Annotated in this window: 69 protein-coding genes, 1 tRNA gene and 1 pseudogene (1 of these 71 running past the window's edge); 14 read left to right on the forward strand and 57 right to left on the reverse strand. The window is 40.8% G+C overall.

Annotation, left to right across the window (positions count from 1 at the left end):
* Positions 1–599, reverse strand: a 599-nt coding sequence (locus UNSWCS_RS02675) for a retention module-containing protein (protein WP_035143383.1), incomplete at its 3' end; no start/stop codon positions are given.
* A 90-nt stretch (positions 600–689) separates the two neighbouring features.
* On the reverse strand, positions 690–1,064 hold the full coding sequence (locus UNSWCS_RS02680; RefSeq protein WP_035143385.1) for a RidA family protein: 375 nt from the start codon (positions 1,062–1,064) through the stop codon (positions 690–692).
* A 94-nt stretch (positions 1,065–1,158) separates the two neighbouring features.
* Here UNSWCS_RS02680 and UNSWCS_RS02685 point away from each other — a divergent pair, with 94 nt between their 5' ends.
* The gene (locus UNSWCS_RS02685) at positions 1,159–1,632 is read left to right on the forward strand and encodes a hypothetical protein (RefSeq protein ID WP_021087269.1); all 474 of its coding nucleotides are present in this window, start codon (positions 1,159–1,161) and stop codon (positions 1,630–1,632) included.
* On the opposite strand, the gene UNSWCS_RS02690 is transcribed toward UNSWCS_RS02685, so the two are convergent.
* From UNSWCS_RS02690 to UNSWCS_RS02700, 3 genes are read right to left on the reverse strand one after another with little or no spacing between them, the layout of a single operon-like run.
* Complete coding sequence (locus UNSWCS_RS02690) at positions 1,610–2,149, reverse strand: hypothetical protein (protein WP_021087213.1); 540 nt, start codon at positions 2,147–2,149, stop codon at positions 1,610–1,612. The genes UNSWCS_RS02685 and UNSWCS_RS02690 overlap by 23 nt on opposite strands.
* 43 nt (positions 2,150–2,192) lie before the next feature.
* A complete protein-coding gene (locus tag UNSWCS_RS02695) occupies positions 2,193–2,753 on the reverse strand; it encodes a Fe-S-containing hydro-lyase (RefSeq protein ID WP_002942950.1) in 561 nt (186 codons plus the stop codon).
* 9 nt (positions 2,754–2,762) lie between these two features.
* Positions 2,763–3,608 (reverse strand): fumarate hydratase, encoded by an 846-nt coding sequence (locus tag UNSWCS_RS02700; RefSeq protein WP_009295312.1) that lies wholly within the window; start codon positions 3,606–3,608, stop codon positions 2,763–2,765.
* 158 nt (positions 3,609–3,766) lie between these two features.
* Here UNSWCS_RS02700 and UNSWCS_RS02705 point away from each other — a divergent pair, with 158 nt between their 5' ends.
* Genes UNSWCS_RS02705 through UNSWCS_RS02715 form a run of 3 tightly spaced genes read left to right on the forward strand, consistent with a single transcriptional unit; the run spans position 3,767 to position 5,911 of the window.
* The gene (locus tag UNSWCS_RS02705; RefSeq protein ID WP_021087236.1) at positions 3,767–4,330 is read left to right on the forward strand and encodes a LemA family protein; all 564 of its coding nucleotides are present in this window, start codon (positions 3,767–3,769) and stop codon (positions 4,328–4,330) included.
* 9 nt (positions 4,331–4,339) lie between these two features.
* Entirely contained in the window at positions 4,340–5,230 is an 891-nt protein-coding gene (locus UNSWCS_RS02710; protein ID WP_021087275.1) for a DUF3137 domain-containing protein, read from the forward strand.
* Positions 5,231–5,239: 9 nt separating this feature from the next.
* On the forward strand, positions 5,240–5,911 hold the full coding sequence (locus UNSWCS_RS02715) for a hypothetical protein (RefSeq protein ID WP_021087237.1): 672 nt from the start codon (positions 5,240–5,242) through the stop codon (positions 5,909–5,911).
* A 439-nt stretch (positions 5,912–6,350) separates the two neighbouring features.
* On the opposite strand, the gene UNSWCS_RS02720 is transcribed toward UNSWCS_RS02715, so the two are convergent.
* Entirely contained in the window at positions 6,351–7,691 is a 1,341-nt protein-coding gene (locus tag UNSWCS_RS02720; protein WP_009295308.1) for a hemolysin family protein, read from the reverse strand.
* A gap of 170 nt (positions 7,692–7,861) precedes the next feature.
* Here UNSWCS_RS02720 and UNSWCS_RS02725 point away from each other — a divergent pair, with 170 nt between their 5' ends.
* A complete protein-coding gene (locus UNSWCS_RS02725) occupies positions 7,862–9,175 on the forward strand; it encodes a sodium-dependent transporter (protein WP_021087248.1) in 1,314 nt (437 codons plus the stop codon).
* A gap of 39 nt (positions 9,176–9,214) precedes the next feature.
* On the opposite strand, the gene UNSWCS_RS02730 is transcribed toward UNSWCS_RS02725, so the two are convergent.
* A complete protein-coding gene (locus tag UNSWCS_RS02730; RefSeq protein ID WP_021086565.1) occupies positions 9,215–9,661 on the reverse strand; it encodes a DUF411 domain-containing protein in 447 nt (148 codons plus the stop codon).
* Between the two features lie 109 nt (positions 9,662–9,770).
* Here UNSWCS_RS02730 and UNSWCS_RS02735 point away from each other — a divergent pair, with 109 nt between their 5' ends.
* From UNSWCS_RS02735 to UNSWCS_RS12625, 6 genes are all read left to right on the forward strand, one after another.
* A complete protein-coding gene (locus UNSWCS_RS02735; RefSeq protein WP_021087270.1) occupies positions 9,771–10,739 on the forward strand; it encodes a putative transporter in 969 nt (322 codons plus the stop codon).
* A gap of 260 nt (positions 10,740–10,999) precedes the next feature.
* Entirely contained in the window at positions 11,000–11,803 is an 804-nt protein-coding gene (locus UNSWCS_RS02740) for a M48 family metallopeptidase (protein ID WP_021086568.1), read from the forward strand.
* Between the two features lie 2 nt (positions 11,804–11,805).
* Positions 11,806–12,288 (forward strand): GNAT family N-acetyltransferase, encoded by a 483-nt coding sequence (locus UNSWCS_RS02745; protein WP_021087238.1) that lies wholly within the window; start codon positions 11,806–11,808, stop codon positions 12,286–12,288.
* A 43-nt stretch (positions 12,289–12,331) separates the two neighbouring features.
* Positions 12,332–12,419, forward strand: a tRNA-Ser gene (locus tag UNSWCS_RS02750).
* A gap of 56 nt (positions 12,420–12,475) precedes the next feature.
* A complete protein-coding gene (locus UNSWCS_RS12620; RefSeq protein ID WP_265182487.1) occupies positions 12,476–13,303 on the forward strand; it encodes a cation:proton antiporter in 828 nt (275 codons plus the stop codon).
* Positions 13,270–14,052 carry a cation:proton antiporter gene (locus UNSWCS_RS12625; RefSeq protein ID WP_265182488.1) on the forward strand — a complete coding sequence of 261 codons (783 nt, stop codon included), beginning with the start codon at positions 13,270–13,272 and terminating at the stop codon, positions 14,050–14,052. Before UNSWCS_RS12620 ends, UNSWCS_RS12625 begins: the two co-directional genes overlap by 34 nt.
* Here UNSWCS_RS12625 and UNSWCS_RS02760 read toward each other — a convergent pair.
* From UNSWCS_RS02760 to UNSWCS_RS02825, 14 genes and pseudogenes are all read right to left on the reverse strand, one after another.
* The gene (locus UNSWCS_RS02760) at positions 14,049–14,561 is read right to left on the reverse strand and encodes a hypothetical protein (protein ID WP_035143387.1); all 513 of its coding nucleotides are present in this window, start codon (positions 14,559–14,561) and stop codon (positions 14,049–14,051) included. The genes UNSWCS_RS12625 and UNSWCS_RS02760 overlap by 4 nt on opposite strands.
* A gap of 96 nt (positions 14,562–14,657) precedes the next feature.
* Positions 14,658–16,773: pseudogene (locus tag UNSWCS_RS02765) on the reverse strand (TonB-dependent siderophore receptor).
* Entirely contained in the window at positions 16,754–17,851 is a 1,098-nt protein-coding gene (locus UNSWCS_RS02770; RefSeq protein WP_021087262.1) for a PepSY-associated TM helix domain-containing protein, read from the reverse strand. The pseudogene UNSWCS_RS02765 and the gene UNSWCS_RS02770 overlap by 20 nt, the downstream one beginning before the upstream one ends.
* 980 nt (positions 17,852–18,831) lie before the next feature.
* Entirely contained in the window at positions 18,832–19,239 is a 408-nt protein-coding gene (locus UNSWCS_RS02775; protein ID WP_021087240.1) for a tetratricopeptide repeat protein, read from the reverse strand.
* 133 nt (positions 19,240–19,372) lie between these two features.
* Complete coding sequence (locus UNSWCS_RS02780; RefSeq protein ID WP_021087233.1) at positions 19,373–20,200, reverse strand: ABC transporter permease; 828 nt, start codon at positions 20,198–20,200, stop codon at positions 19,373–19,375.
* A complete protein-coding gene (locus UNSWCS_RS02785) occupies positions 20,193–20,846 on the reverse strand; it encodes an ABC transporter ATP-binding protein (protein ID WP_021087259.1) in 654 nt (217 codons plus the stop codon). Before UNSWCS_RS02785 ends, UNSWCS_RS02780 begins: the two co-directional genes overlap by 8 nt.
* A gap of 9 nt (positions 20,847–20,855) precedes the next feature.
* Entirely contained in the window at positions 20,856–21,755 is a 900-nt protein-coding gene (locus UNSWCS_RS02790; protein ID WP_021087271.1) for a NapH/MauN family ferredoxin-type protein, read from the reverse strand.
* A gap of 2 nt (positions 21,756–21,757) precedes the next feature.
* Positions 21,758–22,222 carry a c-type cytochrome gene (locus tag UNSWCS_RS02795; protein WP_021087218.1) on the reverse strand — a complete coding sequence of 155 codons (465 nt, stop codon included), beginning with the start codon at positions 22,220–22,222 and terminating at the stop codon, positions 21,758–21,760.
* Positions 22,219–22,770 (reverse strand): c-type cytochrome, encoded by a 552-nt coding sequence (locus tag UNSWCS_RS02800; RefSeq protein WP_021087241.1) that lies wholly within the window; start codon positions 22,768–22,770, stop codon positions 22,219–22,221. The genes UNSWCS_RS02795 and UNSWCS_RS02800 overlap by 4 nt, the downstream gene beginning before the upstream one ends.
* Complete coding sequence (locus tag UNSWCS_RS02805; protein WP_021087261.1) at positions 22,767–23,444, reverse strand: 4Fe-4S dicluster domain-containing protein; 678 nt, start codon at positions 23,442–23,444, stop codon at positions 22,767–22,769. Before UNSWCS_RS02805 ends, UNSWCS_RS02800 begins: the two co-directional genes overlap by 4 nt.
* Positions 23,437–24,693 carry a nitrous oxide reductase family maturation protein NosD gene (locus UNSWCS_RS02810; protein WP_021087219.1) on the reverse strand — a complete coding sequence of 419 codons (1,257 nt, stop codon included), beginning with the start codon at positions 24,691–24,693 and terminating at the stop codon, positions 23,437–23,439. Before UNSWCS_RS02810 ends, UNSWCS_RS02805 begins: the two co-directional genes overlap by 8 nt.
* Positions 24,686–25,441: a hypothetical protein gene (locus UNSWCS_RS02815; protein ID WP_021087210.1), complete on the reverse strand. Its 756-nt coding sequence runs from the start codon at positions 25,439–25,441 to the stop codon at positions 24,686–24,688. Before UNSWCS_RS02815 ends, UNSWCS_RS02810 begins: the two co-directional genes overlap by 8 nt.
* Positions 25,442–25,522: 81 nt before the next feature.
* The gene (nosZ, locus tag UNSWCS_RS02820) at positions 25,523–28,111 is read right to left on the reverse strand and encodes a Sec-dependent nitrous-oxide reductase (RefSeq protein WP_021087267.1); all 2,589 of its coding nucleotides are present in this window, start codon (positions 28,109–28,111) and stop codon (positions 25,523–25,525) included.
* Positions 28,112–28,123: 12 nt separating this feature from the next.
* The gene (locus UNSWCS_RS02825) at positions 28,124–28,942 is read right to left on the reverse strand and encodes a hypothetical protein (RefSeq protein ID WP_021087249.1); all 819 of its coding nucleotides are present in this window, start codon (positions 28,940–28,942) and stop codon (positions 28,124–28,126) included.
* A 417-nt stretch (positions 28,943–29,359) separates the two neighbouring features.
* Between UNSWCS_RS02825 and moaC the strand changes: the two genes are divergently transcribed.
* From moaC to UNSWCS_RS02840, 3 genes are read left to right on the forward strand one after another with little or no spacing between them, the layout of a single operon-like run.
* Positions 29,360–29,836, forward strand: coding sequence for a cyclic pyranopterin monophosphate synthase MoaC (gene moaC / locus UNSWCS_RS02830; RefSeq protein WP_180997186.1), 477 nt, complete (start codon positions 29,360–29,362; stop codon positions 29,834–29,836).
* A complete protein-coding gene (locus tag UNSWCS_RS02835) occupies positions 29,811–30,077 on the forward strand; it encodes a DUF493 domain-containing protein (RefSeq protein WP_009295275.1) in 267 nt (88 codons plus the stop codon). Before moaC ends, UNSWCS_RS02835 begins: the two co-directional genes overlap by 26 nt.
* Positions 30,078–30,086: 9 nt before the next feature.
* The gene (locus tag UNSWCS_RS02840) at positions 30,087–31,325 is read left to right on the forward strand and encodes a hypothetical protein (protein WP_021087255.1); all 1,239 of its coding nucleotides are present in this window, start codon (positions 30,087–30,089) and stop codon (positions 31,323–31,325) included.
* Between the two features lie 68 nt (positions 31,326–31,393).
* On the opposite strand, the gene UNSWCS_RS02845 is transcribed toward UNSWCS_RS02840, so the two are convergent.
* From UNSWCS_RS02845 to rplP, 36 genes are all read right to left on the reverse strand, one after another.
* Positions 31,394–32,188, reverse strand: a complete 795-nt coding sequence (locus UNSWCS_RS02845; protein ID WP_002941660.1) for an undecaprenyl-diphosphate phosphatase — start codon at positions 32,186–32,188, stop codon at positions 31,394–31,396.
* A 57-nt stretch (positions 32,189–32,245) separates the two neighbouring features.
* Positions 32,246–34,156, reverse strand: coding sequence for a transketolase (gene tkt, locus UNSWCS_RS02850; protein ID WP_021087264.1), 1,911 nt, complete (start codon positions 34,154–34,156; stop codon positions 32,246–32,248).
* 108 nt (positions 34,157–34,264) lie between these two features.
* Entirely contained in the window at positions 34,265–35,164 is a 900-nt protein-coding gene (locus UNSWCS_RS02855; protein ID WP_021087251.1) for a polyprenyl synthetase family protein, read from the reverse strand.
* The gene (locus UNSWCS_RS02860; protein ID WP_021087254.1) at positions 35,161–36,270 is read right to left on the reverse strand and encodes a PDZ domain-containing protein; all 1,110 of its coding nucleotides are present in this window, start codon (positions 36,268–36,270) and stop codon (positions 35,161–35,163) included. Before UNSWCS_RS02860 ends, UNSWCS_RS02855 begins: the two co-directional genes overlap by 4 nt.
* Complete coding sequence (locus UNSWCS_RS02865) at positions 36,267–36,581, reverse strand: YbaB/EbfC family nucleoid-associated protein (protein ID WP_021087263.1); 315 nt, start codon at positions 36,579–36,581, stop codon at positions 36,267–36,269. Before UNSWCS_RS02865 ends, UNSWCS_RS02860 begins: the two co-directional genes overlap by 4 nt.
* Positions 36,582–36,584: 3 nt before the next feature.
* Positions 36,585–36,932 (reverse strand): aspartate 1-decarboxylase, encoded by a 348-nt coding sequence (gene panD / locus UNSWCS_RS02870; RefSeq protein WP_021087260.1) that lies wholly within the window; start codon positions 36,930–36,932, stop codon positions 36,585–36,587.
* Between the two features lie 17 nt (positions 36,933–36,949).
* A complete protein-coding gene (locus UNSWCS_RS02875; RefSeq protein WP_021087230.1) occupies positions 36,950–37,519 on the reverse strand; it encodes a hypothetical protein in 570 nt (189 codons plus the stop codon).
* An 18-nt stretch (positions 37,520–37,537) separates the two neighbouring features.
* Positions 37,538–38,821: a UDP-N-acetylmuramoyl-L-alanyl-D-glutamate--2,6-diaminopimelate ligase gene (locus tag UNSWCS_RS02880; protein ID WP_021087225.1), complete on the reverse strand. Its 1,284-nt coding sequence runs from the start codon at positions 38,819–38,821 to the stop codon at positions 37,538–37,540.
* Positions 38,799–39,353 carry a hypothetical protein gene (locus UNSWCS_RS02885; protein WP_009295268.1) on the reverse strand — a complete coding sequence of 185 codons (555 nt, stop codon included), beginning with the start codon at positions 39,351–39,353 and terminating at the stop codon, positions 38,799–38,801. Before UNSWCS_RS02885 ends, UNSWCS_RS02880 begins: the two co-directional genes overlap by 23 nt.
* Complete coding sequence (locus UNSWCS_RS02890; RefSeq protein WP_021087258.1) at positions 39,340–39,615, reverse strand: NifU family protein; 276 nt, start codon at positions 39,613–39,615, stop codon at positions 39,340–39,342. Before UNSWCS_RS02890 ends, UNSWCS_RS02885 begins: the two co-directional genes overlap by 14 nt.
* 136 nt (positions 39,616–39,751) lie before the next feature.
* Positions 39,752–40,672 carry an NrtA/SsuA/CpmA family ABC transporter substrate-binding protein gene (locus UNSWCS_RS02895; RefSeq protein ID WP_021087272.1) on the reverse strand — a complete coding sequence of 307 codons (921 nt, stop codon included), beginning with the start codon at positions 40,670–40,672 and terminating at the stop codon, positions 39,752–39,754.
* A 75-nt stretch (positions 40,673–40,747) separates the two neighbouring features.
* Entirely contained in the window at positions 40,748–41,440 is a 693-nt protein-coding gene (locus UNSWCS_RS02900; protein ID WP_021087235.1) for an ABC transporter ATP-binding protein, read from the reverse strand.
* Positions 41,437–42,186 carry an ABC transporter permease gene (locus UNSWCS_RS02905; RefSeq protein WP_021087239.1) on the reverse strand — a complete coding sequence of 250 codons (750 nt, stop codon included), beginning with the start codon at positions 42,184–42,186 and terminating at the stop codon, positions 41,437–41,439. The genes UNSWCS_RS02900 and UNSWCS_RS02905 overlap by 4 nt, the downstream gene beginning before the upstream one ends.
* The gene (locus UNSWCS_RS02910; protein ID WP_021087216.1) at positions 42,183–42,794 is read right to left on the reverse strand and encodes a hypothetical protein; all 612 of its coding nucleotides are present in this window, start codon (positions 42,792–42,794) and stop codon (positions 42,183–42,185) included. The genes UNSWCS_RS02905 and UNSWCS_RS02910 overlap by 4 nt, the downstream gene beginning before the upstream one ends.
* A gap of 104 nt (positions 42,795–42,898) precedes the next feature.
* Complete coding sequence (locus tag UNSWCS_RS02915; protein ID WP_021087226.1) at positions 42,899–43,873, reverse strand: hypothetical protein; 975 nt, start codon at positions 43,871–43,873, stop codon at positions 42,899–42,901.
* Between the two features lie 831 nt (positions 43,874–44,704).
* On the reverse strand, positions 44,705–45,061 hold the full coding sequence (rplQ, locus tag UNSWCS_RS02920) for a 50S ribosomal protein L17 (protein WP_002941584.1): 357 nt from the start codon (positions 45,059–45,061) through the stop codon (positions 44,705–44,707).
* Between the two features lie 11 nt (positions 45,062–45,072).
* On the reverse strand, positions 45,073–46,089 hold the full coding sequence (locus tag UNSWCS_RS02925; RefSeq protein ID WP_021087222.1) for a DNA-directed RNA polymerase subunit alpha: 1,017 nt from the start codon (positions 46,087–46,089) through the stop codon (positions 45,073–45,075).
* A gap of 14 nt (positions 46,090–46,103) precedes the next feature.
* The gene (gene rpsD / locus UNSWCS_RS02930) at positions 46,104–46,730 is read right to left on the reverse strand and encodes a 30S ribosomal protein S4 (RefSeq protein ID WP_002941501.1); all 627 of its coding nucleotides are present in this window, start codon (positions 46,728–46,730) and stop codon (positions 46,104–46,106) included.
* A gap of 25 nt (positions 46,731–46,755) precedes the next feature.
* Positions 46,756–47,148 (reverse strand): 30S ribosomal protein S11, encoded by a 393-nt coding sequence (rpsK, locus tag UNSWCS_RS02935; protein WP_002941551.1) that lies wholly within the window; start codon positions 47,146–47,148, stop codon positions 46,756–46,758.
* Between the two features lie 22 nt (positions 47,149–47,170).
* Complete coding sequence (gene rpsM, locus UNSWCS_RS02940) at positions 47,171–47,539, reverse strand: 30S ribosomal protein S13 (RefSeq protein ID WP_012140556.1); 369 nt, start codon at positions 47,537–47,539, stop codon at positions 47,171–47,173.
* A gap of 3 nt (positions 47,540–47,542) precedes the next feature.
* Positions 47,543–47,656: a 50S ribosomal protein L36 gene (rpmJ, locus tag UNSWCS_RS11640; protein ID WP_002941545.1), complete on the reverse strand. Its 114-nt coding sequence runs from the start codon at positions 47,654–47,656 to the stop codon at positions 47,543–47,545.
* A 189-nt stretch (positions 47,657–47,845) separates the two neighbouring features.
* Positions 47,846–48,064, reverse strand: coding sequence for a translation initiation factor IF-1 (gene infA, locus UNSWCS_RS02945; protein ID WP_002848031.1), 219 nt, complete (start codon positions 48,062–48,064; stop codon positions 47,846–47,848).
* A gap of 33 nt (positions 48,065–48,097) precedes the next feature.
* Positions 48,098–48,856 (reverse strand): type I methionyl aminopeptidase, encoded by a 759-nt coding sequence (map, locus tag UNSWCS_RS02950; protein WP_021087246.1) that lies wholly within the window; start codon positions 48,854–48,856, stop codon positions 48,098–48,100.
* A gap of 1 nt (position 48,857) precedes the next feature.
* Positions 48,858–50,120 (reverse strand): preprotein translocase subunit SecY, encoded by a 1,263-nt coding sequence (gene secY, locus UNSWCS_RS02955; RefSeq protein WP_009295263.1) that lies wholly within the window; start codon positions 50,118–50,120, stop codon positions 48,858–48,860.
* Positions 50,120–50,521 carry a 50S ribosomal protein L15 gene (rplO, locus tag UNSWCS_RS02960; RefSeq protein ID WP_021087250.1) on the reverse strand — a complete coding sequence of 134 codons (402 nt, stop codon included), beginning with the start codon at positions 50,519–50,521 and terminating at the stop codon, positions 50,120–50,122. Before rplO ends, secY begins: the two co-directional genes overlap by 1 nt.
* A 15-nt stretch (positions 50,522–50,536) precedes the next feature.
* On the reverse strand, positions 50,537–50,980 hold the full coding sequence (rpsE, locus tag UNSWCS_RS02965) for a 30S ribosomal protein S5 (RefSeq protein WP_002941646.1): 444 nt from the start codon (positions 50,978–50,980) through the stop codon (positions 50,537–50,539).
* A 15-nt stretch (positions 50,981–50,995) separates the two neighbouring features.
* Entirely contained in the window at positions 50,996–51,352 is a 357-nt protein-coding gene (gene rplR, locus UNSWCS_RS02970) for a 50S ribosomal protein L18 (RefSeq protein WP_002941658.1), read from the reverse strand.
* Positions 51,353–51,362: 10 nt separating this feature from the next.
* Positions 51,363–51,899, reverse strand: coding sequence for a 50S ribosomal protein L6 (rplF, locus tag UNSWCS_RS02975; protein ID WP_002941606.1), 537 nt, complete (start codon positions 51,897–51,899; stop codon positions 51,363–51,365).
* 197 nt (positions 51,900–52,096) lie between these two features.
* Positions 52,097–52,492: a 30S ribosomal protein S8 gene (rpsH, locus tag UNSWCS_RS02980; protein WP_009295261.1), complete on the reverse strand. Its 396-nt coding sequence runs from the start codon at positions 52,490–52,492 to the stop codon at positions 52,097–52,099.
* A 9-nt stretch (positions 52,493–52,501) separates the two neighbouring features.
* Positions 52,502–52,687, reverse strand: coding sequence for a type Z 30S ribosomal protein S14 (locus UNSWCS_RS02985; protein ID WP_002941532.1), 186 nt, complete (start codon positions 52,685–52,687; stop codon positions 52,502–52,504).
* 1 nt (position 52,688) lies between these two features.
* Positions 52,689–53,234 (reverse strand): 50S ribosomal protein L5, encoded by a 546-nt coding sequence (gene rplE / locus UNSWCS_RS02990; protein ID WP_002941643.1) that lies wholly within the window; start codon positions 53,232–53,234, stop codon positions 52,689–52,691.
* 5 nt (positions 53,235–53,239) lie between these two features.
* Positions 53,240–53,476, reverse strand: coding sequence for a 50S ribosomal protein L24 (rplX, locus tag UNSWCS_RS02995; protein WP_009295260.1), 237 nt, complete (start codon positions 53,474–53,476; stop codon positions 53,240–53,242).
* Positions 53,476–53,844 (reverse strand): 50S ribosomal protein L14, encoded by a 369-nt coding sequence (rplN, locus tag UNSWCS_RS03000; protein ID WP_002941516.1) that lies wholly within the window; start codon positions 53,842–53,844, stop codon positions 53,476–53,478. The genes rplX and rplN overlap by 1 nt, the downstream gene beginning before the upstream one ends.
* A complete protein-coding gene (gene rpsQ, locus UNSWCS_RS03005) occupies positions 53,844–54,095 on the reverse strand; it encodes a 30S ribosomal protein S17 (protein ID WP_002941511.1) in 252 nt (83 codons plus the stop codon). The genes rplN and rpsQ overlap by 1 nt, the downstream gene beginning before the upstream one ends.
* 1 nt (position 54,096) lies before the next feature.
* Positions 54,097–54,291 (reverse strand): 50S ribosomal protein L29, encoded by a 195-nt coding sequence (rpmC, locus tag UNSWCS_RS03010; RefSeq protein WP_002941625.1) that lies wholly within the window; start codon positions 54,289–54,291, stop codon positions 54,097–54,099.
* Positions 54,278–54,509 carry the 3' portion of a 50S ribosomal protein L16 gene (rplP, locus tag UNSWCS_RS03015; RefSeq protein WP_002941572.1) on the reverse strand. The gene runs 194 nt beyond the window's last position, so the window shows 232 of its 426 coding nt (coding positions 195–426); its start codon lies beyond the right edge, outside the window; it ends in the stop codon at positions 54,278–54,280. Before rplP ends, rpmC begins: the two co-directional genes overlap by 14 nt.

Raw genomic sequence — 54,509 nt, forward strand, 5'->3', positions numbered from 1 at the left:
TCTTTCTCAGGGTTCTCTACCTTACCAGTTACCTTAGTATCATCATTGTCGATTGGATCGATAGATGGTTTATTAGCTGGAGTAGTATCTATATTTGCTCCAGTCCATGCAATGCCACCTGCTGCTCCACCGCTTACGCCACCTATCCTCTCAGCACCTGTTGCACTGTTTAGATCGCCTAAAGAGCGGAAATTTTCACTGATATTTGAGTAGTGACCACCCTCATCAAATGACGCTGCTCCGAGGCTAACACCATCTCCGCCACCAGCTGCAGCTGCGTTACCACCAGCAGCAGTCTCCTCTAGTTTTGTTAGATCCTCGCCGTTTAACAACGCTTTTTGCAAGTCACTTACATCAGCAACTGTGTTATCAGAATTTGCTAAAACACTATTATCTAGTTTAACAGATTCATTACCTAAGATAGTTACATCTTTGCCGTTATCCATTGATACGACTGCTTTAGAAGCTGCTGAAGAAGTTTTTATCACCTCGCCAAGAAATAGAGCATCACCTACTTTTAATACTCTTTGTGCGCCGTTTTCATCTATAGCCACAACTAAGCCAGATACTTGCTTAATGACACCGATTTGAGTTGTCATGAAATCCCCTTAATGTTAGAATTTAATTAATTATAGGGAATTATAGTTCAAATCATTTAGTTTGTAAATTGTACTTTGGTACAATAATCGTTAATAAACTGCGATAACCTCTATTTCTACGAGTGCATCTTTTGGCAAAGTCTTCACAGCTACCGTGCTTCTAGCTGGATATGGCTCTTTGAAAAATTTAGCGTATGTGACATTTACTTTGGCAAAATCTGCCATATCTGCTAAAAAGATCGTAGTCTTTACAACATTATCAAAACTAAGTCCAGCTTCAGCCAAAATGTTTTGCAAATTTGTAAGTGACTGCTGTGCCTGAGCCTCTACGCTACTACCTGCAAACTCGCCCTCTGGTGTGACGCCAAGCTGCCCTGAGATGAATAAAAATCCATTCGCGCTAATCGCCTGAGAGTATGGTCCGATCGCTTGTGGAGCGTTTTTTGTTGAAATTTGTTTTTTCATATCTTCTCCTTTAAATTTTGGCAAAATCCTACTATAAATTTCTAAATTTTTAGGCACCAAAGGCTATAATGAACAAAATTTCAAAAGGACAAAGATGCAAATAACCCTTGCACCAAATGAATTTTTAGATGACTACGTGCTTGGCGCTCAACTTGCCAAAAACGCCGGCATCTCATCAAATGCCTATCTTTTTTGGAAAAATGCGATCAGCGCTAAATTTGAAAACTCGCGCATCGTTTTTATTAGAAAAAAGAGCGTCCCAGAGAAATTTGCAAGCGCTTTACAAGCTTGCACGCCCTTAAATGGCCTCGTGCCAACTGGCGTTTTTTGCTCATTTACCTCGCTTGCTCCCTCACACCTCGTGGCGAAAAATGGCTCTAAAATTTATGAGCTTTTTGAATTTCATGAAATTTGCGGTATCAAATTTTTAAATTTAAAGAAATTTTATGATGATTTTAAGCTTAGCTACTCGTATAGGATTTACATCGAAAAGTGTAAATTTTTCTCGCCAGCGCCATTTGAAAAGCGCATAAAACTGACTGAGACTATGTGTCTTGGCTACTACTAGCCACCTCGAAAACGATTAACGCCTCTGTTTTGTAGCCACCACATCCATCTTTATATAGCAAAATTTCGTCGTTTTCTCTTTTGGCGTAAATTTTAATGTGAGCGGAGTTTGTACTCTCATCGTAGTCTTCGTATATAAATTTAAACTCCTCGCTACCTGGCGTGATAAACTGCAGCGCCTGAAACGAAACAGCAAGCACTATCTCCTCGCTAATGCCACTTGTTCTAAATTTATCAGCCAGCTTCACTACAAACGACCCCACGTCGCTAAAATACTCCTCGCAGCTTTCATACTCGCTTTCAAAAACTACTATCTCATTTAGCGACCACTCATTTTGCGTCTTGTTTTGCTCAAATTTCTGCCTTTTTCTTATGGCAGCTTTTAAAAATATCCCTTGTGGTTTTGAGATAAAGCCCTCATTTAAAATTTGCTTTAGCTTTAAATTTACTAGCTCGCTTTTGGTTTTGGTAAAAAATTTAAGTAGTGGCTTTGCTTGATCGTTGTAAAAAGTTTTCATTTTAGAAGAAATTCCGCTAGCTTAGGCTGCTAGCGGATCAAATTTAGATTTTTTTGTAAGGTGCTTGGCCGACTTCGTAGAAGTTATTGCCCTCGCAGTCGATAGCGACTATCGCTGGGAAGTCCTCTACTGTGAGCCTTGCGACTGCCTCTGGTCCTAGCTCTGGGTATGCCAAGACTTCATATTTTTTTATACTTTGGCTAATGACCGCTCCAATGCCGCCGATAGCGACCATATAAACACAGCATGATTTTTTCATCGCATCAACCACTGCATCATTGCGATATCCCTTGCCGATCATGCCATTTATGCCAACTTCATTGATCATAGTTGGTGTGTATTTGTCCATTCTGCCGCTTGTTGTTGGGCCTGCTGCGCCGATAGCTTGGTTTGGTTTAGCTGGTGTTGGTCCGACGTAGTAGATAGTCTCGCCCTTTAGCTCAACTGGCAACTTCTCGCCACGTGCTAGAGCCTCTGTTAGTGCCTTGTGAGCGGCGTCACGAGCAGCGATGATAGTGCCTGAGATTAGGACATTGTCGCCTGCTTTTAGGCTTTTTACTACCTCTTTATCAAATGGTGCTGTTATTCTTTTTACTTCTGACATGTTATCTCCTTAAAGCTCGGCGTCTGCGTGGCGTGCAGCGTGGCAGTTGATATTTATGGCTACTGGTAGGCCTGCGATGTGAGTTGGATACCACTCGACATTTACTTTTATGGCAGTTGTATCGCCACCAAGCCCTTGAGGACCGACGCCAGTTTTGCTAGCAAGCTCAAGAAGCTCATCTTCAAGTTTTGCATATCTAGCATCAGCATTTTTGCTATCTACTGGACGAACTGCGGCTTGCTTGGCTAGAAGTGCAGCTTTATCCATAGTGCCGCCTATGCCAACGCCTATTGTCATTGGAGGGCAAGCGTTTGGTCCAGCGTATTTTACAGCCTCTAAAAATACCTTTTTAACGCCCTCTATGCCATCAGCTGGCACAAGCATTTTTAGTATTGATTTGTTTTCACTACCAAAGCCTTTTGGAGCGACTTTTATCTTTAGCTTATCGCCTGGGACGATCCTAGTGTGGATGACCGCTGGAGTGTTGTTTGTGGTGTTTTTTCTCTCAAAAAGTGGCTCAGCAACGACTGATTTTCTAAGATAGCCCTCAGTGTAGCCCTTTGCAACGCCTTCGTTGATCGCATCTTCGATGTAACCGCCTTCTATATGCACATCCTGACCGATCTCGACAAAGACAACCGTCATGCCTGTATCTTGGCAAATAGGCGCAACGCCCTCTTCTGCTAGCTTGGCATTTTGCAAAATTTTGCCCAAGATATCTTTGCCTAGAGATGAGCTCTCAGTGGTTTGTGCTTTTGTAAAAGCAGCCTTTAGATCTGGTGTAACGACGTAACAGGCTTGTTTGCAAAGCTTTGCAACAGTCTCTTTTATATCTTTTACGTTTACCGTTCTCATTTATCCTCCTCGTAAAAAACAATTTTTAATTATATAAATTATATGTAAAATTTAAGATTAAATTATAATATTAAATTTAATCACCCAACCTCGGTGTTTAAATACTCTTAAGCAACTTTGGATAAACTACAACAAACTTAAATTTCAAAGGAAAAGTTATGAATTCGTTAGTCATCGTGATACTTGTTGTCGCAGTCATTTTTGTCTTTTTCATCAGCCTTTACAACTCGCTTGTTGCAAAGCAAAACCAGGTAAAAAGCGTGGAGGCTGGCATCGACGCACAGCTAAAAAGAAGATATGACCTTATACCAAATTTAGTAGCTACCGCAAAAGAGTACATGGTGCATGAAAAGAGCCTACTAGAAAACATCACTGCCCTTAGAGAGAGTGCTAGAAGCGCCTCTACAAATGAGGAGAAATTTGAGCTAAATAACAAAATTTCAGGCTTGCTAAATGGTTTAAGAGTGAGCGTAGAAAACTACCCAGATCTAAAAGCAAATCAAAATTTACTTCACATCCAAAGCACACTAAACGAGGTCGAAGAGCAAATTTCAGCTGCGCGCCGTGCTTACAACTCAGCTGTTGAAATTTACAACAATGCCACACAGATGTTTCCTTCAAACATCGTAGCTTCAATGTTTGGCTTTCACAAAGATGTGTTTTTTGATATCCCTGAAAATGAAGCAGTTGCTCCAAACGTCGGTGATCTTTTTAAAAAATAAGGCATAAAAATGCAAGCAGACGAACTAAAGGGCATCGATCTAAGCGATCTTGACGAGCTTGAAAAAGAGCGTCTTGCGATGGGGCAAAAAGCCTTTAAAATGATCGTTTATGGCTTTCTTGGCATCATAGTAGTAAGTGGTTTTTTGGCATCACTGCACCTTGGAAATTTATTTTTCTTTTTGCTAATCGGCGGAGTTTTTTATCTTGGCAAGACGATAAATGGGCTAAAAAACGAGCTTATAGCAAAATTTAAACAAAAAGTAGTTGGCGTCATCGTAAAAAACTATGGTCTAAATTTCAGCGCAAATGGCGGACTAAATTTGAATGATTTTTATAAAATTTACGACGCTGATGTCAATAGACACTACGCAGAGGATATGATCTACGGACAGATCGATGAGACGCAGTTTAAGCTTTGCGATTTTTATGCGGCAAAAGAGGTAAAAGGTGAGAAACGCACCACTACAACGGTGAAATTTCAAGGCATTTTGCTAAAGGCTGAGTTTAAAAAAGAGCTAAACGCCACGATCTACGTCTGTGATAAGAAGCGGACATCTGATCTAAGAAGCGATGGCGAGCTAGCTGTGATGGATAATCCTAAATTTAATGAGCTTTTTAAGACCTACACGACCGATCAGATCGCCGCTAGATACGCTCTGACGCCAAAGCTGATGGAAAATTTAACCACTCTAAGAACTAAATTTAACGCTCCACTCTCGGCAGTGTTTTTAAAAAATGAAATTTTCATCGCGATCGATCTTAGAAAGGATAGCTTTGAGCCTGATCTTAAAAAGCCGATAAACAGCAACGAGAGCGTGCAAAACTACATCGCAGGAGTTAGCGACTTTGTGGAGATCGTGCGTGATCTGGAGCTAAACAAAAACATCTGGAAGAGCTAAATTTATAAAATGCCAGATAAGACAAAGCTCGAAGAAGGCGACATATTTTACGTCTATAATGACTACTACAAGAGATATTTCTTTGGCAAAATATTAGCTGATATTAAAAACCGCCTTGTAAAGCGAGCGAATGAGGGCCTTCTTTGGCCGCTTGATTTTTTTAGTGATTGCTACTTGGTTGCTGTTTATAAAGATATAGCAGATACACCGGTGCTAAAAAGCCGTGAATTTATAATCCAGGGTAGCTTCATTTACAAAAGTAGTTTCAACCGCAAAAATGAAGACGGCATAAAGTGGGTGTATTATGATCACGAAGATATCAACTACAAAGAGCTAGAATTTCCAGAGTATATCATCAGTAGCAATGATAAAATTTGCCTAGAGCGGGGAGAGCTTAGCATACCAACTGGCTTAACTCGCGCGCAATATGAAAATGAATTTAACATTACTGGCAGCAAAACTGGCGGCATAAACTACTCAAATGCCCTGCTCTTACAAGGCTTGCCAGCGTATAAAGAGAGGATAGATTATAGCGATCTTCGCCTTTTGCCAGAGCTTCGTAAAAAGCTCTATGAGATGATAGGAGAGAACCCAGACACGCCCTACTACGAGCTAGCATTAAAGCACGGCAAAGATCTAGCACGCTTTTATCAAGATAAATTTACACATAAAAATAGATAAGCAAATTTGGCTACAAAAGAGCTATTAAGAGGTGCTGCTAAAATTTAACAAAAGAAATTTGGCTCTCTCGCTGCAGCCTAGATGAGCATGATAGAGAAATTTATGATGAAATTTCGTGACATCATATCTCCCCGCCAAGGCTAATAAACTTTAGTAAATTTAAATATCACAAGCAATATTACTCGGCTACTTTTGCAAGCAGATAATAAATTTAAAACTAGCAAGCCATTTTAAAATTTATAACCAAATTTACAAAAAAGCAGTGCTAACGTTTTAGAGAGCTATTTAAAATGTGGTGTTGCTTTAAATTTTGTGGTTTTAAAAGTTAAATTTTGATGGCTTAGAGCCTTTAAAAACCGCAATGCCACTTAAATTTGCCCTATTTTTTTATTATGTTTAGAGGTTAAATTTAATGGCCAAAAGCCATTAAATTTATAAACTAAGCCTGAGCAGGCTCCTCTTCTTCTTTTATCTTTTTTCTAACTTTTACACGTGAGATGCTGGCTCCATCCATCTTTCTCACCTCGTAGTAGCAGTTTTCATCCTCGATCTTGTCCCCAACGACTGGCAAACGACCGATAAGGTTAAAGACATATCCGCCGATCGTGACTTGATCGGTCTCTTCATCAAAGCTTATGCCAAGAAGCTCCTCAACACTCTCTAGATCGTATCTGCCTTGGAATTCATAGATGTTTTCATTTATCTTTTTATAGTGTTGATCGACCTCATCGTGCTCGTCGTTAAAGTCGCCAAGCACCTCCTCCATGATATCCTCCATAGTAAGAAGTCCAGCCGTGCCGCCATACTCATCAACGACAAGTGCCGCTGAAATTTGCTCCTTGTTCATCATCACAAGCACCTTTGAGATAGAAAGGCTCTCAGGCACGATGACAAATTTACGCACGATCGCGTCAAAGCTCTTCTCTTTATCCTCGCTAAAGTGTAGCTGCAAGATATCTCTAATGTGTATCATGCCCAAAATGATATCTTTTGAGCCGTCTATATAAGGATAGCGAGTATATTTTGACTCAAAAACGACTTGTAAATTTTCTTCAAAGCTCTTTTGTTTATTTATACAGATCATGTCGCGTCTTGGCGTCATAACCTCTTTTGCGACCGTGTCACTAAAATCAACTGCATTTTTGATGATCTCAGTCTCAAAGCTATCAAGCACACCGCCCTTTAAGCTCTCGCCAACGATGATTTTGATCTCCTCTTCAGAATGCGCTAGTTCATTCTCTTTTGCTGGTTGGATGCCTAAAATTTTAAGTCCAGATGTAGCTAGGATGTCAAAAAGTTTTATGATAGGCGAGAAAAGTATCCAGAAAAAGTGAAGCGGACGAGCGATTTTAAGCACTGCTGATTCTGATTTGGCTATGGCGACTGACTTTGGCACAAGCTCGCCCATAACTACGTGAAGTAGCGTGATAAGCGTAAATGCGATCGCAAAGCCGACTGTATGAACTAAGATATCGCTAAGATTAAAAACATTTTTAAGTGGGGCTTCTATGAGCCTTGCGACTGCTGGCTCACCGATCCAACCAAGGGCGAGCGAGCTTAGCGTGATGCCAAGCTGAGTGGCGCTAAGATAGGTATCAAGCTTGTTTGACATCTCAAAGGCAAGCTGGGCGTTTGGCTTTTTCTCTTTGATAAGCTCTTCAAGTCTAGACTTGCGAACCTTAACAAGGGAAAATTCCGACAAAACAAAAAATGCGTTTAGTAAAATGAATATAATGGCAAGTATTACCATTAAAAGCGAGTTATCGCTACTGGGGTACAATTATGATCCTTAAGAGTTAAAAATTTTGGCTGATTATAGCGAATTTATATTTAGCGGTCAAATTAGCCGCGCCCAAAAGTAACAACGTTTCTTAAATTTAAGATTTATAAAAAGTTCTTAAATCATATTTTGGTAACATTATTTTCATCACTAAATTTATGGATTTTACAATGAGCAAAAAGAATTTTTCATCACGCTGGGCTTTTATATTAGCCTCAGTTGGTTCAGCCGTTGGTATGGCAAATGTTTGGGGCTTTCCTTACAAGCTAGGCACAAATGGTGGTGGAGCGTTTTTACTCATCTACATCTTTTTTGTGGCGCTTTTTTCTTACGTTGGCTTAAGCGCTGAGTATGCGATCGGCAGGCGCGCAAAGACTGGCACACTAGGATCATATAAATTTGCTTGGCAAAGTAGAAATTTAGGCGTCATCGGTAGCATCGTTGGCTGGCTCCCACTTGCTGGCTCACTTTGCATAGCCATCGGCTACGCTGTCATCATCGCTTACGTGCTAAAGGCCCTTACTCAGGCGCTTACTGGCTCATTTATGAGCGTTGATACAAATGTTTGGTTTAACTCATTTGCGCTTCATGAGTACTCAGTCCTGCCATATCACTTCATAGTCATTATTGGCACGCTTCTTACGCTATTTTTTGGAGCAAAAAGCATCGAAAAGACTAATAAAATAATGATGCCACTATTTTTCGTGTTATTTGCCATTTTGGCTATAAATGTTGCGATGCTGCCAAACGCATTTGAGGGGTATAAATTTCTATTTATCCCTGACTTTAGTAAGCTTGAAGATCCGATGGTATGGGTCACTGCGATGGGTCAAGCCTTTTTCTCGCTCTCTATCACGGGATCAGGCATGATAGTTTATGGAGCATATCTTTCAAAGGATGAAGACATCGTCGAAAGCGCCAAAACTACGGCATTTTTTGATACGCTTGCAGCCCTTGTTGCAGCGCTTGTCATGATCCCAGCAGTCTTTGCCTACGCTATGGATCCAGCTGAGGGTCCAAAGCTACTTTTCGTAACGCTTCCTAAAATTTTACAAAATATGATCGGCGGTCAAATTTTTGCAATCATACTATTTACCGCGGTCATCTTTGGCGGTATCACATCGCTACAAAATATGTTTGAGGTCGTGGCTGAGTCGCTTATGCATAAATTCCCGCGCCTTAGTAGATTTTGGGTGCTTGCGCTGCTTTGTGTGGTTTGCTTTGGCTTTGGAGCGTTTATGGAGCCTATTAGCAGCTGGGGGCCTTGGATGGACTTTGTCTCTATCTACATCATCCCAATCGGCGCAGTCATCGGCGCAATATCTTGGTTTTGGATCATTAAAAAAGAAGAAATTTTAGACGAGGTAAATTCAGGAGCAAATAAAACTTACGGCTCATTTTGGTATTTTGTGGGTAAATTTATCTATGTGCCAATAGCCTTTTTGCTCTGCATCATCGCTATTAGCAAGGGAATTTCTTTTTAACTTAGCCCATCAAAAGACGAGCTAAGTCTAAATTTGAAGTTATTTTAGCTTTTTAGAGCCGATGTAAGTAGCAAAGACCTCTTGCGAGCCATCTTTTTTAAAGAGTATGACGTCGTATTGCTCGGCTTTGCCGCCTTGCTCCATACCTTGACTCTCCATAGGCATGCCAGGCACTGCGATACCAACGACATCTTTTGGTTTAAGCTCTAGCAGGCGCTTGACCTCATCAGCTGGCACGTGACCCTCGATAACGTAGCCATCAACGATAGCTGTGTGGCAGCTTGAAAGCTCTAGTGGCACGTGAAATTCTTTTTTAACCTTGACCATATCATCTACTTTTATGGTCTCTTCGCTAAAGCCAGCCTTTTGCATAGCATTGGCCCAGTTGCCACAACAACCACAAGTTGGGCTTTTATAGACCTTCATATCGGCCCCAAGCGCTAAGGTCGCACAAAGACTAAGAGCTAAAAATGCAAATTTCTTCATCATTTTCCTTTACGTTAAAATTTGCAAAATGATATAGTTTGGGTTTAAATTTTATATAAATGCTTAAACCTTGCCTGCTATAATTGCCAAAATTTACAAAAGGCACTTTATGTTTTCATCATTCTTTAAAGATAAAAAATGGGCGCTTTGGGCTTACGGCGGAGCGATATTTATCATCTTACTACTTGTCTATCAAACGCATCTAAACGTCCGCATCAACGAGTGGTATAAAAATTTCTACGACATCGTGCAAAACTCAAAGGATCACAAAGTAGATGAGTTTTGGCGCGAGATATTAAATTTCATAAAGATCGCCATGCCTTACGTCGTGACCTACACGGTGATATCGTTCTTTGCGAGCCACTGGGTCTTTCGCTGGAGGGAGGCGATGACCTTTAAATACCTCAAATTTTGGCGAAACTGCCAAAATGACATCGAGGGTAGCTCACAGCGTATCCAAGAGGACATCTACCGCTTTGCTAAGATCATGGAGAGCCTTGGCGTGCAGGTTTTAAAGGCGTTTATGACGCTGATTGCCTTTATACCGGTGCTTTGGGAGCTAAGCAAGAGTGTGAGCCTACCTTACATCAAAGATATCGAGGGCTCGCTGGTTTATATCGCACTGCTAATTAGCATCGGAGGCCTCATCGTATCATGGTTTGTAGGCATAAAGCTACCACATCTTGAGTACAACAACCAAAAAGCAGAGGCGGCGTTTAGAAAAGAGTTAGTTTATGGCGAGGATGATAAGCTCAAATTTTGCCAGCCAAACGTCATGCTAGAGCTTTTTACAGGGGTCAAGCTAAACTACTACAAGCTATTTTTGCACTACGGCTACTTCAATCTTTGGCTCATCTCGTTTTCGCAAATTTTAGTCATCGTGCCTTACATAATCATGGGAAATGGCCTATTTAGCGGTGTCATCACGCTTGGTGTTTTGATCCAAGCTAGCAACGCTTTCTCACAGGTCAGAGAGAGTTTTAGCGTCTTTATCGATAACTGGACGACGATAACGGAGCTAAGATCGGTCAATAAGCGTTTGAGAGAATTTGAGAGAAATATAGACTACAAAGCGTAAAGGTTAAATTTATATACTGAAGAAACTCGGGCAAATTTTAAAATTTCATGAACGAGTAATTTCGGCTCTAAAATTTGAGCCAAGCTGCAGGTGAAGCCAAATTTTAGTAGTCAATTCTTGCGAGTAAATGAAATTTTAAAATTTGCGCGATAGTAAATTTCTATTTTTGAAATCTCAAAATTTAAATTTATCCCTTCGTTTAACAATGCATATCCAACTCAGGCTATAATACGCCAAATTTTAATCCAAAAAGGATGAAAATGAAAAAAATTTTACTTACGTTATTAACAGCTAGCATGCTTATCACCGGCTGCACGAGCGTCACAAAGTCAGGCGTCGTGGGCGCAGATCGCAAGCAGTTCATGCTAGTATCTTCTGAAGCGATGGAGCAAAGCTCGGCTCAAGCCTACGTCAAGACGCTCACAGCTGCTAGAAGCAAGGGCGAGCTAAATGTCGATCCGATCCTTACAAAAAGAGTTCAAGATATCGCAAAAAGACTGATCGCGCAAACTGGCGTTTTCAGAGAGGATGCCCTAAAATGGAAGTGGCAAGTAAATGTCATAAACGAAGATACGCTAAATGCTTGGTGCATGCCAGGGGGCAGGATCGTCGTTTATAGCGGTATTATTAAAAAGCTAAATTTGACAGATGCACAGCTAGCAGCGGTCATGGGTCACGAGATCGCCCACGCACTTAGAGAGCACAGCAGGGAGCAAGCGAGCACCGACCAGCTCAAAAACATCGGCATCTTTGCAGTCGCAACCGCCACAGGACTTGGCGACCTTGGCGCAAGCGCTCTAAATTTAGCCAGCCAATACACCATCTCGCTACCATTTTCTCGCTCACACGAGACCGAGGCTGATCACATCGGCACCGAGCTAATGGCAAGAGCTGGGTACGATCCAAAAGAGGCGGTCGAAGTTTGGGTTAAGATGAGCAAGATGAGTGGTGGCAAAGTGCCTGAAATCCTAAGCACTCACCCATCAAACGAGAGCAGGATCAAAGACCTAAAAGAGATCGCAGCAAAGCTTGAGCCAGTATATCAAGCAGCCAAAAAAGGTTAGGCTTGATCGAGCGAGCAAATTTAAGCGACCTTGAAGCGATCACGCAAATTTATAATGACTACATACTAGAAAGAAGTGCGACTGCTGATATGCGGCCAGTTAGCACAAAGGAGCGAGAGCCTTGGTTTAACGCCCACGGCGGCTCGCGCCCTATTTTTATCTACAAAGAAAATGATGAAATTTTAGGCTACTGCTCGCTAAGTGACTTTAACCCCAAGATCGCTTACGATATAAGCGTAGAGATAAGCATCTATGTCGCTAAAAAAGCCCTTAAAAAGGGCATCGGCAAGCAGCTTTTAGCCCACAGTCTAAATGAAGCTAGAGGGCTAAATTTAAAAAATATCATCGCACTAATCTTTAGCAAAAACGAAGCAAGCCTTGGGCTGTTTTTGAAATTTGGCTTTGAAAAATGGGGCGAACTGCCTGGCGTTTGCCTGATGGATGGCGAGTATAAAGATGTCGTTATCTTGGGGCTAAAGCTCTAAAAGCCAAGCATTAAGCAAATGAAGATATAATCACCTTCTTCTTGGGTAGATGTCCGAGCGGTTTAAGGAGCACGCCTGGAACGCGTGTGTGGGGCAACTCACCGAGAGTTCGAATCTCTCTCTACCCGCCATAAATTTGACAAAATTTACTCTATTGTTTTAACACAAAAAAAATTAAAGGATCAAAATGATCGAACACCTACTGCTATTTTTTGCACTACTAGCTATCATCATCGCTTTGGTAATGGTCTCAAACCACCTCAAAGTCGCCTATCCAGTGCTATTAGTCCTTGGCGGGCTTGCCATTAGCTTTGTGCCAAATTTACCAAGTATAAAGATCGATCCTGAGCTTATTTTCATCATATTTTTACCGCCACTTCTTTACGAGGCCGCGTGGGCAAACTCGCTAAAAGAACTCTTTAAATGGCGCCGCATGATCGGCAGTTTCGCCTTTATCGTGGTTTTCATAAGCGCAGCAGCAGTTGCAGTGATAGCAAATTTAGTGATCCCTGGCTTCTCGCTCGCCCTTGGCTTCATGCTAGGAGCTATCGTCTCGCCACCAGACGCGGTGAGCACGGCAGCTATCCTTAAATTTGTCAAAGCCCCACGCAGGATCAGCGCCATTTTGGAGGGCGAGAGCCTTTTAAACGATGCCTCCTCACTCATCATCTTTCGCTTCGCCGCAGTTGCAGTGACAACTGGGCAGTTTATCTGGTATAAGGCGGCTGCTAGCTTTGTTTGGATGGTGGTTGGCGGCGTTTTGGCTGGTCTTGTAGTGGCACTTGCGGCTTATTTTTTACATAAAATTTTGCCAACTGATGAAAACAGCGACACGATAATGACGATCACGACGCCTTATATCATGTATATCTTGGCTGAGGAGCTTGGCGCTAGCGGCGTTTTGGCGGTGGTTTGTGGCGGACTTTATCTCTCTCTACTAAGAAAAATGAAATTTTTACCGCTTCAACAAGGATCCACGCGGTGCCCGTTTGGAACAACTTTATTTTCTTGCTAAACGGCCTTGCCTTTACCATGATCGGCCTTGATCTGCCTGAAATTTTAGCAGGGCTAAAGCGTAGCGGCGTCTCGCTCTTTGAGGCGGTCTCTTACGGCGTTTTGGTCACTGCCGTGCTCATCGTTATCCGCCTCATGGCATCTTATGGCGCTGTTTATATCACGATGTTTATGAAGCGCTATATCAGCGTGGCGGACGATCGCAATCCAGGCAAAGCGACGCCATTTATCGTTGGTTGGGCTGGCATGAGGGGCGTAGTCTCGCTGGCTGCGGCACTTTCTATCCCTGCCATGGCTGGGAGCGAGCCCTTTCCGCACAGAGACCTCATCTTGTTTATAACATTTGTCGTGATCTTACTAACGCTCGTAGTTCAGGGCTTAAGCTTGCCACTGCTCATCAAAAGCGTGAAATTTCCAGACTTTAACGACCACATGCCAAATGAGCTTGCAAGGATCAAGATCAAAAAAGCACTTGCGCAGGCTTCGCTTAAATTTAAAAAAGAGAAATTTGTGGGCGATGAGAATTTCTTATTTCAAAAGTTTGAAGAGGTTTGGAATTTCGAGCTTGAGAGCGAAAATTTTGAGATCAGTGACGAGGCCAGACAGAGATATTTTGAAATTTTAGAGGAGCAAAGAAAGGCACTTTGCGAGCTGAACAAAGATCCAAAGATCGACGAAGAGGTGATTAGAACGTTTTTATATCACATCGACCTTGAAGAGCAGAGGTGGCGTGCGCATAGCGAGCACTAAAATTTTCTCCCAACATTGCAGCTTACCGCGCCGCAAAATCTCTTGCCAAATTTGGCCTCGACGATGAGCACAAGCACGAAAAATATCTTCTCATCGTTCATACGTGCGATCTGGCGCAGGGTCTGGCTGGCGTTATTAAATTTAACATCATTTTCGCGCAAGCTCTTGCAAAACTCAGTCTCGTCAAAGCCAAGCATGCGCGAAATTTCACTAATAGTGTAAGGCTCAAGCGAGGCGATGATGCGGTCCATGTTACAGATAGTTGGATTTTTGCGGTGCGTGGTGACGTCGATTATCTCATTTACGAGCTTTACTAGCTTTCTTCTGCGGTTAAAAAGGTGTAAGATCACGGCACAAACGATCAAAGCTCCTGCAAATTTGTGCGCGCTCATCATCCACTCACTATAATCACCCATGGCGAAATTTAGCCCAGTAAATGCAAGCAGACAGATCCCACAAGCAAGAGCGCAAACAAGACAAAATTTATATATCACTTCTACTTTAAGCAATGCAAATTCCTTAGTTTTCTTGAAATTATACACCTACTATGCAAAAAATGAAGGGCGCCAACTAGAAATTTAGCTGGCGCGTTAGAGTAAATTTAGCTAAAACTTATAGTTAAAGCTGAGATTAAAGGTGCGTGGATCGCCATAAACCATCTTGTTTGCACCAATGCCCTCATAGTATTTTTTATTAAAGAGATTGTCGATATTTAGCTGCACGTCAAAGTTTTTGGCAAATTTATATCCAAACATCAAATTTGCCAAAGTGTAGCCCTTTTGCGTGATCTCGCTTGCGCCCTTGCCGGTGTAAATTTTACTCTTATACATAGCCCCAGCTCCTACTCTAAAGTCCCTAAATTCATACTTTGCAAATAAATTTGCCGTACTTCTTGATGAGTCGGTGGCGTATTTTTCACCATTAGCATCTTTTGCATTAAAGTGCGTTGCACCAAAGCTTAGGCTCAAGTTTTTAGTGATCTCGCCGTTTAGATCTAGCTCGACACCCTTACTTGTCACGCCTTTGCCAGCTTCATATATATCGGCATTTGTCGCTGGATTTTTCTTGCCAGTCTTTACGCCAAGCTTGTCTTGCACGATCTTAAAGACACCAAGACTTGCTTGAAGTGCCCCGTCAAGATACTCGCCTTTGATGCCCACCTCATAGTCCTTGCCTTGGATCGGGTCAAGATATTTGTCGTTTGCATCCTTTAAGCTTTGAGGCTTAAATATGCTCGTGTAGCTCGCATATAGAGTGTGGTTTGCTCCGATGTCGTAGGTGATGCCAAGATATGGCGTGATCTCATTTGTGAAATTTCTATTGTCTTTGCCACCCTCGATCTCGTATTTGTAGTAGCTAACCCTAGCACCTAGCAAAAATTTAAGCTCATCGGTGATTGATAGTTTATTTGCCGCATAAAATGCCTTTTGTATCGTTTTGTCTTTGTTGTTTTGATCTTCGTAAGGAAATTTTGGATCATCAAGGTGCAAGTTTTTAAAGTCTATCCTGCTTCTAGCTGTATAAGCAAGCCCAGCTGGCGTAGTCCTTTGCAGCCAGTAGCTACTTACCTTATCGCTACTTTTTTTATAGTTGTTATACATCGCGCCAAAGACAAACTCATGGGATAAATTTGCTATCTCGTAAGGGATATTTGCATATGCATCGACGTTGTGGATGTTCTCCTCTCTTTTGTTTGCATAGGCGCTAAGACCACCTATGTTGCCGGTGCCATCTAAATTTACCGCTCCGCCGTAGTAGAGTAAATTTGAGTCAGTGTTTGCCCGCCTAAATGAGTAGCTTAAATTTAAGCTCGCTTCATTTTCAAAGTAGTGCTTAAAATCAGCGTAGAAATCAAGCGTTTTTATATCCCACCTAGTCCAAGGCTGAGAGAAAATTTCATTTTTACTAAAATTTGTCCTAGAGCCATCTGTGTAAAATGCTGGCATACCGCCCCACCTAACCCCGTGGCGTCTTAGCTCTTGATAAAACGCACCAAGACTAAGCCATGAGTTATCGCCTATGTCGCTATCGACTACGCCGTAAATCGCGCTATTTTTACGGTTGTAATAATCCATATAAGAGTGCGACTTCTCATGCATAAAAGATAGCCTTGCTCTAACGCTTCCGCTCTCATTTACTGGCGTTTGCACATCGCCATTTACGCCGTATCTATCGTATGAACCAGCACTTAGTCCAAAATTTCCTTTTAGCTCCTTTGAGTCTGCTCTTTTTCTTATGAAATTTAAGCTTGCAGCTGGGTTGCCAGCGCCTGCAAGCAGGCCATTTGCCCCTTTTACCACCTCGACTCTTTCATAAGGTAGCAAGCTCATATCATTTGCGCCAAGGCTAAAGCCGCCAAAGCTAGGCATCGAATCAAGCAAGTAATAATCTATCTTAAAGCCACGAGCCGTCGGATATACGCGCTCGTCCCATTTGTTTAGCGTGACGCCTGGGATATTTCTAAGAAGCACTTGATAGTCCTTGATGCCTTGATCTTTTAGCCTTGCTTCTGTTAGCACAGTTAGCGACTGTGGCGTTTGGCGAGAGGTTAAATTTAGCCTAGTTGTGCTCTTTACAAGCTCTTTTGCAAAGTAGTTTGCATCGTCTCTTCGCTCGCTCTCCACGACATCGACCGCTTCTAAAACCTTGTCATTTTCACTAGCATAAATTTGAGGCAACGCCAAAATTTAAAGCAACTAAGCTAAATAAAATTTTTTTCATTTTTTCTCCTTTTAAATTTTCTAAACCACAGATAAAGCCCTGATATACTCAAAACTAACGGCGAGATGCCCACTATAAACCAGATAAATTTTGTACTTTGGTTGTAGTTTCCAAAGTGCGATCTTCTAAAGGCCGAGAGGATTTTCTCGCTTAAATTTGCATTTTTTATGTCTAGGACGCTAACTAGCTTGCCGCTATCTTTGTCATAAGTGATCACGCTTGAGTATTCGTTATGCAAAAAGCTTTGCCACATCACGTGGCCAAAGATGCGGATGTTTGCCCCTTGCATGAAAGGCAGCGAGATGAAGTGTGGCTCAAAACCTTTTATATCCTTTTTCGAGCTAGCGACCAGCTCATCAAGGGATAAACTTTTGTTGTAAATTTTTGCGTCTATTACGAAGTCATTTTTAAACTCTGGCGTGCGTGCCATCTGAAATTCCCACCAAGCGCCGCTTATGCAAATGAGCAGTAAAACTGGCGTGCAAAAAATTCCTATTATCTTGTGGATGTCGTTCATGAAAACATTTAGCCCATTTACGCGCAGTCTAAGCAGAGTTAGCCAAAATTTGCGGTAGATCACAAAGCCGCTAATGCAGATAAAAAATGTAAAAATAGCTGTTAGAAAAAGGATAATATTGCCACTTTTTTCAAGAAGAAGCTCCTCATGGATATGCGCTAAAACCCCGAAAAATCCCTCATCGTGTGCCAGTGGCTCGCTCTTTATCTTGCCACTAAAAGCGTCAAAATAGATAAATTTCCACTCTTTTTTGCTATCGTTATGCTCGATTAGCCAAATTTTGTCGCATTTTTTAGGGTTTGCATCGATGTTTATGCCAACCATCTCGTAGCCGCTAAGCTCGCTTGCGACGATACCTCTTAGCTCATCAAAGCTGATCCTTTTGCTCAAATTTTCTTTGTTTAAATTTACATTTACGATATTTGGGATAAAAAGGCTGTTTAGCTCGTCTTTATAAACGAGGATCGCACCGCTAAAGCAAACTACGACAAGCGGGATAAAAAAGAGAAGCGACAAATATGCATGCACCTTGTAAAAAAGCTTTAAATTTAAAAATTTCACCCCTTTTGCCACCTTTTTAAAAATTAGTTTTGATAACAGCTCGCAATTTTATAAGATTTTTGCTTTTATAATTTTTAAAACCATTATCAAAATATAATTTTAAAAAGAAAGTGACGTTTGTGAAATTTGAGTTTGCAAAGGTAAAAAATTTGATTTAAAAAAAGAGAGACAACTCCTCTTTGTGTAAGCGGAAAAGCCAGAAAAGGGGGAAGCAAAGTCTTAACCGCTACAAAAAGGAGGGCCCGTTTAGGACGATGAAATGTTATTATTTAAATATAAATTTTAATGAAATTTTTAGTTAATAAAAAAGAAATTATGCGTAATACTAAAGTCAATCGCGATATTTAGGCATTTTCTAAAGAAATTTCTCTTTTAAAATGGTAAAAATATATGCTTTGCATGAAAGCAAAATCACATTTGAAATTTCATTTTTATTACTATTAAACGTGATTTGTAATGTTTAATTTAGCGACGTAAAAAGGTATCTCGCTAAATGCGCTTAAAAACTCGGACAAATTTTAAAATTTCATGAACGAGTAATTTCGGCTCTAAAATTTGAGCTAAGCGATAAGCGAAGCCAAATTTTAGTAGGTAACTCTTGTGAGTGAATGGGGTTTTAAAATTTGTAAAAATATAAAAATTTATTTGCGATACTTTTATTCAAAAGGGAGACAAGGGGACTCGAGTTACGGTCTGCTTGCAGTTGCGAGCCTGCGAAGCAAAGAAGCTCCCTTCCCCCTTAACAATCCCCTAAACCCGACGACGTTAGAAGTCGCATGCTTCAGTGCTTCGAACTGCATACGTCATTTATACCAGACAAACTCGCGCAAATTTTAAAATTTCATGAACGAGTAATTTCGGCTCTAAAATTTGAGCTAAGCTGCAAGCGAAGCCAAATTTTAGTAGTCAATTCTTGCGAGTGAATGAAAGTTTAAAATTTGCAAATTTGCTTCGTCATACATATAAATTTAAGATAAATTTTAATTCTTAGGCACAAGCTCTAAGACGTTGCAGGCTCGTTTGCTGCCCATTTTGCAAGCTTTATCAAGGGCATTTGCAGATAGATCAAAGCTCTGCTCTACGCCGTTTCCTTGCAGATATTTTGTAGCAAGCTCGTAGCAAGCTTCGCTGCTGCCATTTTCGCAAAGCGACTTAAATATCTCATAAGATCTAACCATATCTCTCTCCACGCCAAGACCTCGCCCTAGCATGTCAGCATATAAAAAGCAAGAGGTTTTGTCTTTGTTCTCGCACTCGCTTGAAAGCTTTTTAGTAAAGCTCCCGCAAGCTTTTGCGTCACTTTTGTTGATGCAGTTTTGCATATTTTCATCCCAGTTTGCACTTAGAGATAAAACGGCAAAGGCTAAAAATAAAATGGATTTTTTCATAAATTTCCTTGAGAGAGATAAACCCCCTTTGGGGGAAAGGGGGTCATTACAAAAAGGAGGTTTCTTGTTGGACAATTGGAATAATACAAGCCTCGTCTAAATTTAAAGCCAACTCTTATTTAACAAAAAACAATCAAACAAGATCTCTCTTGCTAAAGCCCAAATAGCCACAAACTAGCAAGATCGCACCAAGCAATAAAGGATAGATGATCGCATAAGCTACGAAGGTCGCTTTTGAAAATGTGCCTAAGATAAAGTAAGACGCAGTGCCGATGACTGCTAAATTTGGATCAAAAAGGCTAAGCGCTGCTATCCTAAAAAGCTCGATCGGATTTAGCATAGCGATGGTGTAGATGACGTACTCATCGACAGAGCTTCGCATAAGCAGTCCAATGAGTGCTAGGTCGATAAAAGCTAGCATGATAAGCCAGAGCAAAAACGCCACGCCCTGCCCTGTTTCTTGGTTTTTGATAAGGCTTGAGATAAAAAAGCCAAGCGATAAAAAGACGATACTTAGGCTAAAAAGTAGGCCAAAGTAAAGCACCAGCACGCTCCAAGGTATCGACACGCCCTTTATAAAGCCAACCACCACGCAAAGCAAAAGCGAAAACAAAAGCGGCACAAAAACGACAAATGTCCGCCCAAGCGCCTTGCCAAAGTAGTACTCTTTAAGGCTTAGCGGGAAGCTTAGCACGTACTCAAGCAGGTTTGTGTCCCTGTCTTGATTTATACTTCTTACAGTTGAGATGAGGATAAATATCGGCACGATGATGACGCAAATTTGTATAAACAAAAGTAGCGCCCTTGTTAGTCCAGAAAAGCCAAGCACGCGCGAGTCGGTCACTCCACTAAATAAAAATCCTATCATCAAAGCAGAAAAAAGAAGCGCATATATCGCAAACCACCTCGAGCGAAACGACTCTTTGACGTCTAGTTTTGCTATTAAAAAAAGGTTATTCACTCTTGCTCCTTAAATTTTCTTCTTTGATGATCTTGCCAAGGTCCATATAGACGCATCTATCAAGCAAATGAGCGATCTCATCTATGCGGTGTGAGATGAAAACTAGTGTCTTTTTTTGCGTGAAATTATCTAGCAAATTTTTAAAAGACTCCCTTGCTTTTACATCTAAATTTGCCGTTGGTTCGTCAAACATCAAGATTTCACTATCTTTGGCAAATGCGATGGCTATTAGCATCTTTTGCTTCATGCCGCCAGAGAGTTTGTAAAAGGACTTGTTTAAATTTGCATGCAGGTCAAGCTCCAAAAGCTTGCTAAATTTCTCAATATCTTCAAATTTTACATTTGAGCTTTTGCAGACAAACTCGCAAAGCTCACGTAGGCTAAATTTAAGCGGTGGCGGGGTTTGTGGCACAAATGAGATAAACTTTAGCGCCTCTTTTCTATCTTTTAGGGTATTTACGCCATTTATCGCGACGCTTCCGCTATTTGGCACAAACTCGCCCAAGATGATACGCATGAGCGAGCTTTTACCAGCTCCATTTTGCCCAAGTATCGCTATCTTTTCGCCAGCTTTTACATTTAGACTGACGTTATCAAGTATCTTTTGCGAGCCAAAAATTTTCGTTACTTCTTTTATATCTATCAAAAAATTTCCTTATATGAGTTTCTTAAAGCCGTTGTCAAATTTAAGCGCATCTTGGTGGCAAACGTCGATACACCTGCCACAAAGCGTGCAGTCAGCCCCAGCTATCCTAAAGAGCTTTTTACTATCATCAGTTTTTGCGCCCTTTTTTGTCATAAAAAGCACGTGTGGCACTAGGCAAACATCAGTGCAAACCAAGCAGTGGTCGCACTTTTCTTTATCCCAGCTGACCTTTATCGCATTTGGCTTAGCCAGTAGCGAATAGGTCGCTCCAACAGGGCAAACATATCTGCACCAAGCCCTGCGTGAGAAGAAAATCTCAACCACAAGCATAGCCACAACTAGCCATATAGCGTGAAAGTAGCCATAGATGATAAATCTTGAAAATATCCCAACGACGTTAAAAATTTCAAAGACAAGACTTGAGCTAGCAAAGCTAAGAGCCAAAAACAAAATGGTAAAGGCGTATCGCCACTTTGTGTCAAAAACTCGTGGTTTTACTATCTTTTTGGCGCGTAAATTTTCGTGAATTTTCTCAGCTATCTCGCTTATAAGTGAGTACGGGCAAACCCACGAGCAAAAGCCCCTGCCACCAAAAATGATGTAAAAGGCTAGGATACTAAGCGAGCCAATTAGTAAATTTACATGAATTTCATGCGTTGCTAAAAAGACTTGCAAGCTCATAAATGCATCTGCTAGGTGAAAGCCAAGTATCCTTGAGGCGCTGATGTCGCCCTCTAAAATTTGCACATCGACCCTGTAAGAGAGCACAAATAAAAGATGAACTAATACAATGGTAAAAATGCGCCAAAAACGTATGCTCGGGCGCTTTTTGCCATCTTTTGTAGTCGTTATTAGCGTGCTTAGAAAGCTTACATTTCTAATGGTCGCACGAACGTTATATTTATCCATTTTTACTTTTTAAATTTAGAAATTTCATCAGCAAGGCTGTTTAGATCGCTGTCACTAACGTTTGTTAGCAGTCCCTTCATAAGCGTGTTTTGCACCTTGCCAGCCTTATAATCAGCCAGTTTTTTAAGAAGCTCGTCCTTGCTTAGATGAGTGATATCAGGCGCTACGACGCCTTTGCCATTTGCGCCGTGGCACGGGGCGCAAGAGGTTAGATATTGCTTGCTAACGCCTTCATTTTGAGCCTTAGCTACGCTTAGACTTAGCTCTTTTACCTTTTTTAGCTCATCTTCGCTGGCAAATTCCTCGCTAGACTTTGGCTGCTGATTTGAGATATTTTGCTCCACCTTTGGCGTGGCGACTTTTGCTACGGATTTCTCCTTTTTAGGCGGAGTTTGGCTTAGCATAAACACCATGATACCGCATATCAGCACCGCTAAAATGATCGTTATGATTTTTCCGATTTTCATTGTTTGCTCCTAAATTGCGCATTAAAATCGCTTATCTCTTTAGCTAAATTTCTTATCTCACTCTCGTCCATTTTCTTAACAAGATCACGCATCAAAACATTTACCTTTTCCTTGCTCTTGTAGGCGTTTATCATCTTGAAAATTTCATCCTCGCTCTTTGTTAAAAGAGATGGTCCGATGATGCCATTTGCGTAGTCATCGTGGCAGGCTGAGCACTTTGTGATGAAGTCCTTGCTAAGTCTGCCCTTTATAAGTCTTAAATTTATACTTTGAAGCGGGCTTTTTACCATGGCAAGCGCTCCGATCTGACGACTTACGTTGTTGTCTTCAAGTCCAAATTTAACGCTTTTTTCGCCGTGCATGTCGTATTTTATAAATTCATTTTGCTTATTTGCACTCTCGTTGTTTTCATTTTTTTCGACCTTTATGCTAGCACTTGTCGCTACTTTTGCACCTTGCTCGCTAGCAGCCTTTTGCGCTTTGTCCTCACTCTTTTCACAGCCGACAAATAGCAATGCAGCAGCTACTAAAGGTATTATTGCTCTCATTTTTTCTCCTTGTAAATTTCATCATAGCTCATCTTTGGGGCGATATTTATGATCTTTGCTGGGCAGACCTCAGCGCAAACGCCACAACCAACGCAGCCATTTTTTATAAGTGGTAAATTTGCCTCGCTCATTGCTATCGCGCTATCGCCAACTGGACAAAGCGTGACGCAAAGATCGCAAATTTGACCGATCTTGCCTTTTATCTTATCTTTTAGCGCCTCTTCTCTGTCGTTATAGGCTTTGCGATCAAGCAGATCTTTAACGCCAGCTTCGCTTAAATTTTCTCTTTTCACGCTCAAACAGGCTGCCGTGTCACTTAAAACCGCAACGCCCATTTTGACATCACCAACAACCTTTGTGGCGTGATCGAGCGCACCGCTAGGACAGGCTAGCACGCATGGGAAAAGGTCACACAAGTAGCAGCCTCGCTCTTTGGCGTCGATGTGAGCTGAGCCACTTGAGTAGCCATCTTCTATGTCAAGTAAATTTATGCTGTGATAAGGGCAGACTTGCACGCACTGACCGCATTTTACGCAAAGATCATCAAAGTCATCAACAGCACCTGGCGGTCTAAGATAGAGTTTGTCGCCACTACTTTTTGGCAAAAACTTGCCTATGGCGTATCCAGCCACAGCTGCGGCTGAGCCTATTATCATAAAATTTCTTCTATCCACGTTTCGCCTTTAAAGCGTTGAAATTTGAAACATCAAGCGGTTTTATCCTAGGCGAACTATCTTCAAGTAGCTTTATGGGCTCAGAAAATGGAGCGAGTTTAGCTAAGAAATTTAAGACGCTAAAGACGCTAGAACCATAGAAAAACTGCAAATTTGGATAGTACTGCCAGAGCTGATCGATGTATGAGAGGTGCAAAAATGGCGTGTCGCCGTAGCCATCTTTATCTCTATCAAAGCTCTCATACTCGTCATAATAGTTCTTGCTCCATCTATTTAGTAGCATCTTTTCGCCTGGGGTGTCGTTTACGACGATGTCCATGTTGCCGATAAAGTCGTTGTTTTCAAAGATGCTTGTGCCTTGCGTAGCGTGAAAATAGACGCCAACTACGTTGTGTAAAATTTTATTGCCTATAAAATTTATAGTTGATCCCGGCTGAAAGGGCGAGTTATCAAGCAAGATGCCACGCGCGTTATAGACAAGGGTGTTATTTTCTATCGTAAAGTCAGACACGTCCTTTAGTCCGATGCCGATACCAAAGGCGCCGTCACTATCCATAACTAGGTTATTTTTTATATTTGAGCTAGCTGAATACATAAAAAACATACCAACAGCGTTGCCGATAAATTCGTTATTTTCGACTAAATTTTGATTAGCATACATAAAATGCAGAGAGTATCTGCTACCAACTGCTTTGTTGCTTAAAAATTTATTGTGACTTGCATACCATGCGACCATGTCACGGCTGTCGCGGATATTGTTGTGCTCGATCAAATTTTCATGGCTATACCAAAGTCTCACCGCATCGCCTCTAAAGCCAAGGCTAGCGCCCTTTTTTGAGGTAATGTTGTTTTCAGTGATCTTTGAGCTACTGCACTCTTTAAAGTCAATCCCAAAAAGCACATCGCTTATGTCGTTTTTAGAAATTTCAACGTTATTTGCCTTGTCACAGCCTATGCCAGCGTCAAGCTCGCCAAGATCGTTGCCACTGCCACTTATCTTTAAATTTTTAAGTGTCACGTTTGAAGCGATGATCTTTATAACGCTGCCCTTGCCGTCACCTTTTATGTGGGCATTTTTGCCCTCGCCGATGATAGTAAGAGGCTTAGAAATGATTATATTTCCTTCATAAACGGCATCCCCCAGCTTTATCACATCGCCAGGGCTAGCGTTGTTTATCGCATCTTGAAGGACGTTTGCAAAGCCAAAAAGTGGCAAAAAAACAAGGGCAAATTTAGAAAATTTACGCATTTAGCTCTTTTTTCTTTGAAAATACTGCAAGTATGCAAAGCACGCTCATCACCATCATCACCCAAAAGCCGATAGTTGGATAAGAGTGCGTTGTAAAGTGCGCCACGCTACCATCGCCTAAGACTGTTGGCATAAATGGCTTGATCTTAAAGGCGCCCCACTCTTGCATATTGTGTCCATACCAGTATAGCCAGCCCACAAATGCGCTCATAAATAGCACAGGTGCGATGATGGTTGGCACCATGAGAAGTGAGTTAAATTTACCGTCATAGTATAAAAACGCAAGCATGCAAAGTGTGGCGATAAGTAGATAATAAGGTGCGATCGCTCGCTCGACATTGCCGCCATGCTCCATAGGATACATGCCGATGTAGTGGTTTATCGTATTCATCTCGTGTACGTCGCCACTATATCCATCTACGTGAAAATATACTGGGATGCCATCTGGAAAGGCTGCCTTTGGATAGTTTGGCGCTTCAAGAGATACGTACCAGATAGGGAGTGATGGCGTGCCGATCTCTGCTTTTTGCTCGATCATCTTGTGAAGATCGCTTGCCACCTCTTTTGGCAAAAGGTGGTTTTTATACTGAAATGAGCTATAAAGATCGTAGATAGTGTAAGCATAAGATGGTAGCTCGTCGCCGTTAGCTATACGCTCTTTTGCTCCATGCCAGCCAAGAACTGGCAGAGTAAAACAAACGCTCATGATGATTAGTGCAACAATGGTATAAATTTTATATTTACTCATAATCTCTCCTTTAAATTTTAAAATTTAGCCTAGCAAAAGTTAAATTTTAAAATTTAAAAGGGGCAAAAATGCCCCTTAAAACTACATGCCTGCGTTTTCGTCTATCCATTTTAGATACTGGATGATATTTTTGATCTCTTCGTCACTCATGTGCTGATTTGGCATTCTAAGTTTAAAGAAATCAATCATCGCTTTAACGTAGTCGTCGTTATAGAATTTAGCAGGGTCTTTTATAAAGTCTGCTACCCATTTTTCGCCATTTTCATGTCTTAGCAAGACACCAGTTAGGTCTGGACCTGAGCTTACTTGACCGATAACGTGGCAGCCATTACATCCACCTTTTAGATAAGCTTCTTCGCCTTTTGCAGCAGCTGGGCTCATCGGAGTTGCGATCTCTTTAGCTAGGTTGTTTTTAGCTCTTAGACCAACGTCGGCGGTTTTTACCATGTATTGCCATACTTGGTACTCCCAAAGGATAGCGCCATTTACGTCGCCTTTTTTGTAAGCTTCGTCAGCTTTAGCTTTTACCTCTTTGATGTGGCCGTATTGATCAAGTGCGTCATCGACCAAAGCTTTTACTTTTGGATATTTCTCATAATGTTTCTCTTTTAGGTATTTAACAACCTCTTGGATAACATCATCAGTTGCTTTGTTAGTTGCGATTACTTTGTCGTACTCAGCTTTCAAAGCCTCTGGGCTTAGAGTTTTTAGCTTGCTATTTTTTGCAGATTCATATTTTTTATTTGGATCTTTAACAAGCAAATAACCCATCATCTCAAGGTGAAGTGCTGAACAAAACTCGGTGCAGTAGTATGGGAAGACACCTTCCATATCAGCTACGAAATTTACTGAAGCAGTTTTGCCAGGCTCAAGTGAAGCGTGGATGTTGTAAAGGTCGATGCCAAAGCCGTGAGTCTCATCTTGAGCGCGCTCTAGGTTTGTTAGGTGAATTGTTACATTATCGCCTTTATTTACCTCGATGTGCTCCGGGTTGATGTGGCTTCTGATCATTGTTGCATAGACAGTTACGTTTTTGCCGTTTCTCTCAACTCTTTCTTGACCAGCTAGTGTTGCAAATGGGCTTGCCTCGCCTGTTCTTGAGTTTGTACCCATGTTGTAAGTAAGCGCTGGAGTTAGCTTGCTAGCAGCTATTGAGACAACGTCGTGTGGCTCACCAAGTGGGATTGGCATATCATAGATTAGCTCCATTTTTGGACCATTGATGTCTATTAACTGGTGGTTTTGTGGATGGAGTGGGCCAACTGGGTTGAAGCGATCGATTGAAAGTTTATCAAGTGCGATTGCATATTTGCCAACTGGTTTTGCTGATTTGCCCTCCATTGTGTCAAGGTGACCGATGTTGTAATGAACATTTACTTTATCAAGCACTTTTAAATTTTTGTAGTCCCATTTTACGATTTGGCTATCAACGTAAAGTGAAGTATAGACTACGCCATCTTGTGAGTCAAATGATGTGTGCAGTGGTCCAAGGCCAAGTTCGACTTGTCCGTGCATTGTCTTTTCTCTATCTAAGATAGGTATGCCGTATGGGTCAGTGCCAGCGAACTCTTTTTTGTCGATTAGCTCTTTGATCTTTTTAAAGTCATAAACTGATGCGTGAGTATCAAGCTTACCACCAACGATGATGTATCTACCATCTGGTGTTACGTCACAACCGTGTGGGCTCTTTGACTCTGGGATCAAAAACAGTGCTCCAGCTTTTACAGCAGCCTCTATCGTGACCACTCTGTGACCATTTACAACTTTGTAGTTTTTCTTGTCTTGTGCAAGTTTTTCTAAAATTTGCCAGTTATAAACGTGCAAGAAGTCGGTGTCATTTCTACTAGCGCCTGCCTCAAATGGAGGAAGACCTTTTTCGATACCACCTGTATACATCTCAGTGTTTATTGAGTTTGTAAAGCCCCAGCCGTAGCTCTCGCCCTTACCAGCGTCGCTTAGGTCTTGCCAGTATGGAGGAAGCTCAAGAGAGAAAGATGCTTTCTCGTCGATCTTACCTTTTGGATAGTCAAATTTCCAAAATGTCACAGCGCCTCTATAAACGGCTTCGTAGTCGTCCATTGAGTGGTAGTTGTCATCAAGTGGAGCTGCGTACTGGCTAGCTTCGATGACATACTCGCTGTTTGGAGTAATGAAGCTACCACCGTGCTCACTCTTCATGATAGGGTTTACGACCATTTGAGTTGTCTCAAAGTCTTTTAAATTTATAACAGCGATCCTTGGGTTTGCCTTGTCGTTGATAAATAGATAATCACCAACATACTCACCATTTTTCTCAGTGAAATTTGGGTGGTGTGTATCGCCCCAAGTTATCTCTTTGCCCCTGATGTTGCCTTGTTTTAAAACAGCTTTTGACTCATCATCATAGCCATATCCTTGCCAAGGCTCTGGGGTGAAAACGCCGATGTATTTGTAAATTCTCATCGACGGAACGCCATAAACTAGCACTTGACCACTCTGCCCGCCAGATGAAAAGACGATGAAATCATCTTTTTTACCGCTTGGCTGGTAAGTCTTAGCAGCTGCAAGGACATCTTTTTCGCTTAGCCCGCGCTCTTTCATGACTTTTTCAAGGTCACTACTAGCAGCACAAGCAGCAGTTAAAGATAGCCCAAGCAGTGCAGCACTTGCGACACAAAATAACTTTTGCATTTACTCTCCTTTTTAAAATGAATTTATCTCTAAACTCTTTATCTTATTACTTAGATCCACGCCAACAAGCACGTTTTTATCTATAAAAATTTCTTTTATCTCGCCACTAAAAAGCTCTTTTTTGCCCTTTAGCTTAAAGCTTTTGTCAAATTTATAGATCACTCCGTCCTCGCCAGCTACTAAAACCTCATCTCCCACGCACGCAAGAGCTGAAATTTTAGATCTTAAAACTTGCTTTTTAGCTCCACTTTTAAGATCTAAAATTTCTCCGTTTCTAAAGCCTATGAAAATTTCATCATCGCTAAATTTACAGGCACTCACTGGCGCAAAGCCAACGCTTTTTTGCTCTTTTGCGTTAAGCTTGCTATCAAGCAAAAATGCCTTGCCATTAAAGCTTGTAAAAAACACTCCCTCACCAAGCGGCAAAAAGCTAGAAATTTTATAAACATTGTTAAAATTTTTTGATATAAATTTTTTAGAACTCTTGTCAAAAATGGCGATTGTTACGACATTTGCCATATCGCAAGCGACGTAAATTTTCTCTTTATCCAGCAAGATATTTGAAACCTTACAGCCAACATTTGGCAGAGCAAATAAAAATTCCTTCTCGCTAGCTACCTTTACGATCTCGTTGTTTAAATTTGCAACGTAAAAAGAGCTCTCATCGTAAGCACATCTTTGATCTTTGTAAATTTTCTCCTTTAGTCCTAGGCTTTTTGTCTCGCCATCTTTTACAAAGATGATGTTTTGACTATTTTCATCGACAAAACAGCCTTTATCCTCAGCAAAAAGCGCCATCAAAGATAAGCTAAGACATAGCAGAAATTTCATTATCTAGGTTGCTTTCATCGTAAATTTAAAATTAACAAAAATATACATATTCATATCTTAAAAGCAAATTAGAAGTTAATTTGTTTTCTTAAGCTTTTAAAGAAAAATATCAATAATTTTTTTTAAATTTTGCCATTTACAATAAATAGACTTTGGAATTTAACGGATAGAAATATACTTTTGATAAAATTTATTATCTATAAAAATTCGTATTTTAGGTATTTTATGCATTAAAATTTAAATTATAAATATTTTTTTAAAAAAATTATTTAAATTAGATAATTATATTAAGAAATGAAAAAATCCTCTTGCCTTTTGAGCAAAGCTTAATTTTTAGATTTTTGATATTTTTTTGCTTAAATTTACTGATAACTTAAATTTGCTTAAATAGGCTATAATCTGCCAAAAAAAGGAGAGATAATGCTAACACATTTAGATGAAAAAGACCGTCCAAAGATGGTCGATGTAAGCCCAAAAGATCCCACAAAAAGAGTAGCAACTGCTAGCGGGATCATCAAAATGAGCAAAGATGCTTTTAAGGCGATCAAAGAAAATACCGGCAAAAAAGGCCCAGTCATCCAAACAGCTGTCGTCGCTGCGATAATGGGCGCTAAAAAGACAAGCGAGCTAATACCTATGTGCCATCCACTGGCCATTTTGGGTGTGGATTGTGACATCGAGGAGCTGCCTGAAATTTGCGCTTTTAAGCTTTATGTGAGCGTCAAGATAGAGGGCAAAACAGGCGTTGAGATGGAGGCGCTAACAGGCGTGAGCGTGGGACTTTTGACCATTTACGACATGGTAAAAGCCATAGATAAGGGCATGGAGATCAGTAACATCGTGCTAGAGAGCAAAACAGGAGGCAAAAGTGGCGAATATATGCGATCTAAATAACAAAAAGGCAAAAATCGACTACCCAACACACTGGGAGTATAAAGTGATATTTGACGCTGGCGTAAATGCCGAAGAGAAGGTAAAAGAGATAGTAAAAGATAGAGAATTTAAGCTAGTTTTTTCAAAATTTAGCAAAGATAAAAAATACGCTAGCTACGATTTAGCCGTGCTAGTTTTAAGCGAAGAAGAGAGGCTGGAGATTTTTTCAGCGCTAAAACACGAAGCAAAATACGTTTTATAAGGCAAAAATATGGATAAACTTGAGCAAAATTTACGTGATTATAAAGATAGCGAGGGGCTACTAACTAGCATAAAGGCTCTTTGCAACGACTTTTTTAGGGACGTCTCAGACAAAGACGAAAACACACTGCCTGATCTTTTGAAGCAAAAAATGAACGAGCTTTACGACAAGATGGACAAAGAGAACCTCATAAATGCTAAAAACCTAAAAAGCGCTATGGAGGGGATAAATCAAGCTCTAGTTAGCGGCGAAGAGAAGGGGCTTTATGAGCTATTTGATAAAAGAGATGAGATAAATAGAGCGATCGAGGCAAAGCGTGAAGAGATAAAAAATAGGCTAAAAATTTCATTTGAAGCGGCCGAAGAGGTCGTAAAAGATAGAAATTTTGGCGAAAAAGAGGAAATTTTAGAGCTTTTAAATAACGCCATTATTAGAGAAACGAGAATGCTTGGCATCTTAAAAGAGAGCGCTCAAATCGCCTTTTTAACAACACTTGAGGGCGCAAAGGATGTCGAAGAGACCGCTGGTGCGATAGCTAAAAATATGACCTACGCTGCGATAAGAGGCGGGGAGTTTAGCAAAGAGCGAATGTTTGAAATTTCAAAAAATATCATCAGTGCAGCTGGAAATTTAGCAAATGAGGGGCATATATTTGCAAAAGAGCTCATAAAAGGCGCGATAAATGGCACAAGAGATGGCATTTTAAGAGCTATAGAAAAGCTAAAAGATGAGGCGAAATTTGCTCCAGATGAGCTAAGGCTAAACTCACAGCTTTTAAATTTAAAAAACGTGGATGAAGAGTTTATAGCGCTTCTTAAAGAGCTTGAAAATGAATTTGACGGCGTGGCTAAAAGCGAGATCGAAAGCGTGATAAATAGCGAACTTGATACAAATCTAGCAAAATTTAAACGCATAAGCGATCAAGCGATGGAGCAGATCAGCTCAAGGCTTGAAGAGCTAAAGTCAAACGGCGTTGCAAAGCTTATGAGTGAGGCGAACAATAAATTTGAAGCTCTAAAACAAGAGCTAAACGACAAGAGCAAAAAGCTAAAGCTAAATTTTGACGCAAACGATAAGCTTGAAGGCCTCAAACAAGATATCGCAGAGTTTGAGAAAAAGGCAAATGATAAGCTTGAAGACATCAAACAAATGGATATAAAATCAGAAGCTAAGAAATTTGGTGACAGAGCATATCAAGCCGCAAAAGACTTCATAAACGTCATAAAAAAAGATAAAAAAGAGGAGTAAATTTGCCAAGCTTTTTGGCAAATTTATCATTTTGGCTAGGTCTTAGCCTAGCCTTTTACAACTTAAATTTATAAAAACAGATAGAGCAAAAACGCACCCAAGATCAAGCGGTAGATGACAAAAGGAAGCATCCTGATCCTTGAGATGATCCCCATAAATAGCTTCACGCAGATATAAGCACTAACTGCACTTATGATGACGCCAAGGGCGATGTCGCTCCAAGGAAGCGCGTTTGGATCTTTTATAAGCTTGATACTCTCAAGTCCGCCAGCTAGGATGATGACAGGTATCGAAAGTAAAAATGAGAAATTTGCACTGCCTTTGTGGCTAAATCCTAAAAAAAGTGCCGCTGTCATCGTTATGCCTGATCTTGAGACGCCAGGGATGAGCGCCACAGCCTGCGCTAAGCCTATGATGAGAGCAAATTTTATGGTCATTTCGTATTCGCTTTTGTTTGTTGAGCGAAGATCAGCAAAGTAAAGTGCGATACCAAAGATGATCGTTGTAACTGCGATCACAACGCCACTTCTTGCGTACTCTTCGATCACGTTGTTAAACAAAAGTCCAAAGATGCCAACTGGGATAGTGGCAAATCCCACGCACCAGACAAGCAAGCTATCGCCCACCATCTTTCTTTGTGCTATCGAGGCAAAAAAGTCGCGAAGTAGCTTAAAAATCGTATCTTTAAAATAAAAAAGTATCGCGCTTAGCGTACCAACATGCACTGCCACGTCAAAAGCAAGCCCTTGATCTGGCCAGCCAAGTAGCTTTGGCACCAAGATGAGATGAGCCGAGCTGGATATCGGCAAAAACTCGCTTATGCCTTGCACCAAGGCCAAAACGATAACATGAGAAATTTCCATAAAATACCTTTTTGATTTTAGATTGCAGCTGGGGATTTTACTCCCCAAAGTTAAATTTTATATAAGTTCGCTAGCAAAATTTGCAAGCTTTTGCGGAGTAAATCCGAAGTGGTCAAATAGCTCGTTCGCCTTGCCACTGGCGCCAAAGCTGTTCATGCCATAAACCGCGTCAGCAAATTTATACCACTCATAGCCAGTTGCGGCCTCAACTGCGATGATCGTTGTATTTTTATCTAAAATTCTAGCCACATACTCAGCTGGTTGCTCGCAAAGTAGGTCAAAACAAGGCGCTGATACGATATTTGCACCCACACCTTGCTCAGCTAGAAGTGCAGCTGCTTTTACACAGAGTGAGACCTCGCTGCCGCTTGCTATAAATGTGATCTTCGCATCTTTTGCCGAGCTTAAAAGATATGCGCCGTTGCCAACCTCGCCAAATTCGCCTTTTGCAAGTGGATCAAGCCCTTGGCGACTAAGCACAAATGCACTTGGAGCGTTTAAATTTAGAGCCGCTTGCCAGCTAGCTGCGTTTTCGTTGCCGTCAGCTGGGCGGAAAGTGTAGAAATTTGGCATCGCTCTAAATGTGCTAAGCTGCTCGATAGGCTGATGCGTTGGACCATCTTCGCCAACGCCGATACTATCGTGCGTAAAGACAAAAAAGTGCTTGATGCCCATTAGCGCTGCTATCCTTGCACTTGGCTTTAAATAGTCGCTAAAGATGAAAAATGTCGCTGAAAATGGCAAGAAAAGGCCGTATCTGGCGATGCCATTGTTGATCGCTGCCATGGCGTGCTCTCTGATACCGTAGTGGATATTTTTGCCATTTGGGAAGTCACCCATGCCCTTTAGCTCAGTCTTGTTTGAAGGAGCAAGATCTGCGCTACCGCCGATAAAGCCAGGGAGTTTTTTAGCTATCTCATTTAAAATGACGTGGTTTGTATCTCTTGTGGCTAGTTTTTTGTCGCTAAAGTCTGGAAATTCGATCTTGCTAAAGTCTGGATTTAGAAGTGAGTTTAGTAAATTTTTGCCCTCAGTACTTAGCGCCTCAACCTTTTTGTTCCACATAGCCTCTTCAAGATCGCCCTTTTCTACTGCGCCTCTAAATCTTAAAAGCACGTCCTCGTCAATGGCAAATTTCTTCTCAGGATCAAAGCCAGCTGCGGCCTTTGCCTTTTTAATGATCTCCTCGCCAAGTGGTGCGCCGTGGCTGTGGTGGCTGCCCTCAAGCTCCATTGCGCCGCGTGCTATGCGCGTGTTTGCGATGATGAGATATGGCGACTCTTTCTCGTTTGCTTGCTCAAGCGCAAATTCGATCTGGTTATAGTCGTGTCCGTCGATGCGTGCGACCTCCCAGCCCTGCGCCTCAAACCTAGCCTTGACGTCCTCGCTAAATGCGATCGCTGTATCGCCCTCGATCGTGATGTTGTTTGAATCATAGATGAGCACAAGGTTGTCTAGTCTTAAATTTCCTGCGATTGAACATGCCTCGTAGCTTATGCCCTCTTCAAGGTCGCCGTCGCCGCAAAGGCAGTAAATTTTATGATCGATTATTTTATTATCTGGCTCATTTAGCACGTTTGCAGCGTATTTTTCTGCCATGGCTAGACCAACTGCATTTGCTACGCCTTGACCAAGTGGGCCAGTAGCCATCTCAACGCCTGGAGTGTGAATTTCTGGGTGTCCTGGGGTATTTGAGCCAAGCTGACGGAAATTTTTAAGCTCATCTAGGCTTAGATCGTAGCCGCTTAGGTGCAAAAAGCTATAAACCAAGCTTGATGCGTGACCACCGCTAAAAACGAGCCTATCCCTGTTTAGCCATTTTGGATTTTTAGGATTGTGTTTTAAAAAGTTGCTTAAAACCACCATGATATCGGCTAGGCCCATAGGAGCACCTGGGTGTCCGCTGTTAGCGTTTTGCACCATATCAGCGCACAAAAATCTTATAGTATCGGCTTGTTTTTTTAGCATATGATCTCCTTTTATTGCGTCAGATTATACAAAAAAGTGATTAAAACTTGCCTTGCATTTTTGCCCAAAATGTCTAAAAAGTGATATAAATTTACTAAATTTACGCGCTTATCTTAGGTGCTTGTCCGTAAGCTCTAAGATCATCTTTGCTATGCCAGCATCTATCTGTTTTAGTGCCTCTTCTATCTGGCAAATTAGCTCATCTTTTTTCTTTTTTGCGCCAGATAGACCTAGTAAATTTGTAAATGAATTTTTCGCTAAGTCGTTGTGCACGGGCTTTCCAGCGGCCGCCTCGTCGCTTGTAAGGTCGATGATATCGTCTTGTATCTGAAAAGCAAGCCCAAGCTTTAGGCCGATAACGTAAATTTTCTCGCACTCATTTTCAGTTAAATTTGCTATTACTGCGCCCATTTTTAGGCTAGCAGCGATGAGTTTCGCGGTTTTGTGGATGTGTAAAAATACTAGCTCATCAAGGCTTAGCATCTTACCAGAGAGGCCAAATTTAGCCTTTGCTCTTTTTATATCCTCTTTATTTGTATTTTCAAAAAAACAATCAAGCGCCTGACCTAGCACCATGCCGCTAACGCCAGCATTTTCGCTTAAAATTTCCACGCATTTTATTCGTGTTTGCGCTGGCAGATCAGCACGTGAAATTTCATAAAAAGCATGCGTATTTAGCGCATCTCCTGCAAGTATCGCAGTAGTCTCGTCGTATGTTACGTGAAGCGTTGGTGTGCCACGTCTTAGGCATGCATTATCCATCGAAGGCAGATCATCGTGGATGAGCGAGTATGTGTGCATCATCTCAAGCCCCAAAGCCACTCTCATCGCCTTTTGCGTGAGGCTTTTATCCACATTTTCGACCACACCAAGAAGCAAAAGCGCCCTAAAGTGCTTGCCTCCAGCCTTTAGCATAACGCCAAGCGCCTCCTCGTAGTAAGGGTGAAAGCCAGACGCCTTTGGCAAATTTGCGTTTAGAAATTTTACAAAGTCCTCAAGTAGGCTCATTTTGGCACTCTTGCAAAGAACTGAAAGTCATTTCTACTAAACAAAAGGACGAAATTTTGCAGATCGCCGATCTTTTCTAAAAGCTCCTCGCGGTCGCTCACGCTCTCTTTGTTGTAGCCTAAAATTTTATCGCCGATCTTTATGCCAAAAATTTCTGCATTTGACTTTGGCTCGACCTTAGTAACAACTAAATTTTTATCGACCGTGATACCATAATCCACCAAAACTTTATCATCAAGCAAGCTCTCAGGCGACTTTGGCATGACGTTTAAATTTGGCAGATCAAGGCTTGAAGGGGCGTTTATTTCTAAGCTTTGGTTAAATTTCACCTCGCCGCTTACTGGCACTTGAAAGAGTAGCTGCTCTCTATCACGCTTTACTATGATGTCTAGTCTTGCGCCCTTTGGAGCAAAAAGCACCATCTCATTTAGCTCTCTTAGGCTCTTTGGCTTGATGCCATTTATCGTAACAAGCTCATCATCTACCATCATCATCTTGCCGCGACCCAAAGGATCAACAAGGCCAACAAAGAATTTATCCTCTTTTTGTAAGAATTTCACGCCGATATCGCCGTAATAGACGTCATCGTAAGATACAAAGTGCTTTAAATAGCGGTTTGGTATAAATTTATCAGCTCCAACAGCTATGCCTATCATCTTACAACAAGGCGTGTTTATCTCGCCAGTTGCGTTATACTCGAAGCTTAGCGTGTCAAAGTCGCCTAAATTTTGCCCTAAAGACTTGATGTGACCCATGACGGTGTTGTTTGCGTCATTTAAGATGCCAACCCAAGTGCTCTTTTTTATGCGCTCCTCGTTGGTCTCATCAGCCATCACGACAGGGCTTAGCTCCTTGCTAGAGCGGACCAAAAAGAGCTGCAAATATGGATCAAATTTGACATATTCACCAAGTGGCGCTCCCTCGCTTTTTGGCACTGCGATCAAATTTTTAGTGATAGCCACGCCAAAGTGTTTATTTACCGAGACGATTGAGTTTTTGTTCTTTTCAAAGCAGGCGTTAAAGTCCTCTTGCGTAGGCCTAGGATCGGCATTTAGGCAAAGCGCTGATAGCAAAAAAGCAAGGGCAAATTTATAATTTAGTCTCATTTTATCCCCATCGAAGCAAGGTCGCCAAGCATCCTTGAAGCGGTGTTTTTCTTATCGGCCTCAACTGATTTTAGCACGTCATTTACAGCGCTTATTAGCAAAATTTGCATGCTCTCTTTATCTTCAAGCAAGCTATCATCTATGCTGATATCAAGTATCTCGCCGCTGCCGTTTGCTCTCACGCTTACCAGCCCACCGCCGCTTTTTGCGCCAAATTCTTTATTTTTGCTCTCTTCTTCCATCTGTTTGGCTTGCTTTTGCACATCCTCAAGCATCTGCCCCATCTTTGAAAAGTCAAATCCCTCAAACATCGCCTACTCCTTTATGATCTCGTTTTTGTTATTTACATGCACGATGGTTGGCTTAAATTTCTTAGCCTTTTTAAATTTCATACTAGCATAAGCCACGATGATGACCACGTCGCCAACGCAGACCTTTCTAGCAGCTGCGCCGTTTAGACAAATTTCGCCTTTTTTGCCCTTGATCACGTAGGTGGCAAATCTCTCGCCGTTATTTACGTCTAAAATTTCAACCTTTTGATTTTCTATCAAATTTGCAGCCTTTATAAGCTCCTCGCTGATGCTGATCGAGCCAACATAGTTTAAATTTGCGTCTGTTACGACGGCTCTGTGGATTTTGCTAGCTAAAATTTCTATTGTCATTTTCTGCCTTGTTTAGTTTATTTGCACTCTATCACTGGTCTGTTTGCTAAAAATTTCTCGTTAAATTTCTCTGCCTTTAGCGTCTTTTCTAGCTCGTCAAGGGTTTTGAAATTTCTAGCAAAAGATACGCCAACTAGTCCACACTCGCTCGTTTTGGCAACGTCTAGAGTTATCTCGTAGCTGTTAAATTTTGGATTATTTGGCTCTGGATAGTAAATTTCCTCACGGTAAGAGCTGTCGCTACCTATCTTTTCTATCTTAAATTTGCCCTTTTTTGGATCTGTGGTTTTTTTTATCGCTGTTATAAAATCATCTATGTTTTTGATGCTTGGCGCATAGGTAACGCTGATTAGCTTACTCCATCCATAGCCGCCCTCATCTTCCAAATAATACTCCACCGTAAATTCATTTTGGTATTTTTGGTGATAAATTTGGCCGTCATACTCTATATTTTGAGGTAGGTTGCTCACCAGATAGCTCTTTTGGTTTGCGCTAGATTGTAGCTTTTGCGGCTCTTTTTGAGCAGTGGCACATCCTAGCAATAGTGCAACGCAAGTAGCCGTAAAGGCTAAATTTAAAATTTTCATCGTTTTTCCTTTCGTAAGTTATCTAGATAAAATTTCAAGCACCACTTCTTTGTCGCTAAATGGGTGCTTGACACCCTTTATCTCCTGATATGGCTCGTCACCTTTGCCAAGTATGACAAGCGCCCAGCCGGGCTCAAGCTTGCTAATGGCTAGAGCGATCGCCTCTTTGCGGTTGGCGTTTCGTATCAAATTTTCATTTTGGCTCATGCCAGCGCAAATTTCATCGATTATACTCTCTGGCTCTTCGCTTCTTGGATTGTCACTTGTGACTATGCAAATTCTTGCGTATTTTTGGGCTATCGCTCCCATTTTAGGGCGTTTTGTCCTATCTCTGTCGCCGCCTGCGCCAAAGACTGCGATCAAATTTAGATGTCTAAGCGAGTTTAGCACCTTTTCGATGCCATCAGGCGTATGGGCAAAATCCACGATGACTAGCGGATCGGTGCTAACGACCTCCATCCTGCCGCTCACACCTTTAAATTTACTTATCGCCTTTGAAAGTGCGGCTGCGTCTGGGCGCTCTAGCAGGCAAACTGCTCCAAGAGCGGCAATTAGATTGTAAAGATTAAACTCACCTTGAAGGCTTGAGTCTATCTCGACATCGCCATTTGGCGTCTTGATGACCGCGTCTATGCCGTCCTTTAGCCCATAAACTATCGGTGCAAAGCTGGCTGGCTTTTTGAGCGCGTATGTGTAGGCGTTTTTTGGGTTAAATTTAACTCCGCCATCATCAATGTTTATGAGCTTTACGCTCTCATCGTCAAAGAAGCTTGACTTTACCCTAGCATACTCCTCCATGCTCTTGTGGTAGTCGAGATGGTCTTGAGTTAAATTTGTAAAAATTTTAAGGGCAAATTTCAAGCTCTCTATGCGTTTTTGAGCGATCGCGTGCGAGCTAACCTCCATCACGAAGTACTCACAGCCATGCTCGCTGGCTGCTTTGAGGTATGAGAGCGTCTTTAAAATGGCACTTGTCGTAAGCGCCTTGTCATCTATCTGCTCACCCTCTATAAATGCCCCTCTGGTGCCACTTAGGCCGCATTTTTTACCTAAATTTCGCAAAGTCTCGTAGATAGCCGCAGCCGTTGTGGTCTTGCCATTGGTGCCCGTGATGCCAACTATCTTTAAATTTTCATCGATCTTTAAAAGCTTTTTGCACTCTTCAAGGGTGATTAACTTAGCGCCCTTTTTTGCCGCAGCTTCTGCAAATTTTGCATTTGCAGTAGTTTGCACAAAGTATGCACCCTGCTCGCACTCGTTTGAGTCATCTGTTATGAAGCTATTTTCTACTGATATTTTCATCGTTTTGTCTTTTTTGTATCTCTTTAAAAAGCTGATCTATACGCTCGTCGCCGCCAAACATCACCGCCGCACTCTCAAGGTAGTTCATGCTCATGTCGATGAAGTCATTTTTTATCAAATTTCCTAAAAATTCCAAAAAATCGTCTTTGTTTGAGATCATGACCTTGGTTGAGAACATGATGTTTTCAAAGACCTTTTTAAAGCTGCCGTCCTTATAAACAGCCCTTTTAAAGTCCTCGTAGCTGATCGCGTCTTGCTCTTCAAAGTACTCGCTCTCCTCATCTCTGGACTCTAAAATTTTTAAAATTTCCTCCACGCCCTCGTCGTCTTCGCCGGCTCTTACCTTAGCCATATAGTAGTCAAACAAGAGCTTTGCCTCTTCGGCATTTTCCTCGCCAAGAGAGCAAATTTGTATCAAAAATAGCAAATTTTTCTCCTGCGTCTTTTCGTAGGCTAGTGAAAAGTAAAAGATCGCATCTTTAAATTTAGAGCGTTTGAAATATTTTATGCCTATTTTTTTATAATCTATCAATGTCAAATTCCTCGCCGATTGGGACATTTATGACCTCAAGCTCTGGATGAATGTCGATGCGAAGCTGCCTTTCAAGGCCGTATTTTAGCGTGGTCGTGCTAGCCGCGCATCCGTGACAATGTCCTGTGAGTCTTACGTAAATTTTGCCGTTTTTTATGCCAAGTAGCTCCATGCCGCCGCCGTCATTTTCAAGCATCGGTAGCACCTTTTGCAAACTCGCAGTCACTGGTTTTAAAAGCTCTTCATCACTAAATGGGATCATATTTTTTCCTTAAATTTTTTAGCTATTATAGCAGATAAAGTGCAAACAAACGTTTTCTAGGCTTTTGGCGTGGGCGTTTTGGCTTTAAATTTTGGTGGTTTTTTGTGAGAAAAAAGGGCAAATTTGCCCTTTAAGTTTAGTTTAGTAGAAGTGATTTTATATCTATTTTATGCTCTATCATCTTACTTTCAAGCATAAATTCTTGCGTAGCCTCAAGCGCTTTTATATCATCAGCCGTGATCTTTGAGCTAAAGTCGTACTGAGGATACATGCTCTTTACCGCCTCTATACTAAGCCCAGTCTCTTCAGCCGTAAATTTAAGCGCCTCATTCTCGTTTGCTTTGATGTAGGCCAAAATTTCATCCTGAGCCTTTTTAAATTTCTCAACTATGTCTTTGTGCTTTTTGTAAAACTCTCCGCTTGTTGCCGTGACGATAACTGGTGTGATGACACCTTTGCCAGTTGTCACTACATTTAGGCCTGATTTTTGAGCATTGTAGGCCGCTGGTCCTGCAAGAAGTGCTGCATCGACGCTGCCGTTTTCAACTGCAGCTTGCGCAGCTGGGATACCCATAGAGATGAACTCTACGTCGTTTATACTAAGTCCGCCAAGAGCTAGGTATCTCACCAAGAGCTCGTTTAAGATCGTGCCTTTTGGGCCTGCTACTTTTTTGCCTTTTAGATCTTTTGGCGACTTGATGTTTTGGTCTTTAGAAAATATAACAAAGGCCTCTGGTGCCCTTGAATAGGCACTTATGATCTTTATATCAGCCTTATTTGCAGCTGCAAGTATGACCGAAGTGCCACCCACGCAGTTTAAAAACTGGAGCGAATTTGAAGCGAGTGCTTGCGTTTGCTTAGCACCTGAGGTGATCTCAGAGTACTCAACCGGCACGCCAAAAGACTTCGCATAAAAGCCTTTAAATTTATCGACGATCGATGGGACGTTTAGCGGCGATTTGACGTAGGTCATGCCGATCTTATCTAGCCCTTCGCTTGCATTTGCGACTAGGCAAAGCAAAGAGGCCGCGCACAAAACTTTAAAAAACTTTCTCATACTTGCTCCTTTTAAAAATTTTCAAGATTATATAATTTTTTGCTTCATTTTGGTTTTAATTATCATTTTATTTGTCTAAATTTCACTCAAAATTTTGCGTTTTATCGCTATTAGCTCCTCGCTTAGCAGATCTCTTGGCCTTGCTAAATTTGATAGATCATAGTTTGACTTTATCCCGCCCTTTTCAAGCAAGATGATCTCATCAGCTAAAAATAGCGCCTCATCGATGTTGTGAGTGACGAAAAGGATGGTTTTACCGGCTTGTATTTTTAAAATTTCAGCCTGCATGCTAGCTCTAGTAAACGCGTCAAGCGCGGCAAATGGCTCATCCATTAGGATCAAATTTGCCTCATACGCAAGCACTCTAGCAAGCGAAACGCGCGAGCTCATGCCACCAGAGAGCTGCGAAACTGCGGCAAATTTAAAGTCGCTAAGCCCTATCATAGATATCAGACTATCGATCTTTGAGGCTTCAATCTCCTGCTTTTTAAGAGGAAAAACGATATTTTCATAGACGTTTAGAAACGGCATGAGGCGGGGCTCTTGAAAGACAAAGCCGATCTTTGCTTGCTCTTTAAATTTTATCTCGCCCTGACTTACGCTCTCAAGGCCAGCGATAAGGCGTAAAAGCGTGGTTTTGCCACAACCGCTTCTGCCAAGTATGACGGTGATCTTATCTTTTTTTATGCTCAAATTTAGCTCTCTTAAAACGTCGATACGCTTTTCGCCTATAAAAAAATGCTTGGATAAATTTGAAATTTCTATCATTTCTCACCTCGCAAAAGGCTAAATTTCGCTATCAAAAGCAAAAAGAGCCTATCTATGAGCACGCCGCAAATGCCGATCGTAAAAATGCCCACAAATATCCTATCCGCGCGTGAGAGCTCCTCTGCGTCGAGTATAAGATATCCCAGCCCACTTGAAGCCGCTATCATCTCAGCTCCGATGATCGCGCGCATGGCGTAGCCAAAGCCTATTCGCATGCCGACAAAGATATCTTTTAGCGCGCTTTTTAAGATGATCTTATAAAAAATTTCAAATTTACTAAAGCCAAAAATTTTACCAACCTCGATGAGCTTTATATCGCAGCTTGTTAGCCCCTTTTGGATACTTAGAAACATCGGGAAAAACGAAGCTAGGATGATAATGATAATCTTTGGCGTCTCGTTTATGCCAAACCAAAGCACCAAAATGGCGATCAAACTAAGCGGCGGGATGTTTCTAAAAAACTCCAGTATCCACTCGTAATAAACACTGATCTTTGGCAAAAGTGCCGCTATACCGCCAAGCACGAGCGCCAAGGCAAACGAGAGAGCATATCCTGCAAATATGCGCTTAAAGCTGATAATGGTGTGCGTAGCAAGCTCGCCGCTTAGGCTCATGCTACACATCGTTTTTATCGTAGCTATCGGACTTGGCAAGATATATGGTGTGAAAATTTCTAGCTCGCAAACGACCTGCCAGATGGCAAAGATCGCTAGGATCAAAATGCTCTTTTTAAAAATTTCTTTCACAGCCCATCTCCGTTGTGACAGCCGTTTTCGCAGTATAAAAGCTCGATGATCTGGTAGTTTTTAAGCTCGCTAAATTTATATGAAAGGGCGTTTTCTATCTTCTCTTTACTGCTAAGACTTAGTGTTTTTACGTCCAAATTTGTGAAAAATCCCGGCGGTATCGGACTTTGCTCGATGTTGCGCATCTTTAAATTTATAGCGTTTTGCTCCATAAAGCTTTTCCATGTCAAAAATGTGGTTCGCTCCAAATTTAGCCCCCTGCCAAGCTCTGCCAAGTCCTCGCAAGGTGTGGTCACGTAAAGCCACTCGTTCTCTTTTAGCTTTGCGCTTAGCTCAAGCGCGCTTTCTATTAAAATGGGGTTTAAATTTGAGATGAGATCGGCCTGCTCTTTGAAATTTGCCCTGATGAAATTTACAGCCCTCGGACAGCGGCTATCGTAAATAAGCTCACTTTGCGCAAGAGCGTTTTTGTATGCGTTTTTTACGCTTTTAACGTGGTCTTTTTCACACTCTACTACGCTAAAACCTTTGTCTTGCAAAATTTCTTTAAGTGCTGCAAAGTCGTAGATACTTTTTACAACAGGATTTAACCAAACCACTTTTTTCATGAAAACTCCCGTCAAATTTAAAGCAAAATGTAATAATTAAAATCAAAATTGTATCACTTGAAAGTAAAAAGATGGCTTTGGAGGTTAAATTTATAAGAAAACGGCTAGACTTTTACGTCTAAATTTCGCTTTTTTTGGCTTTTCTCCATTAGCTTTAGTATGTCTATGCCGTTTTTTTCAAGGCGCATCAGCTCCTTAAGATAGGCAAATTTCTCATCTTTATTGATATCGTAGGTCGCTAGTTTCTCGCTTCGGCCAATCACTGAGGCATAGACCTTGTTGCCGTCAAGCTTGTCGGTGTTTTGCACATTGTAAAGCGACAGCACGCCCTCTATCACCTCTTTAAATTTCGCGCCACTCTTCATACCAGCCTTCATCAGCGTTAAAAATCTCTGCCTGCTCTCATCGTCAGTGAAATTTATACTTTGCATTGTCTCATATTCTATCGGTGGCTTGTTCGTGCTAGTTAGCATTGAGATAGCCTTCTTGCCTATCGTAATACTCTCAACGCCGACCCTCTCGCCAAGATATTGTCTCAGCGCATAGTCCAGCCACTTGTCCTTAAACTCCTCGACGCTCATGTCCTTATCCAGTATCTCAAAGCCCTCCACGTGGCTTTTGCGGCCAAGTCCGAGCAAGGTGCCGCTATCATCTTTTGACGTGTACTCTTTTGCGAAGAGATCGACGTTTGTTGGATAGTATCCGATGATCGATTCGTAAAGCCTTCCAAAACCAAGCGCCTCGGTCTGACTAACAAAGCTTTTAAGCTCGTTTATCTCATCTTGACTCATTTGCTTGTCGTATCCCATGAGCTTGCCCCAGATGCTTATCTTGCCATTAGCGGCCATGCCTGTGAGCGAGTTGTCTTTAGCAAATTTTAGTGGCTCATCATCTTTGTTAAATTTACTCTCGCTCGTGCGACCTAAATTTATCTGATTGGTGTTTTTGGCTAATTTTTGAGATGATAAATTTAAAGAATTTTCGTCCGCACTAGGCTTGATATGGCTAGCACTTTGCTCCCTAATGTTTTGAAAGCCGCTATATAAATTTACATTAGCTCCATTTACGCCACCTATCATTTCAAATCCTTTGCGAGATAGTTTAAACAAATATCGTCTTTTTAAAATAATTTTTGATACAAAAGCAAATTTAGAAATTTATGGAGCTTTTTGCTTTTAAATTTAGGTTGTTTGAAGCTGGCTAATTTTTAAATATTTTATTATTTTGCTATTTTTTTAAAAATTACCTGCGCCATTTTTATTGCATTTGACCAATATATTTGGTTTTGACTGTAAGTCATATATTTAGAGCAAATTTACACCATCTCTGCCCTCGCAGCCACATTACCAAGCCATTTTTGTAGTCTATCAAAATTTAGAATTTTGCAACTTTTTGGATTATAAATTTTAAATTTGTTTTTTGGATAATTTAAATTTGAGATAGTTTGTCTGGATAATTTGCCCTGCTTTTGCATCATAAATAAACTTCGCAAACTAGCTTATAAATTCCCTCAAAATGCAAATAACCCACCTAAAGCAAATATCACGAAAAATCAACGAAGCAAAATTTAAAAACCAACTAGCTCTAAATTTAGAAATTTATGGTGTTAGCTTTGAAATTTAATAGATAAGTTGAGCTAGAACTTTAAAACCTCATTTTTGAGGTTTTTGGCATAAATTAAAGAGCGTCTGCTCATTTTTTGTGCTTTAAAACCGCTATAAATTTACTTACACCAACTATTTTAACCTATCGAAGCACCTCATTTAAAAGCCACGAAATCAAATTTGTAATGTTCCGACTTGTAAATTTGCCACAGCCTAAAATGGATAAATTTAAAACAAAATTTTAAAAAAATAAACGTAAAAAGATAAATTTAGAAAGAAAAGAGAGCCAGATAGGCTCTCTGGGGATTATTCAGCTACTAGCTCTATATAAGCCATCTCAGCTGCGTCGCCTCTGCGAACGCGAGTTTTGATGATCCTTGTATAGCCACCGTTGCGCTCTTTAAATTTTGGAGCTACTTCAGTAACTAGCTTATTTGTAGTCTCTTTGTCTTGCAATGAAGCAAATACTGCTCTGTGAGCGTTAGAGTCGCCCTTTCTAGCTCTTGTGATAAGCTTTTCAACATAGCTTCTAAGCTCTTTTGCTTTTGGTAAAGTTGTCTCTATCTTTTCGCTTTTGATGATAGCTATCGCTAAATTCTTAAGCAATGCAGATCTATGAGATGACGTTCTACCAAGTTTGCGATATCCGTGTTTATGTCTCATCTATTGTCCTTTTATTCTTTTGCACTCATTTGTGATTTTAGCTCGGTTATTTTCTTTCTGAGTTGCTCTTTGCTATCTTTTAACACATCGACACCAACTGGATAGCCTATCTCTTCCATAACCGCTTTTATCTCTTCAAGAGATTTTTTACCTAAATTTTTAAGCTCTTTAAGCTCGTTTTCGTCCATCAACGCAAGCTCACCGATAAATCTAATCTCAGCCTTATCAAGGCAGTTAAAGCTTCTAGCGCTTAAATTTAGATCTTCTACACTAGAAAGTAGCTTTGAAAACTCGCCGCTTGCACTTGAGCTAGCAACTGGAGCGCTAACATCAATATCTAAAATTCCTTTAAATACTGACATTTGCTGATACATAGCTTCTAAACAATTTTTAAAAGCTTCTACTGGACCAACTTGACCATCAGTTGTTATCGTAAATACGATTTTCTCGTAGTCTGGGTCATCTTCAACCAAGACGTTTTGTATATCGTAAACTGCTTTTTTAACTGGTGTAAAGAAAGCGTCAAGTGCGATAAAGTCGTCTTCGATCTCTTCTCTGATCTCTTCACTAGGAACATATCCGATACCTTTTTGGATGATGACTGAGAAATTTAACTCAGCATCTTCGTTGATAGTCGCAAGATATGCGTCTGGATTAACGATCTCAACTAGGTCGTTATTTAGATCAGCCCCAGTTATCTCTTTTGGTCCTTTAAAGCTATACTCTATAACTTCACGCTCACTGCTACTTTTTAACTTAAATCTGATCTTTTTCAAATTTATAATAAAAAACGCTACGTCTTCAAGCATGCCGCGCATACTATCAAATTCGTGGCTAACGCCTTTTATCTTTACACCAATAGGAGCAAAACCTACCGTACTTGTGTAAAGAAGGCGGCGAAGCGGGTGAGCCAAAGTAACAGCATAACCTGCTTCAAAAGGATATGCTGTAATGTTAGCTACATTTTCGCTAACACTTTTAACTTCAATTTCAGTTGGCATATAAGCTGATGTAGTAATCTTTCTCATCTCTATACCCTCTATTATTTCGAATAAAGCTCTACTATAAATCTTTCCTCAACAGGAATGATAACCTCTTCTCTTTCTGGATTTCTAGTGAAAATTCCAAATTTTTTCTCTTTTTCCACATCTACCCATGCAACGATGCCAGTTTGAGCTGTAAGATCGATCGCACGAACGATTTGTGGATTGTTTTTAGATTTCTCAGCAACTTCTACTTTAGAGCCTGGTTCCACTCTGTAAGATGGGATATCCACTCTCTTGCCATTTACTAAAATATGTCCGTGAGTTACAAGCTGGCGAGCAAAACGACGAGTTGTTGCAAAGCCCATTCTGTAAACAACATTGTCTAATCTCTGCTCTAGTAGTTGAACCAAAAGAGCACCAGTGTTGCCCTCGCGGCGTGCTGCTTCTTGGAACAATCTTCTAAATTGTTTCTCTGAAACACCATACATAAATTTAGCTTTTTGTTTCTCACGAAGTTGTAAGCCATATTCGCTTATTTTTGCTCTTCTTTGTCCATGTTGTCCTGGTGCATAAGGTCTTTTTTCTAAAGCACTTTTACCAGCAAGTCTTCTTTCGCCTTTTAACGCAAGAGACACACCAAGACGTCTTTCTAATTTTTCAACAGGTCCTGTATATCTAGCCATAATAATTTCTCCTAATTTTCTCTAATTATACGCGGCGGCGTTTTGGCGGTCTGCAACCATTGTGTGGTAAAGGTGTGATATCTTTGAAGAAAGTTACTTTTATACCTTCAACACCACCTACACTCTTAACAGCCGTTTCACGTCCGCTACCTGGACCTTGAACCTTAATGCCAACTTCTTTAATGCCGTGCTCTTTTGCTTTATTTAAAGCATCTTCTACGGCTTGTTGAGCTGCATAAGGAGTTGATTTTTTACTACCTTTAAAGCCTAAGCCGCCTGCACTACTCCATGCGATAGCATTTCCCATTTCATCAGTTACAGTTACCATAGTATTGTTAAATGTTGCACTGATATAAACGATACCTTTGGCTATGCTTTTTCTAACTACTTTTTTCTTAACAATTTTTCTTTTCGCCATTTATTATCCTTTAACCCTTGCCTTACTTAGTAGCCGCGCCGACAGTTTTACGTCTGCCTTTTCTGGTTCTAGCATTAGTTTTAGTCTTTTGACCACGAACAGGAAGACCTTTTCTGTGGCGAAGACCTCTGTAACTTCCAAGATCCATAAGAGCTTTGATATCCATAGCAACTTGTTTTCTCAAATCACCCTCAACGACGTGGTGCTCTTGAATTTCTTTACGGATAGCTGCTGCTTCGTCTTCGCTAAGCTCATAAACTCTCTTGTCGTAAGAAATTCCAGCTGCGTCAAGAATTTGACGAGATTTGTAAAGACCTATACCATAGATATAAGTCAAACCGTACTCTATTCTCTTTTTGTTTGGTAAATCTACACCTGCAATACGTGCCATGCCTTATCCTTGTCTTTGTTTATGTTTTGGATTTTCGCAGATAACACGAATTATGCCACTACGTTTGACAATTTTACATTTGTCACACATCTTCTTTACAGAAGGACGAACTTTCATTTTAGTCTCCTAAAAATTTATTCCACTTTTTTAGGGGCTGCATCAGGTCTAAAGAAATAATTTAAACCAACTATTTTCAAAATAAGTGGGGAACTTTGAAAATAATTCTTCATACAGCTTTTCGCAAAGCTTGGATTTTATCCAAAACCAGCTTTAAATTTACTTAGCATATTTGCCACAAAATCAAATTTACTTATATCTATAAGTGATCCTGCCCTTGTCTAGGCTATATGGCGTAAGTTCTACTTTTACGCGGTCGCCAGGCATTATCTTTATATAATGCATTCTCATCTTTCCGGCGATATGACATAAAATTATATGTTTGTTGTCGAGCTCAACTTTAAAAGTTGCATTTGGCAGTGCTTCAACAACATTTCCATCAATCTCAATGACATCGTCTTTTGCCACAAATTCTCCTTTCTTTAAATTTTTCTCTAAATTTCACGCTTGACTTAAAATTTCAGCTTTGCCATTAACTATCGCCATACAATGCTCATAATGGCTAGTTCTCAAACCATCTTTTGAGGTTACTTTCCAGTTATCACTTCCCAAAACTGGTGTGCCATCTTTTTGGCAGATCATCGGCTCTATACAAAAAACCATTCCCTCTTTTATCTTTGGTCCAGCTTTTGGGTTGTTTCCTTCAAGATAGTTTGGAATTTCTGGCTCTTCGTGTGGCCTTTTACCTATGCCATGGCCGCAATATCCGCGCAAAGGCACATAGCCTCTGCCTAGTATAAATTTCTCAAGCTCGTAGCTAATCTCTTTAAAATGCATACCAGCTCTTATAAAATCAATCGCAAAATATAGCGCATCTTTTGAGCAAGCGATCAAAGCCTCGTCATCTTTTGAAATTTTACCAACTCCAAAAGTCCTAGCCGAATCGCCAAAATAACCATCTAAATTTGAGCCAATATCAACACTAACGATATCGCCCTCTTTTAGTTTGTATTCGTTTGGAATTCCGTGTATTACCACTTCATTGACGCTTATGCAAGCTGCATTTGGAAAGCCATAAAGTCCCTTAAAGGCTGGTTTTGCCCCGGCAGCTCTTATCATATCTTCACAAATTTTATCTATCTCAAGAAGTGAAATTCCAGGTTTTATGATCGTAGAAACATGATCAAGTGTTCGAGCGACGATCTTATTCGCCGCTCTCATTTTCTCTATCTCAGCTGGTCTTTTTAGCGTGATAGCCATTTTATAGACCTACTGCACTTAGAGTTTGGTATTTGTTTGTATAAGACTGAGCTTCTATACGTCTCATCGTATCAAGTGCTACTGAAACCACGATAAGAACTGATGTACCGCCAAAATAAAATGGTACGCCCATAGTCTTGACAAGTACCCAAGGTAGTGTTGAAATGATACCTAAGTATAAAGCTCCACCTAAAGTTAGTCTGCCAGCTACTTCGTTTAGATAGCTAGCAGTACTTTCGCCTGGTCTAACACCAGGGATAAACCCGCCTTGTTTTTTCAAATTTTCACTTATATCTTTTGTGTTAAAGACGATAGATGCGTAGAAAAACGCAAAGAAGATAATAAATAAAAATGTTAAAACATTAAACATATAGCCATTTGGACTTAAAAAGTCGTTGATAGCCTGGATTACTGGATTTGTGCTAGCCTGCAAAATAGTGCTTGGAAACATCAAAATCGCACTAGCAAATATCGGTGGGATAACGCCACTTAAATTTACTTTGATCGGTATATAGTTCATTATACGCTTGTTTTGATTTTCCATTATCACTTTTCTTGAGTAAGAAATAGGGATACGTCTTTCGCCCATCTCGACAAAGATAATAGCACCAATTGTCGCTAGAATAATCACCAAAATAGCGATGACTGTTAGGAAATTCATCTCAGAAGTATTTACCAAATTTACAGTTCCGCCGATCGCACTAGGTATGCCAGAGACGATGCCCGCAAAGATGATAAGACTTATACCATTGCCTATACCGCGCTGTGTGATCTGCTCACCTATCCACATAAGTAGCATAGTGCCAGTTAGCATAGACACAGCAGAGATCGCGATAAATAAATTCATATCTATCATGATAGCTTGCTCGCCACCACGACCGCTTAAGCTTTGAAGTCCGATAGAGACGCCGATTGATTGTACAAGAGTGATAACGATAGTCGCATAACGTATGATTTGCATATATTTTTGCATACCGTCGCGCTCTTTTTTCATCTGACCTAACTTTGGAAATGTCGCTGCTAGAAGCTCCATGATGATCGAAGCTGTGATGTAAGGCATGATGCCCAGAGATATGATACTTAAACGCTCAGCGGCCTTACCACTAAACATATTAAATAGACCCAAGGCGTTGCTATTGTTTGAATTGAAAAATTCTTTAATTACGTCGACATTAACACCAGGAACTGGCACATAAGCCAGTATCCTGTATGCGAACAAAAATGCCAACGTGATTAAAATCTTGTTGGTCAGTGTTTTATCCATTATTTTGTTCCGCTAACGCTAACGTTCTCGTCTTTGATCTTTGAAGCAAGAGCTTTTGCGCTTGCACCGATTAGTTTTATCTTAGTAACGCTCTTTGAAATTTTATGAACGCTAGCTATTGTTGCGATTGAAATTTCCGCAAGCTCTTTTATAGCTACGATCTTTTCAACATTGATAACATAAGGTTTTTCAAATTTAGAAGCAAAGCCCACCTTTGGAAGACGTCTTTGAAGTGGTTGTTGTCCGCCCTCAAAGCCTCTTTTTTCATTGTAGCCTTTTCTTGCTCTTTGACCTTTGTTACCTTTGCCAGCAGTTTTGCCATTGCCACTGCCTTGACCACGACCTATTCTTTTAGTTGCATGAGTTGAACCTGCAGCAGGTGTTAATTTTTCTAATGCCATCTTAACTCCTTTCTCTTAGCTTTTTAGCAAACTAAGTGCTTTTATAGTAGCACGAACGACGTTTGCTGAGTTGTTTGAGCCAAGTGATTTAGTAAGGATATCCTTAATACCTGCAAGCTCGATAATAGGACGCGCACTACCACCAGCAATAACACCAGTACCTTCGCTAGCTGGGCGAAGTAGCATTCTACTTGCGTTGTATTTTACCTCTACATCATGAGGGATAGTTGTGCCCTTGATCTTAACGTGGATAATATTTTTAAATGCGTCATCAATCGCTTTTCTCATCGCATCTGGTACCTCTTTAGCTTTGCCATATCCAAAGCCAACTAGGCCATTTCTATTACCAACAACAACTAAAGCTGTAAATCTAAATCTACGACCACCTTTAACAACCTTTGTAACCCGACCGATATCGACGATTACTTCTTCAAATTCTTCTCTATTATATTTTTCCATCGATTTTCCTTTGGGTTATAGCTTGATGCCATTTTCTCTTAAAGCTTCAGCGAATGCTGCGATAACGCCATGGTATAAATAACCATTTCTATCAAAAATTGCAACATCTATCTTCTTAGCTTTCAAAGCCTTAGCAAATTCTTTAGCTAAAGTGACCGCACCTTCTTTATTTGCTTTTATGCCTATTTTTCTACCATCAACTGCAGCTAGTGTAGTAGCTGTAACGTCGTCAATCGCTTGAACATAAAGAGTTCTGTTTGATTTGAAAATAGAAACTCTTGGGCAAGTTGCAACACCAGAAATTTTACCTCTGATTCTTCTTTTTCTCTTAATTCTAAGAGCGATTTTTCTTTTTAGTACTTTTGCTGTCATTTACCGCTCCTTACTTCTTAGATGTCTTGCCCGCTTTGCGGATGATACGTTCTTCTAGATATTTAACGCCCTTGCCTTTATATGGCTCAGGTGGTCTAAATCCTCTAACTTGAGCAGCCACTTGACCTACTACTTGTTTGTCGTCACCTTTGATAGTAATAACGTTTTTATCAACGCTAGCTTCAACGCCTGCTGGTAGCTCATAGTTAATAAGGTGTGAAAAACCAAGAGAAAGCTCTAAAATTTTACCTTTTGCAGCTGCTTTGTAACCAACGCCGTTGATCTCAAGCTGGCGAGTAAAGCCATGAGTGATACCAGTTACGATGTTGTTAGCAAGTGCTCTATATGTTCCCCAGTAAGCTCTGCTTTGGCGATCTTCGCCCTTTGGAGCAAAAACTATATGACCATTTTCTATCTTGACATCAACGTGACCTTTTGTGTCAAGCTCTTTTAAGTGATTGCCCTTTTTAAATTTTAGGACATTATTTTCAACACTAACGTCTACACCACTTGGGATAGCGATAGGCTGTTTTCCAATACGTGACATTTTTTTCCTTTACTTGTCTAGGGTGTTCCTACATTTACGAATAAACACCACAATGCCGTAAATTTGATCGTCAAATTTGACGAAACCTTCATTTGAATTTCAAAATTTAGCTTTGGCGAAATATAAAATTTCACCTAGCTAAAAAGAAATTTTAACCTTAAGTTATAAGGTCAAAATAGCGTTTTTAACGCAGTTTGTTACCAAACGGTACAAAGAACCTCGCCGCCAACGCCAGCTTTACTTGCTTCAATACCGCTCATAACGCCTTTGCTTGTGCTAACGATAACTGTTCCGTAACCATTTTTAAAACGCTTAATGTCGTCTTTACCTTGATAAACACGGCGACCAGGTTTTGAAACCCTTTTAAGCTCGTTTATAACGCTTCTGCCGTACTCATCATACTTTAAAACTACGTTTATAAATTTCTTGTTACCTTCTTCGATAACGTTGTAGCTCTCTACATAGCCTTTTGCTGCAAGGATAGAAAGAGTAGCCTCAACAACCTTAGAATGAAGCAATTTCGCAGTCTCAAGTCTTCTCATACTTGCATTTCTAATGCGTGTTAATCCATCTGATATTAAATCGTTCAACATTTCTCTTCCTTACCAACTTGCTTTTTTAAGACCAGGTATTAGGCCTTCGTTAGCCATTTTTCTTAGGCAAACACGGCAAATTCCAAAATCTTTATAAACAGAGTGCGGACGACCGCAAATTTGGCATCTAGTATAGCCGCGAACCGCAAATTTTGGCTTGCGTGCAGCTTTTGCTATCATTGATTTCTTTGCCATTTTACTTTCCTTTTGCAAACGGCACACCAAATAGCTCTAGCAATTTGAATGCCTCTTTATCGTTTTTAGCCGTAGTAGCAATCGTAATATTCATACCATGAGTTCGTAAAATTTTATCATACTCAACCTCTGGAAACATTAGCTGCTCACTAAGACCGAAGTTATAGTTTCCACGTCCATCAAAGCCATTTTTTGGAAGACCACGGAAGTCTTTAACTCTTGGAAGAGCAACACTGATTAGCTTATCTAAGAAAGCATACATTTGCTCTTTTCTCAAAGTTACTTTGATACCAACAGGGAAACCTTCGCGAACTTTAAAGCCAGCAACTGATTTTTTAGCATCAGTGATAACTGCTTTTTGTCCAGCGATAAGTGAAATGGTATCAGCCATATTTTGAAGCACTTTTTGATCTTTCGCAGAGTCTCCAGCACCTACACTGATCACGATTTTCTCGAGCGCAGGGATAAGCATTGGATTTTTGATGTCAAATTCTTTTACGAGAGCTGGCTTGATAGTTTCGTTAAATTTATCTTTTAATCTACTCATATCTCTTATCCTTCAACTTTCGCGACGTTTGATATGTCAATTGGCATCTCTTTATTTACGTGACCACCATTTGGAGTTTTTTCGCTTGGTTTGATAGCTTTTTTAGCTACTTTGCATCCCTCAACTATAACCTGACCTTTTTTTGCAAGAACTGCTAAAATTTTACCAGTTTTGCCTTTATCGTCACCAGCGATGATCTTTACAGTATCGCCTTTTTTGACTTTAAATTTTACATTAGCCATTATAAAACCTCCGGAGCTAGCGAAACAATCTTCATAAAGTTAGCATATCTAACTTCACGTCCAACTGGTCCAAAAATACGAGTGCCGACTGGCTCTTTTTTGCTATCAAGTATAACAGCTGCGTTCTCATCAAAGCGGATTAGCGAACCATTATCTCTTTGAACCTCTCTTTTAGTTCTTACAACAACAGCTTTTACAACCTGTCCTTTTTTGATCTTGCCATTTGGAAGAGCTTTTTTAACAGAGCAAACTATGATATCGCCAAGTGTAGCGTATCTTCTTTTGCTGCCGCCAAGAACTTTTATACACATTAACTCTTTTGCGCCGCTGTTATCAGCAACTGCAAGTCTTGTAAAACTTTGAATCATTACTCAACTCCCTTTGCTAATACAGCTTTTAAGCGAAAATTCTTGCGAGCTGAAAGTGGCCTGCACTCAACTGCAACAACTGTATCGCCTGCTCTTGTCTCATTTTTCTCATCATGAACTAAATACTTTTTAAAGCGTTTTACAAATTTATGGTATCTTGGGTGCATAACGCGTCTTTCTACCAAAATAGTAGCTGTTTTATCTCCAGCTTTTTGTAAAACAACACCTTGAATTTCTCTTTTTAATGCCATTTTACGCCCCTTGTCTTGTTGCACTAATTGCAGTGTTGATCTGAGCTATCTCTTTGCGAACAGCACTAATCTCATTAGGGTTGCTTAACTGCATAGTTTTTAGCTTTTGTCTCAATGTAAATAAAAGCACCTTTTTCTCTTTTAGCAACGCGTTTAATTCTGCAACGCTCTTATCTTTTAACTCAGTATATTTCATTTTCACTCTCTCGCGTTACAAATTTTGATTTGAATGGAAGTTTGTGTAGAGCCAAAGTTAAAGCTTCACGAGCCAACTCTTCGTCAACACCAGCCATTTCAAATATTATACGACCAGGTTTAATGTTCATAACCCACTCTTCAACTCCTGCCTTACCTTTACCCATACGAGTTTGTAGAGGTTTTTTAGTAAGTGGCTTGTCAGGGAAAACCCTAATC

Origin of the sequence: Campylobacter concisus UNSWCS (assembly GCF_000466685.1) — a bacterium.
In the GTDB taxonomy this organism is placed as follows: Bacteria; Campylobacterota; Campylobacteria; order Campylobacterales; family Campylobacteraceae; genus Campylobacter_A; species Campylobacter_A concisus_A.

Bases quoted from the DNA above. Each gene is read 5' to 3' on its own strand.
- UNSWCS_RS02795 (WP_021087218.1), bottom strand. From the start codon at position 22,222: ATGAAAATCGGAAAAATCATAACGATCATTTTAGCGGTGCTGATATGC.
- rpsQ (WP_002941511.1), bottom strand. From the start codon at position 54,095: ATGGCATTAAAAAGAGAAATTCAAGGTGTTGTTTTACAAAAAGCTGGA.
- UNSWCS_RS02680 (WP_035143385.1), bottom strand. From the start codon at position 1,064: ATGAAAAAACAAATTTCAACAAAAAACGCTCCACAAGCGATCGGACCA.
- rplQ (WP_002941584.1), bottom strand. From the start codon at position 45,061: ATGAGACATAAACACGGATATCGCAAACTTGGTAGAACGTCATCTCAT.
- UNSWCS_RS02925 (WP_021087222.1), bottom strand. From the start codon at position 46,089: ATGAGAAAGATTACTACATCAGCTTATATGCCAACTGAAATTGAAGTT.
- UNSWCS_RS02845 (WP_002941660.1), bottom strand. From the start codon at position 32,188: ATGGAAATTTCTCATGTTATCGTTTTGGCCTTGGTGCAAGGCATAAGC.
- rplE (WP_002941643.1), bottom strand. From the start codon at position 53,234: ATGAGTAGATTAAAAGATAAATTTAACGAAACTATCAAGCCAGCTCTC.
- UNSWCS_RS02740 (WP_021086568.1), top strand. From the start codon at position 11,000: ATGAAAAAAATTTTACTTACGTTATTAACAGCTAGCATGCTTATCACC.
- UNSWCS_RS02900 (WP_021087235.1), bottom strand. From the start codon at position 41,440: ATGATAGAAATTTCAAATTTATCCAAGCATTTTTTTATAGGCGAAAAG.
- UNSWCS_RS02730 (WP_021086565.1), bottom strand. From the start codon at position 9,661: ATGAAGAAATTTGCATTTTTAGCTCTTAGTCTTTGTGCGACCTTAGCG.
- nosZ (WP_021087267.1), bottom strand. From the start codon at position 28,111: ATGCAAAAGTTATTTTGTGTCGCAAGTGCTGCACTGCTTGGGCTATCT.
- UNSWCS_RS02810 (WP_021087219.1), bottom strand. From the start codon at position 24,693: ATGCGTAAATTTTCTAAATTTGCCCTTGTTTTTTTGCCACTTTTTGGC.
- UNSWCS_RS02825 (WP_021087249.1), bottom strand. From the start codon at position 28,942: ATGAAATTTCTGCTATGTCTTAGCTTATCTTTGATGGCGCTTTTTGCT.
- UNSWCS_RS02875 (WP_021087230.1), bottom strand. From the start codon at position 37,519: ATGAAAATTTTAAATTTAGCCTTTACGGCTACTTGCGTTGCACTATTG.
- rpmC (WP_002941625.1), bottom strand. From the start codon at position 54,291: ATGAAATATACTGAGTTAAAAGATAAGAGCGTTGCAGAATTAAACGCG.
- UNSWCS_RS02890 (WP_021087258.1), bottom strand. From the start codon at position 39,615: ATGATCCCATTTAGTGATGAAGAGCTTTTAAAACCAGTGACTGCGAGT.
- UNSWCS_RS02855 (WP_021087251.1), bottom strand. From the start codon at position 35,164: ATGAGCCTACTTGAGGACTTTGTAAAATTTCTAAACGCAAATTTGCCA.
- rpsE (WP_002941646.1), bottom strand. From the start codon at position 50,980: ATGGAAAAATATAATAGAGAAGAATTTGAAGAAGTAATCGTCGATATC.
- rpmJ (WP_002941545.1), bottom strand. From the start codon at position 47,656: ATGAAAGTTCGTCCTTCTGTAAAGAAGATGTGTGACAAATGTAAAATT.
- rpsD (WP_002941501.1), bottom strand. From the start codon at position 46,730: ATGGCTAGATATACAGGACCTGTTGAAAAATTAGAAAGACGTCTTGGT.
- UNSWCS_RS02880 (WP_021087225.1), bottom strand. From the start codon at position 38,821: ATGAAAATATCAGTAGAAAATAGCTTCATAACAGATGACTCAAACGAG.
- map (WP_021087246.1), bottom strand. From the start codon at position 48,856: ATGGCTATCACGCTAAAAAGACCAGCTGAGATAGAGAAAATGAGAGCG.
- UNSWCS_RS02700 (WP_009295312.1), bottom strand. From the start codon at position 3,608: ATGAGAACGGTAAACGTAAAAGATATAAAAGAGACTGTTGCAAAGCTT.
- UNSWCS_RS02800 (WP_021087241.1), bottom strand. From the start codon at position 22,770: ATGAGAGCAATAATACCTTTAGTAGCTGCTGCATTGCTATTTGTCGGC.
- rplX (WP_009295260.1), bottom strand. From the start codon at position 53,476: ATGGCTAATGTAAAATTTAAAGTCAAAAAAGGCGATACTGTAAAGATC.
- secY (WP_009295263.1), bottom strand. From the start codon at position 50,120: ATGGATAAAACACTGACCAACAAGATTTTAATCACGTTGGCATTTTTG.
- UNSWCS_RS02715 (WP_021087237.1), top strand. From the start codon at position 5,240: ATGCCAGATAAGACAAAGCTCGAAGAAGGCGACATATTTTACGTCTAT.
- UNSWCS_RS02710 (WP_021087275.1), top strand. From the start codon at position 4,340: ATGCAAGCAGACGAACTAAAGGGCATCGATCTAAGCGATCTTGACGAG.
- UNSWCS_RS02985 (WP_002941532.1), bottom strand. From the start codon at position 52,687: ATGGCAAAGAAATCAATGATAGCAAAAGCTGCACGCAAGCCAAAATTT.
- rplN (WP_002941516.1), bottom strand. From the start codon at position 53,844: ATGATTCAAAGTTTTACAAGACTTGCAGTTGCTGATAACAGCGGCGCA.
- UNSWCS_RS02840 (WP_021087255.1), top strand. From the start codon at position 30,087: ATGGATAAACTTGAGCAAAATTTACGTGATTATAAAGATAGCGAGGGG.
- rpsH (WP_009295261.1), bottom strand. From the start codon at position 52,492: ATGTTGAACGATTTAATATCAGATGGATTAACACGCATTAGAAATGCA.
- rplO (WP_021087250.1), bottom strand. From the start codon at position 50,521: ATGGCATTAGAAAAATTAACACCTGCTGCAGGTTCAACTCATGCAACT.
- UNSWCS_RS02895 (WP_021087272.1), bottom strand. From the start codon at position 40,672: ATGAGAAAGTTTTTTAAAGTTTTGTGCGCGGCCTCTTTGCTTTGCCTA.
- UNSWCS_RS02685 (WP_021087269.1), top strand. From the start codon at position 1,159: ATGCAAATAACCCTTGCACCAAATGAATTTTTAGATGACTACGTGCTT.
- UNSWCS_RS02865 (WP_021087263.1), bottom strand. From the start codon at position 36,581: ATGTTTGAGGGATTTGACTTTTCAAAGATGGGGCAGATGCTTGAGGAT.
- UNSWCS_RS02790 (WP_021087271.1), bottom strand. From the start codon at position 21,755: ATGGATAAATATAACGTTCGTGCGACCATTAGAAATGTAAGCTTTCTA.
- rplR (WP_002941658.1), bottom strand. From the start codon at position 51,352: ATGACAGCAAAAGTACTAAAAAGAAAAATCGCTCTTAGAATTAAGAGA.
- UNSWCS_RS02705 (WP_021087236.1), top strand. From the start codon at position 3,767: ATGAATTCGTTAGTCATCGTGATACTTGTTGTCGCAGTCATTTTTGTC.
- UNSWCS_RS02695 (WP_002942950.1), bottom strand. From the start codon at position 2,753: ATGTCAGAAGTAAAAAGAATAACAGCACCATTTGATAAAGAGGTAGTA.
- rpsK (WP_002941551.1), bottom strand. From the start codon at position 47,148: ATGGCGAAAAGAAAAATTGTTAAGAAAAAAGTAGTTAGAAAAAGCATA.
- rpsM (WP_012140556.1), bottom strand. From the start codon at position 47,539: ATGGCACGTATTGCAGGTGTAGATTTACCAAACAAAAAGAGAATAGAG.
- UNSWCS_RS02915 (WP_021087226.1), bottom strand. From the start codon at position 43,873: ATGATAGGTGGCGTAAATGGAGCTAATGTAAATTTATATAGCGGCTTT.
- UNSWCS_RS12620 (WP_265182487.1), top strand. From the start codon at position 12,476: ATGATCGAACACCTACTGCTATTTTTTGCACTACTAGCTATCATCATC.
- UNSWCS_RS02815 (WP_021087210.1), bottom strand. From the start codon at position 25,441: ATGAGTAAATATAAAATTTATACCATTGTTGCACTAATCATCATGAGC.
- UNSWCS_RS02860 (WP_021087254.1), bottom strand. From the start codon at position 36,270: ATGAGACTAAATTATAAATTTGCCCTTGCTTTTTTGCTATCAGCGCTT.
- tkt (WP_021087264.1), bottom strand. From the start codon at position 34,156: ATGCTAAAAAAACAAGCCGATACTATAAGATTTTTGTGCGCTGATATG.
- UNSWCS_RS02725 (WP_021087248.1), top strand. From the start codon at position 7,862: ATGAGCAAAAAGAATTTTTCATCACGCTGGGCTTTTATATTAGCCTCA.
- panD (WP_021087260.1), bottom strand. From the start codon at position 36,932: ATGACAATAGAAATTTTAGCTAGCAAAATCCACAGAGCCGTCGTAACA.
- UNSWCS_RS02735 (WP_021087270.1), top strand. From the start codon at position 9,771: ATGTTTTCATCATTCTTTAAAGATAAAAAATGGGCGCTTTGGGCTTAC.
- UNSWCS_RS02910 (WP_021087216.1), bottom strand. From the start codon at position 42,794: ATGAAAAAAGTGGTTTGGTTAAATCCTGTTGTAAAAAGTATCTACGAC.
- UNSWCS_RS02690 (WP_021087213.1), bottom strand. From the start codon at position 2,149: ATGAAAACTTTTTACAACGATCAAGCAAAGCCACTACTTAAATTTTTT.
- rplF (WP_002941606.1), bottom strand. From the start codon at position 51,899: ATGTCACGTATTGGAAAACAGCCTATCGCTATCCCAAGTGGTGTAGAC.
- UNSWCS_RS02775 (WP_021087240.1), bottom strand. From the start codon at position 19,239: ATGAAAAAATCCATTTTATTTTTAGCCTTTGCCGTTTTATCTCTAAGT.